Annotated in this window: 36 protein-coding genes (2 of these 36 cut by a window edge); 16 read left to right on the forward strand and 20 right to left on the reverse strand. The window is 73.4% G+C overall.

Annotated features, from left to right (window positions below; all coding sequences use genetic code 11):
• The 5 genes from AB0O82_RS19265 to AB0O82_RS19285 all read right to left on the reverse strand — a co-directional run.
• Nucleotides 1-9,595: the 5' portion of an amino acid adenylation domain-containing protein gene (locus tag AB0O82_RS19265; RefSeq protein WP_363585126.1), read on the reverse strand. Its footprint begins 2,876 nt before the window's first position; only the first 9,595 of its 12,471 coding nucleotides appear in the window; the start codon lies at nt 9,593-9,595; its stop codon lies off the left edge, out of view.
• Nucleotides 9,592-15,936, reverse strand: a complete 6,345-nt coding sequence (locus AB0O82_RS19270) for an amino acid adenylation domain-containing protein (protein WP_363585128.1) — start codon at nt 15,934-15,936, stop codon at nt 9,592-9,594. The genes AB0O82_RS19265 and AB0O82_RS19270 overlap by 4 nt, the downstream gene beginning before the upstream one ends.
• Before the next feature lie 18 nt (nt 15,937-15,954).
• Entirely contained in the window at nt 15,955-17,307 is a 1,353-nt protein-coding gene (locus AB0O82_RS19275; RefSeq protein ID WP_363585130.1) for a serine hydrolase domain-containing protein, read from the reverse strand.
• A 160-nt stretch (nt 17,308-17,467) separates the two neighbouring features.
• The gene (locus tag AB0O82_RS19280) at nt 17,468-20,038 is read right to left on the reverse strand and encodes an FtsX-like permease family protein (protein ID WP_363585132.1); all 2,571 of its coding nucleotides are present in this window, start codon (nt 20,036-20,038) and stop codon (nt 17,468-17,470) included.
• Between the two features lie 3 nt (nt 20,039-20,041).
• A complete protein-coding gene (locus tag AB0O82_RS19285; protein ID WP_063351478.1) occupies nt 20,042-20,776 on the reverse strand; it encodes an ABC transporter ATP-binding protein in 735 nt (244 codons plus the stop codon).
• Between the two features lie 298 nt (nt 20,777-21,074).
• Between AB0O82_RS19285 and AB0O82_RS19290 the strand changes: the two genes are divergently transcribed.
• Together AB0O82_RS19290 and AB0O82_RS19295 are read left to right on the forward strand one after the other, a co-directional pair.
• A complete protein-coding gene (locus tag AB0O82_RS19290) occupies nt 21,075-22,343 on the forward strand; it encodes a sensor domain-containing protein (RefSeq protein ID WP_363585134.1) in 1,269 nt (422 codons plus the stop codon).
• Nucleotides 22,331-22,975 (forward strand): response regulator transcription factor, encoded by a 645-nt coding sequence (locus AB0O82_RS19295; RefSeq protein ID WP_350880992.1) that lies wholly within the window; start codon nt 22,331-22,333, stop codon nt 22,973-22,975. The genes AB0O82_RS19290 and AB0O82_RS19295 overlap by 13 nt, the downstream gene beginning before the upstream one ends.
• Nucleotides 22,976-23,045: 70 nt before the next feature.
• Here AB0O82_RS19295 and AB0O82_RS19300 read toward each other — a convergent pair whose 3' ends face one another.
• From AB0O82_RS19300 to leuC, 5 genes are read right to left on the reverse strand one after another with little or no spacing between them, the layout of a single operon-like run.
• The gene (locus tag AB0O82_RS19300; protein WP_363585136.1) at nt 23,046-24,344 is read right to left on the reverse strand and encodes an MFS transporter; all 1,299 of its coding nucleotides are present in this window, start codon (nt 24,342-24,344) and stop codon (nt 23,046-23,048) included.
• A gap of 29 nt (nt 24,345-24,373) precedes the next feature.
• A complete protein-coding gene (locus AB0O82_RS19305) occupies nt 24,374-25,402 on the reverse strand; it encodes a TauD/TfdA family dioxygenase (protein WP_363585138.1) in 1,029 nt (342 codons plus the stop codon).
• On the reverse strand, nt 25,399-26,598 hold the full coding sequence (locus AB0O82_RS19310; protein ID WP_363585140.1) for a pyridoxal phosphate-dependent aminotransferase: 1,200 nt from the start codon (nt 26,596-26,598) through the stop codon (nt 25,399-25,401). The genes AB0O82_RS19305 and AB0O82_RS19310 overlap by 4 nt, the downstream gene beginning before the upstream one ends.
• Nucleotides 26,595-27,278: a 3-isopropylmalate dehydratase small subunit gene (gene leuD / locus AB0O82_RS19315; protein WP_363585142.1), complete on the reverse strand. Its 684-nt coding sequence runs from the start codon at nt 27,276-27,278 to the stop codon at nt 26,595-26,597. Before leuD ends, AB0O82_RS19310 begins: the two co-directional genes overlap by 4 nt.
• 35 nt (nt 27,279-27,313) lie before the next feature.
• On the reverse strand, nt 27,314-28,714 hold the full coding sequence (gene leuC, locus AB0O82_RS19320) for a 3-isopropylmalate dehydratase large subunit (protein ID WP_363585144.1): 1,401 nt from the start codon (nt 28,712-28,714) through the stop codon (nt 27,314-27,316).
• A 329-nt stretch (nt 28,715-29,043) separates the two neighbouring features.
• On the opposite strand from leuC, the gene AB0O82_RS19325 reads away from it, so the two are divergent.
• The 4 genes from AB0O82_RS19325 to AB0O82_RS19340 all read left to right on the forward strand — a co-directional run bounded on the left by AB0O82_RS19325 (nt 29,044) and on the right by AB0O82_RS19340 (nt 32,667).
• Nucleotides 29,044-29,463 (forward strand): hypothetical protein, encoded by a 420-nt coding sequence (locus AB0O82_RS19325; protein ID WP_363585146.1) that lies wholly within the window; start codon nt 29,044-29,046, stop codon nt 29,461-29,463.
• A gap of 819 nt (nt 29,464-30,282) precedes the next feature.
• Entirely contained in the window at nt 30,283-30,807 is a 525-nt protein-coding gene (locus tag AB0O82_RS19330; protein ID WP_363585148.1) for a hypothetical protein, read from the forward strand.
• A 359-nt stretch (nt 30,808-31,166) separates the two neighbouring features.
• On the forward strand, nt 31,167-31,730 hold the full coding sequence (locus AB0O82_RS19335) for a winged helix-turn-helix domain-containing protein (protein WP_363585150.1): 564 nt from the start codon (nt 31,167-31,169) through the stop codon (nt 31,728-31,730).
• Between the two features lie 217 nt (nt 31,731-31,947).
• A complete protein-coding gene (locus AB0O82_RS19340) occupies nt 31,948-32,667 on the forward strand; it encodes an ATP-binding cassette domain-containing protein (RefSeq protein ID WP_363585188.1) in 720 nt (239 codons plus the stop codon).
• Between the two features lie 313 nt (nt 32,668-32,980).
• On the opposite strand, the gene AB0O82_RS19345 is transcribed toward AB0O82_RS19340, so the two are convergent.
• The 6 genes from AB0O82_RS19345 to AB0O82_RS19370 form a co-directional block, all read right to left on the reverse strand.
• Nucleotides 32,981-33,742: a hypothetical protein gene (locus AB0O82_RS19345; protein ID WP_363585152.1), complete on the reverse strand. Its 762-nt coding sequence runs from the start codon at nt 33,740-33,742 to the stop codon at nt 32,981-32,983.
• On the reverse strand, nt 33,739-34,392 hold the full coding sequence (locus tag AB0O82_RS19350) for an RNA polymerase sigma factor (protein WP_363585154.1): 654 nt from the start codon (nt 34,390-34,392) through the stop codon (nt 33,739-33,741). Before AB0O82_RS19350 ends, AB0O82_RS19345 begins: the two co-directional genes overlap by 4 nt.
• A 171-nt stretch (nt 34,393-34,563) precedes the next feature.
• Nucleotides 34,564-35,571, reverse strand: coding sequence for a hypothetical protein (locus tag AB0O82_RS19355; protein ID WP_363585156.1), 1,008 nt, complete (start codon nt 35,569-35,571; stop codon nt 34,564-34,566).
• Nucleotides 35,568-35,933: a PadR family transcriptional regulator gene (locus AB0O82_RS19360; protein WP_363585158.1), complete on the reverse strand. Its 366-nt coding sequence runs from the start codon at nt 35,931-35,933 to the stop codon at nt 35,568-35,570. Before AB0O82_RS19360 ends, AB0O82_RS19355 begins: the two co-directional genes overlap by 4 nt.
• 44 nt (nt 35,934-35,977) lie before the next feature.
• Nucleotides 35,978-37,948: an ATP-binding protein gene (locus AB0O82_RS19365; RefSeq protein ID WP_363585160.1), complete on the reverse strand. Its 1,971-nt coding sequence runs from the start codon at nt 37,946-37,948 to the stop codon at nt 35,978-35,980.
• Nucleotides 37,938-38,699: a response regulator transcription factor gene (locus tag AB0O82_RS19370; RefSeq protein ID WP_363585162.1), complete on the reverse strand. Its 762-nt coding sequence runs from the start codon at nt 38,697-38,699 to the stop codon at nt 37,938-37,940. The genes AB0O82_RS19365 and AB0O82_RS19370 overlap by 11 nt, the downstream gene beginning before the upstream one ends.
• A gap of 143 nt (nt 38,700-38,842) precedes the next feature.
• Here AB0O82_RS19370 and AB0O82_RS19375 point away from each other — a divergent pair, with 143 nt between their 5' ends.
• Together AB0O82_RS19375 and AB0O82_RS19380 are read left to right on the forward strand one after the other, a co-directional pair.
• Nucleotides 38,843-39,832 (forward strand): M20/M25/M40 family metallo-hydrolase, encoded by a 990-nt coding sequence (locus tag AB0O82_RS19375; protein WP_363585164.1) that lies wholly within the window; start codon nt 38,843-38,845, stop codon nt 39,830-39,832.
• 23 nt (nt 39,833-39,855) lie between these two features.
• Nucleotides 39,856-41,298, forward strand: a complete 1,443-nt coding sequence (locus AB0O82_RS19380) for a M1 family metallopeptidase (RefSeq protein ID WP_363585166.1) — start codon at nt 39,856-39,858, stop codon at nt 41,296-41,298.
• A 50-nt stretch (nt 41,299-41,348) separates the two neighbouring features.
• Here AB0O82_RS19380 and AB0O82_RS19385 read toward each other — a convergent pair whose 3' ends face one another.
• The 3 genes from AB0O82_RS19385 to AB0O82_RS19395 form a co-directional block, all read right to left on the reverse strand.
• Nucleotides 41,349-42,629 (reverse strand): hypothetical protein, encoded by a 1,281-nt coding sequence (locus AB0O82_RS19385; RefSeq protein ID WP_363585168.1) that lies wholly within the window; start codon nt 42,627-42,629, stop codon nt 41,349-41,351.
• Entirely contained in the window at nt 42,629-43,051 is a 423-nt protein-coding gene (locus AB0O82_RS19390; RefSeq protein ID WP_363585170.1) for a hypothetical protein, read from the reverse strand. Before AB0O82_RS19390 ends, AB0O82_RS19385 begins: the two co-directional genes overlap by 1 nt.
• 1,489 nt (nt 43,052-44,540) lie before the next feature.
• A complete protein-coding gene (locus AB0O82_RS19395) occupies nt 44,541-44,747 on the reverse strand; it encodes a hypothetical protein (RefSeq protein WP_363585172.1) in 207 nt (68 codons plus the stop codon).
• Nucleotides 44,748-45,151: 404 nt separating this feature from the next.
• Here AB0O82_RS19395 and AB0O82_RS19400 point away from each other — a divergent pair, with 404 nt between their 5' ends.
• The 4 genes from AB0O82_RS19400 (at nt 45,152) to AB0O82_RS19415 (ending at nt 49,806) form a co-directional block, all read left to right on the forward strand.
• The gene (locus AB0O82_RS19400; protein WP_363585190.1) at nt 45,152-45,871 is read left to right on the forward strand and encodes a ricin-type beta-trefoil lectin domain protein; all 720 of its coding nucleotides are present in this window, start codon (nt 45,152-45,154) and stop codon (nt 45,869-45,871) included.
• Nucleotides 45,872-46,028: 157 nt separating this feature from the next.
• Nucleotides 46,029-46,562 carry a PadR family transcriptional regulator gene (locus tag AB0O82_RS19405; protein ID WP_363374032.1) on the forward strand — a complete coding sequence of 178 codons (534 nt, stop codon included), beginning with the start codon at nt 46,029-46,031 and terminating at the stop codon, nt 46,560-46,562.
• A 2-nt stretch (nt 46,563-46,564) separates the two neighbouring features.
• A complete protein-coding gene (locus AB0O82_RS19410; protein WP_363585174.1) occupies nt 46,565-47,245 on the forward strand; it encodes an ABC transporter ATP-binding protein in 681 nt (226 codons plus the stop codon).
• Between the two features lie 56 nt (nt 47,246-47,301).
• On the forward strand, nt 47,302-49,806 hold the full coding sequence (locus tag AB0O82_RS19415) for an ABC transporter permease (protein ID WP_363585176.1): 2,505 nt from the start codon (nt 47,302-47,304) through the stop codon (nt 49,804-49,806).
• A gap of 60 nt (nt 49,807-49,866) precedes the next feature.
• On the opposite strand, the gene AB0O82_RS19420 is transcribed toward AB0O82_RS19415, so the two are convergent.
• Nucleotides 49,867-50,850: a helix-turn-helix transcriptional regulator gene (locus AB0O82_RS19420; RefSeq protein WP_363585178.1), complete on the reverse strand. Its 984-nt coding sequence runs from the start codon at nt 50,848-50,850 to the stop codon at nt 49,867-49,869.
• A 337-nt stretch (nt 50,851-51,187) separates the two neighbouring features.
• On the opposite strand from AB0O82_RS19420, the gene AB0O82_RS19425 reads away from it, so the two are divergent.
• The 4 genes from AB0O82_RS19425 to AB0O82_RS19440 form a co-directional block, all read left to right on the forward strand.
• On the forward strand, nt 51,188-52,420 hold the full coding sequence (locus AB0O82_RS19425) for an IS256 family transposase (RefSeq protein ID WP_363585180.1): 1,233 nt from the start codon (nt 51,188-51,190) through the stop codon (nt 52,418-52,420).
• A 362-nt stretch (nt 52,421-52,782) separates the two neighbouring features.
• Nucleotides 52,783-52,911 (forward strand): hypothetical protein, encoded by a 129-nt coding sequence (locus AB0O82_RS19430; RefSeq protein WP_363585182.1) that lies wholly within the window; start codon nt 52,783-52,785, stop codon nt 52,909-52,911.
• A 61-nt stretch (nt 52,912-52,972) separates the two neighbouring features.
• Nucleotides 52,973-53,185, forward strand: a complete 213-nt coding sequence (locus AB0O82_RS19435) for an MbtH family protein (protein WP_363585184.1) — start codon at nt 52,973-52,975, stop codon at nt 53,183-53,185.
• 198 nt (nt 53,186-53,383) lie between these two features.
• The coding region annotated (locus AB0O82_RS19440; RefSeq protein ID WP_363585186.1) for an amino acid adenylation domain-containing protein crosses the window boundary (this coding region is incomplete at its 3' end): on the forward strand, nt 53,384-57,671 show 4,288 of its 8,963 nt. The annotated region continues 4,675 nt past the right edge of the window.

Here is a 57,671-nt window from a genome sequence, read left to right on the forward strand (position 1 = left end):
CCTCGGCGAGGTACGCGGCGAACCGCTGCTCGCGCTCGGCCGCCGGCAGGGCGCTCCAGTCCAGCCGCTCGACGGGCACGGTGACGTGCTCGCGGACCACCTGGAGCGGCTGGTCGGTGTCGACCCGGGCGAAGGCGGTGCGCAGCATCGGGGTCCGGTCGGCGAGGCGCTGCCAGGCCTCGGCGAAGGCGTCCGCGTCCACGCCGCCCTCCAGCAGGAAGGACAGCTGGCCGAGGTAGACGCCCTCGCCCTCCTCGGTGAGGCTGTGGAACAGCAGGCCGTGCTGCATCGGCGTGGCCGGGTAGAGGTCGGCGATCCGGCCCAGGGCGGTCAGCTCGTCCAGCAGCGGCTGGTCGACCCGGGCGAGCGGGAAGTCCGAGGGGGTGGCCCCGGAGGCGGCGGCGCCGGCCTCGCGGCAGTGCGCGACGATCCCGCGCAGGGCCTCGACGAGCTGGTCGCCGACCCGCTGGACGGTCTCGGTGGTGTGGGTCGCGGTGGAGTGGAACAGCTCGAAGCCGAGCTTGCCGTCGCGCACGTACGCCACGATGTCGAGCGGGTACTCCAGCAGTTCCCCGGGCGCCTGCTCGGTGCCGTAGCCGAGCCGCACGTCGTGCAGCAGGCCGCCGTCGTGGCCGTCGACGACCCGGCCGAGGTAGTTGAAGCCGACCTGGGCGCGGGGGCCTTCGGCGAGCAGCTCGCCGGGCGCCCCGGCCGGGCTGAGGTGGCGCAGCGCGCCGTAGCCGATGCCGCGCTGGGGGACGGCCCGCAGCTGCTCCTTGACGGAGCGGAGCCGGGCGCCCCAGTCGGCGCCGTCGGCGGTGTCCAGGGCGACCGGGAAGGAGGTGGTGAACCAGCCGGTGGTGCGGCTCAGGTCGACGTCGTCGAAGATCTCCTCGCGGCCGTGGCCCTCCAGGTCCACCAGGACGGCGGAGCGGCCGGTCCAGTCGGCGAGCACCCGGGCGAGCGCGGTCAGCAGGACGTCGTTGACCTGGGTGCGGTAGACCGCGGGGACCTCGCGCAGCAGCGCGTCGGTGCTCTCCGCGTCCAGGCCGACCCGGACGGCGGCGGCGGTGGCGACGGTCGGGGTGCCGGTGAGGTCGGCGGGCAGCGGCTCGCCGCCGGCGCGGCCGGCCGCGAACCAGTGGTCCAGCTCCTCGTCGAAGCCGCCGACCGCGGTGTGCTCGGAGAGCCGGCGGGACCAGTCGAGGAAGGAGGTGCCGCGCGAGCCGAGGTCGACCGGCCGGCCCTCGGCGGCCTGCCGGTAGGCCGTCTCCAGGTCGCCCAGCAGGGTCTGCCAGGAGACCGCGTCGACCACCAGGTGGTGGGCGGTGAGGAAGAGCCGGGCGCCGGCGGTGCCGCCGAGGTCGGCCAGCACGGCCCGCACCAGCGGGCCCTCGGCCAGGTCGAAGCCGGACTGGGCGGCGGTGGCGGCGGCCAGCAGCGCGCCCTCCGGGTCGGCCTCCAGGGTGAGGTCCAGCCGCTCCAGCGGCCAGCCGTCGCCGGGGGCGGCGATCTCCTGCTGCCAGCGGCCGTAGACGGTGCGGAAGCGGGTGCGCAGGGCGTCGTGGTGGGTGAGGAGGGCGTCGAGCGCGGTGCGCAGGTGCGCCTCGTCGGGGAGTTCGCGCAGCTCGGCCAGCACGGACATGGTGCTGTGCTGGGGGGCCTCGGTGTGGTGGTGGAAGAAGGCGCGCTGGATCGGGGTCAGCGGCGCCCTTCCGGTGACGGGTTCGGTGTTCACGCCGGCCGGCTCCTCGGGTTCGTGGGTCGAGATCGCCGCGGCGATCCCGGCGATGGTCTGGTGGCTGAAGATGTCCTGCGAGCTGAGGCGCAGTCCCAACTGCCGCGCCCGGGAGACGACCTGGATGCTCAGGATCGAGTCACCGCCCAGGTCGAAGAAGTTGTCGTCGACGCCGACCTCGGGCACCCGGAAGACCTCCGCCCAGAGCCCGGCGAGCGCCTGCTCGGCGGGGTTGCGGGGGGCCGTCCTGGTGGTGACCGGGCGGTCGTCGGCGGCCGCGGCCGGCAGCGCCCGCCGGTCCACCTTGCCGTTGGCGTTCAGCGGCAGCCGGTCGAGCCGGACGAAGGCCTGCGGCACCATGTGGCGGGGCAGCGAGCCCTCCAGGTAGCGGCGCAGTTCGGCGCTCTCCGGTGCGGTGCCGGGCCGGGGCACGACGTACCCGGTCAGGACGGCGCCCGGCTCGGAGCGCAGCGCCGCGACGGCCTCCAGGACGTCGGGGTGGCGGCGCAGGACGGCCTCGATCTCGGCGAGTTCCACCCGGAACCCGCGGATCTTGACCTGGTCGTCGCCGCGGCCGAGGAACTCGACGTCGCCGGTGGGCAGGAAGCGGGCCTGGTCGCCGGTGCGGTAGAGCCGGCCGTCGGGGTGGGGCGTGAACGGGTCGGCGGAGAAGCGCTCCTCGGTGAGGTCGGGGCGGCCCAGGTAGCCCCGGGTGACGCCGGTGCCGCCGAGGAAGAGCTCGCCGACGACGCCGACCGGCAGCGGCTCCAGGTCCGCGTCCAGGACGTACATCCGGGTGCCCGGGATGGGCCGGCCGATCGGCACGGACGCGACGTCCGGCAGGCTCTGCGGGGTGACGGTGAAGTACGAGGACTCGACGGTGGCCTCGGTGACGCCGTAGGAGTTGAGCACGACGGTGCCGGGGGCGACGCTCTTCAGCAGCCGCCGGCAGTCGTCGGTGCGCCAGTTGTCCGAGCCGACGGCCAGGTAGCGCAGCGGCGGGAAGGCCCGGCCGCTGCGGGCGGCCTCGTCGGCCAGCGCGTTGGCCAGCGAGGGCACCGTCTCGACGTGGGTGACGCGCTGGCGCTCCATCAGGTCGAGCAGGCGCACCGGGTCGGTGGTGGCGTCCTTCGGGCAGAGCACCAGGGCGCCGCCGGTGGTCAGCGCGTGCGTCAGGTCGGAGACGAAGACGTCGAAGGCCATGCTGGCGAGGTTGAGCTGGCGGACGGGGCCGCGGTCGAGCCGGTAGGCCTCGCGCCAGGCGGCGGCGGCCCGGGCGACGCTGCGGTGCTCGACCGTGACGCCCTTGGGCTTGCCGGTGGAGCCGGAGGTGTAGATGACGTAGGCGAGGTTGTCCGGGGTCACCTCGGTGCTGGGCGCCTCGGCGGGCCAGCTGTCGATCTCCTCGCGGTCGGCGTCCAGGCAGAGCACGGTCGCGTCGCACAGCGGGAGCCGCTCGGCGAGGTCCCGCTGGGTGACGAGCATCGCGGCGGCGCTGTCGTCCAGCACCAGGCTCAGCCGCTCGGCGGGGTGGGTGGGGTCCAGCGGCAGGTAGGCGGCGCCGGCCTTGAGGACGCCGAGGGCGGCGACGACGGTGTCCGGGCCTCGGTCCAGGCAGATGGCGACGACGGTCTCCGGGCCGATGCCCTGGCCGACGAGGTGCTGGGCCAGCCGGTTGGCCCGGGCTTCCAGGTCCGCGTAGGTCAGCACGGTCTCCTCGAAGACCACCGCCTCGGCGTCCGGGGTCTGCTGCGCCTGCTCGGCGATCAGCTCGTGCAGGCAGGCGTCGGCGCCCGGGGTGCCGGTGTCGTTCCACTCGTACAGGACGCGGTCGCGGGCGCGCAGCGACAGCATCGGGACGTCGCCGACCCGCTGGCCGGGGGCGGTGGGCATGCTGCCGAGCAGGACGGCGAGCTGGTCGGCCAGCACCTCGGCCTGGGCGCGGTCGTAGAGCGCCGGGTCGTAGGAGAGCAGCAGGGTCAGCGAGCCGTCGTCGTCGTAGGCGGTGAGGTCCAGCGTGAAGCTGGTGGTGTCGACGGCGCGGACGTCGCTGAGCCGCAGTCCGTGGCGTTCGGCGGCGGCCCCGTTGCCCGGGTAGTTCTCGAACACCACCAGGGTCTGGAACAGCGCGCTGCCGCGCGGGACCTTGCTGCTGCGCTGGATCTCGGCGATCGAGGAGTACTCGAAGCGCCGGGATTCGGCCTGCTCGGCCTGGAGGGCCGCCAGCCACTCCACCAGCGGGGCGTCCTGGTCGACCTCGGTGCGCAGCGGCAGGGTGTTGAGCAGGTTGCCGACCATGGTGTCGGCGCCGGGCAGCTCGGTCGGGCGGCCGGCCACGGTGGTGCCGAAGCAGACGTCGCGCTGCCCGGAGTGGCGGGCCAGCAGGATCGCCCAGGCGCCCTGGACGGCGGTGTTGAGGGTGAGCCGGTGGCGGCGGACCATCGCGACCAGCGCGTCGGTCTCGGCGCCGGACAGGCCCACCCGGACCTGCCCGGCGGACTGGGACTCGTGGCCCTGGGGCACCGAGCGGCCGAAGGGCAGCTGGGTCGGCGCGTCCAGGTCGCCCAGCAGGGCGCTCCAGTGGGCGGCGGCCGCGTCCTTGTCCTGCCGGGCCAGCCAGGCGACGTAGTCGCGGAACGGCCGGCGCTCGGGCAGCGCCGGGGCCTTGCCCCTGCCGTCGGTGAGCGCCTGGTAGGCGGCGAAGAGGTCGGCGAACAGGTGCGAGGTGCTCCAGCCGTCCAGGACGGCGTGGTGGAAGGTCCACACGACGCGGACGGTCCGCTCGTCCTCGCGGGCGAGGGCGAGGCGCATCAGCGGCGCCCGGGACAGCTCGATCCCGGTGGCGCGCTCCTCGTCGATCAGCGCCTTGAGCCGGCGGTCCAGTTCGGCGGCGGGCAGGCCGGTCCAGTCGAGGCGGCGCACCGTCAGCCGGGCGGAGCGCTCGACCACCTGGACGGGCTCGGGGACGCCGTCCCAGACCAGCCGGGTGCGCAGCGCGGGGGTGCGGTCGACCACGTGCTGCCAGGCGGCGGCCAGCGCGTCGACGTCGCGGACGCCCTCCAGCCGGAAGGCGACGTGGTCGGAGTAGGCACCGACGCCGTCCTGGTTGAGGGTGTGGAAGAGCATCCCGCTCTGCATCGGGGTCAGCGGGTGGATGTCCTCGACGGTGGAGCCGGCCGGCACCAGCCGGTCGACGGTCGCCTGGTCGAGGGTGAGCAGCGGGAAGTCGCCGGGGGTGGCGCCGCCGGCGCCGGGGGTCAGGCAGTGCTCGACGAGTTCAGTCAGGGCCGCCGCGAAGTCGTCGGCGAGCCGCTGCACGGTGGCCTGGTCGTGGCGCTGCGGCGCGTAGTGGAAGTCGAAGGTCAGCACGCCGTGCCGGACCTCGCCGACGATGTCCAGCAGGTGCGGCCGCTCCTCGTCCGGGTGGTGGTCCAGGCCGTAGTCGGGTTCGACGGCGCGGAACAGCTCGCTCCCGGCCGCGGCGTCGCTCCACTGGCCGAGGTAGTTGAAGCTGACCTGGGGCTGCGGCGCCGCGGCCAGGGCGGCGGCCTGCGGCTGGTCGCCGCGCAGGTAGCGCAGCGGACCGTAGCCGGCGCCGCGGCCGGGCACGGCGCGCAGCAGTTCCTTGGTGTCGCGGATGAGCCGGCCGAGCGGGCGGTCGGCCGGGGACTCCAGCAGCACCGGGAAGATCGAGGTGAACCAGCCGACCGTCCGGGAGACGTCGGTACCGTCCAGGATCTCCTCGCGGCCGTGGCCCTCCAGGGTGATCAGGGTGCGGGCCCGGCCGGTGAAGCGGGCGAGCGCGCGGCCGAGCGCGGTCAGCAGGACGTCGTTGACCTGGGTGCGGTAGACGGCGGGCACGTCCTGGAGCAGTTGCCGGGTCCGCTCGGCGTCGAGGCCGGCGCTGACGGCGAGGGTGTCGCCGACGCTGTTGCGGCCCTCCCGGTCGGTGGGCAGGTCGGCGGAGCCGGCCGGCACCGGGCGGGCCCAGTGCGCCAGCTCGTCGTCCAGGCCGCCGTCCTGGGTGAAGGCGGCGAGGCGGCGCGCCCAGCCGCGGTACGAGGTGCCGGCCGGGCCGAGGTCGACGTCCTCGCCGCGGACGGCCTGCCGGTAGGCGCTCTCCAGGTCCTCCAGGAGGATCCGCCAGGAGACGCCGTCCACGGCCAGGTGGTGCACGGTGAGCAGCAGCCGCGCGGGCTCGCCGACGCCGTGGTCGAACAGCAGGGTGCGCACCAGCGGCCCTTCGGCCGGGTCCAGCGAGGCCTGCGCGGCCTCGGCGAGGGTGCGCATGGCGGCGGCGCGCTCCCCGGGGGCGGCCTGGTCGAGGGTGATCCGCTCGATCCGGGCCTCGGCCGGCACGGCGTCGGCGTCCGGCGCGCTGACGGTCTGGACCCGCCGGCCGTCGGGGCCGGTGGCGAAGCGGGTGCGCAGGGCCTCGTGCCGGCGGACGAGGCCGGCCAGGGCGCGGGCCAGCGCGGGCTCGTCGACCGCGCCGTCCAGGGTGATCAGCACGGACTGGTTGAAGTGGTGGGCGCCGCGGGTGTGGTGGGCGAAGAACCACTCCTGGACGGGGCCGAGCGGGGCCGGCTCGTGGTCGTCGGCGTCGGCCTGGACGACCGGGGCCTCCTCCACCGGGCGGGCGGCGCGGGCGAGGTCGGCGAGCGACTGCCGGGAGAAGATGTCCTTCGAGGTGATGACGAGTCCGGCCCGGCGGGCCCGGGCGACCACCTGGATGCTCAGGATGGAGTCGCCGCCGAGTTCGAAGAAGTTGTCGTCGACGCCGACCTTGCCGATGCCGAGTACCTCCGACCAGACCTCGGCGAGCGCCTGCTCGGCCGGGTCCTCGGGGGCCCGGTAGTCCTCCCGCTCCAGGGGGGCGTCCGGCGCCGGCAGGGCCCGGACGTCGACCTTGCCGTTGGGGGTGAGCGGGAAGGCGTCGAGGGTGGCGAAGGCGGTCGGAACGCTGTAGGAGGGCAGCCGCTGCTCGGCAAAGGCCCGCAGGTCCTGCGGCGCGATGACGGCGCCGGGCTCGGCGCGCAGGTAGCCGACCAGCCGCTTGTGGTCGCCGTCCGCGAGGGCGACCACCAGGGCCTCGGCCACCGCGGGGTGGGCCTCCAGGACGGCTTCGACCTCGCCGGGCTCGATCCGGTAGCCGCGGACCTTGACCTGGGTGTCGGCGCGGCCGAGGTACTCGACCAGGCCGTCGGCCCAGCGCACCACGTCCCCGGTGCGGTACATCCGCTCGCCGGGCTCCGCCGCGAACGGCGAGGGCTGGAAGCGCTCCTCGGTCAGTTCCGGGCGGCCCAGGTAGCCGCGGGCGACGCCGGGGCCGGCGATCCAGAGCTCGCCGGGCGTGCCGGGCGGGACGGGGCGGCGGCGCTCGTCGAGGACGTACACCGCCGTGTTGGAGATCGGGCGTCCGATCGGGATGGCGCGCACGCCGTCGGTCTCGCGGATCAGGTGGGAGACGGCGAAGGTGGTGGTCTCGGTCGGGCCGTAGCCGTTGACCAGCCGCTGCGGCGGGGCGCCGCCGGCCAGCAGTTCGGCGATCCGGCGCGGGTTGAGCGCCTCGCCGCCGACCAGCAGGTGGCGCATGCCGCCGAAGGCGGTGGGCTCCAGGCCGACGACCTGGTTGAAGACGCCGGCGGTGAGGAACATCGCGGTGGCGCCGGTCGAGCGCAGTGCGGCCGCGAAGGCCGGCGGGTCGAGCAGGACGTCCTTGGTGATGACGGCGATCCGCGCCCCGGCCACCAGCGGGCCCCAGAACTCGAAGGTCGCCGCGTCGAAGGTGGCGTCGGCGACCTGCGCCACCACGTCGTCGGCCGCCAGCGGGGCGTAGTCGGCGCCGCGGACCAGCCGGACGATGGAGCGGTGCTCGACCACGACGCCCTTGGGTCGGCCGGTGGAGCCGGAGGTGTAGATGACGTAGGCGGCGCTCCGCGGCCCCGCGTCGGTGGCCGGCGGGCCGGCCGGGAGGGCGGCCAGCTCGGCGGTGCGCTCGGCGGGCAGCAGGGCCGGGACGGCCAGGTCGGGCAGCCGTTCGAGCAGCTCCCGGTCGGTGACGCAGAGCGCGGCCCCGGTGTCCGCGAGCATGAACTCCAGCCGGTCGGCCGGGTAGTCCGGGTCCAGCGGCACGTAGGCGCAGCCGGCCTTGAGCACGGCCAGCAGGGCGACGACCAGGCCGGTGCCGCGGGGCAGGCAGACCGCGACGTGCTGGCCGGGGCGGGCGCCGTGGTCGAGCAGCAGCCGGGCCAACCGGTCGGCCCGCTCGTCGAGCTGACGGTAGGTCAGCTCACCTTCGGCGGCGGTGACGGCGACGGCGTCGGGGGTGGCCGCGGCCTGCTCGGCGACCAGCGAGTGGACGGTCCGGTCGGCCGGGTAGGGCACCCGGTTCTCGGCCCAGTCGCGGGTGACGGTGTCGAGTTCGGCGGCGGTGAGCAGCGGCAGGTCGCCGACCGGGCGGTCGGCGTCGGCGGCGACGCCCGCCAGCAGGAGCAGCAGCCGGGTGCAGAGCGCGTCGATGGTCGAGGCGTCGAACAGGTCGGTGTTGTACTCCACCGTCCCGCCCAGCGTGCCGTCGGCGGCCGGGGTGAACTCCAGCGTCAGGTCGAAGATGGAGGACACCGAGGGCGCGCGGAACTCCTCGACGGCCGGGCCGCCGAAGTCGGGCAGGGCGCCGGGGTCGTTCTGGAGCACGAGGGCGGCCTGCACCAGCGGGGTGCGGCTCGGGTCGCGCTCGGGCTGGATCTCGTCCACCAGGCGGTGGAAGGGGACGTCCTGGTTGCTGAGGGCGTCCCAGAGCTGGTCGGTGGTGCGCTCCAGCAGGTCGCCGAAGGCCTCGTCCAGGTCGATCCGGCCGTGCAGGACCAGGGTGTTGACGAAGAAGCCGACCAGCGGCTCCAGTTCGGTGCGGTCGCGGCCGACCGACACGGTGCCCAGGCCCACGGTGCGCTGGCCGGTGTGCCGGGCCAGCAGCACCTGGGTGGCGGCGGCGAGCACGGCGAAGAGCGTGGTGCCGCGTTCGGCGCCGAGCGTGTCGAGCCCGGCGGCGACCTCGGCGTCGACCTGGAAGGCGTGCAGGGCGCCGACGGTGGTGCGCACCGCCGGGCGGGGCCGGTCGGTGGGCAGCTCCAGCGGCTGGATGTCCGCCAACTCGTCACGCCAGTAGTCCAGTTGCCCGGACAGGCGGTCTTCGGTGCAGCGCTCGCGCTGCCAGCGGGAGTAGTCGCGGTAGCTGACCGGCAGCGGGGCGAGGGTGTGCGGTCGGCCCTCGACGGCGGCCCGGTAGAGCTCGCCGAGCTCGCCGGTCAGCAGGCCCTTGGACCAGCCGTCGGCGGCGATGTGGTGCAGGTTGAGGAAGAGCGCGTGGTCGTCCGGGCCGTGCCGCACGACCGTGGAGCGCAGCAGCGGGCCGCTGGCGAGGTCGAAGGGGGTGGCGAGTTCGCGGCGCAGCAGCGCGGCGAACTCGGCCTCCCCCTCCTCGGCGCCCAGCGCGCTCAGGTCCACCGGCTCGGTGTCCGGGGCGTAGGCGGGCCGGACCTCCTGGCGGGCCACGCCGTCCTCGGTGGTGAAGACGGTGCGCAGCGGCTCGTGCCGCTCGACCAGGCCGGTCAGCGCGGTGCGCAGCGCGGCCAGGTCGAGGCCGCCGCGCAGCCGGAGGCCGAAGGAGGTGGTGTACTCGACCGCGTCGGTCTCGAACTCCTGGAGGAACCAGAGCCGTTCCTGGCCGAAGGAGAGCGGGGCCGGGCCGTCGCCGCCGGGCCGGATCGCGTCGCGGTCGCCGCCGCCGCCGGCCGCCAGTCGCTGCCGCAGGATCTCGTCGGCGTCCTGGCCCTCGCTGTGTCGCTGGTCTGTCATCGGTTGCTCCCCCGCGCGCCACCGCGCGTCGTCGTCCGGTCCGCCGGTGTCCGGCGCACGTCTTCGAGTACTTGCTTGCGGACCTGGTCCGCGAGGGCCGCCACGGTGCGGGCGGCGAACACGTGCCGGGCCGAGACCCCGACGCCGAACACCTCCCGGATCCGGGCGGTGACCTGGAGGGTGAGCACCGAGTTGGCGCCGTGGTCGAAGACGTTGTCCTCGGCTCCCACGACGGGCACGCCCAGCACCTCGGCCCAGATCCCGGCCAGCGCCGCCTCGGTCTCGTCCCGGGGCGCGGTGGGCTCGGCGGCCGGCCGCTGCTCCTCCGGCTCCGGCAGGGCCCGCCGGTCGATCTTGCCGCTCGTGGTCATCGGGAACGCGTCCAGGACGATGACGACCGGCGGGACCATGTAGCCGGGCAGCCGCTCGGCGAGCCGGGCCCGGATCTTCTCCGGGTCGGCGGTGCCGTCCGCGGGCACCACGTAGCCGGTCAGCACGGTCTGCCCGGACGGCTGGGTCCGGGCGACCACCGCGGTCTGCTCGACGCCCTCGTCGTCGAGCAGCGCGGTCTCGATCTCGCCCAGCTCGATCCGGTAGCCGCGCACCTTGACCTGGTTGTCGATCCGCCCGAGGAATTCGAGCGTGCCGTCGGGCAGCCAGCGGACCAGGTCGCCGGTGCGGTAGAGCCTCGCGCCGGCGGTGGCGGCGAGGTGGTCCGGGACGAACCGCTCCTCGGTGAGCTCCGGGCGGCCCAGGTAGCCGCGGGCCACCCCGGCGCCGCCGACGTACAGTTCGCCGGGCACGCCCACCGGGACGGGCTCGCGGTGCTCGTCGAGCACGTAGCCGGTGGTGTTGGCGATGGGCCGGCCGATCGAGGGCAGCCGCCCGACCGGGGCGTCCTCCTCCGCCTCCAGCACCGTGCCGGTGGTGAGCACGGTGGTCTCGGTCGGGCCGTACAGGTTGGACAGCGCCATCGTCGAGCCGCGCGGCAGCCGGCGGCGCACCACGTCGGCGCCGGTGAGGATGTGGCGCACCCGGCCCTGGTGCAGTGCGGGCTGGTCGAGCAGGGCCTCCAGGCGCGGCGCCGGGATAAGGATGAGGGTGATCCCCTGCTCGACGATCCAGCCGGCGAGCAGGTGCGGGTCCTCCAGGACGCGGTCGGAGGCGAAGCGGACCTCCACGCCGCAGGCGAGGGCGCCCCACTGCTCCAGCACCGTCGGGTCGAAGCCGGGCGGCACCATCTGGGTGGCCCGGTCGCCGGGCCCGGCGTCGAAGAAGTCCCGGTACCAGTCGCACAGGTTGACCACGCCGCGGTGCTCGATCAGCACGCCCTTGGCCTTGCCGGTGGAGCCCGAGGTGTAGATCACGTACGCGAGGTCGGACGGGCCGACGGCGACCTCGGGCGGCCCGTCGTGCGTGCCGGGCCCGGTGTCCTCGACGTACAGCACCTCGACGCCGTCCGGCGCCTCGGGCCCGGGCAGGTCGCGCTGGGTGAGGAGCACCGGCACCCCGGCGTCCTGGAGCACGTAGACCGTCCGGTCGTCGGGCAGTTCGGGGTCGAGCGGCAGGTAGGCGCCGCCGGCCTTGAGCACGGCGAGCTGGGCGATCGTCATCTCGGCGGCGCGCCGGGTGCGGACGCCGACGACGGTGCCCGGGCCGACGCCGCGGTCGGCCAGCCGGTGGGCCAGCGCGTCCGTCAGCGCGTCGAGTTCGGCGAAGGTCAGGCTGCGGTCCTCGGTGGTGACGGCCGCGGCGTCCGGGGTGCGCCGGGCCTGGTCGGCGACCAGCCCGTGGATGGTCGCCGTGTGGAACCGGGCGCCGGTCGCGGTGGCGTTCCAGCCGGTGGTGACCAGCCGGCGTTCCTGCTCGTCCATCAGCGGCAGCTCGTCGACGAGCCGGTCCGGGTCGGCCGCCGCCATGCCCTCCAGCAGCACGGTGAGGTGGCGGGCGATCCGGGCGACGGTCTCCGGGTCGAAGAGCGCCGTGCTGTACTCGACCAGGCCGCCGAGCCGCCCGTCGCGCTCCTCGAACTCGAAGCCGATGTCGAACAGCGCGTGCATCCGCGGCAGGGCGCTCTCCTCGACCCGCAGGCCGTCCGGGCCGGGCAGCGCGTCCTGGGCCCGCTTGAGCATCAGCGCGGCCTGGATCAGCGGGGTGCGGCTGGGGTCGCGGTCCGGCTTGAGCTCGTCGATCAGCCGGTCGTACGGCAGGTGCTGGTGGGTGAAGGCCTCCAGCACGCCCTGCCGGACGTCGGCCAGGAAGGCCCCGACGGTCGTGTCGGGGGTGGTCCGGGCGCGCAGCACCAGCGTGTTGACGAAGAAGCCGAGCACGTCCTCCAGTTCGCTGTGCTCGCGGCCGGAGACGATGGTGCCCACGGCGACGTCGCGCTGGCGCGCGTACCGGGACAGCAGCAGCTGGACGCCCGCCGTGAGGACGGTGAACAGGGTGACGCCCTCCCGGCGGCAGAGCCGGGTGAGGGCGGCCACCAGCTCGGGGCTCAGCTCGAAGGAGTGGCCGGCGCCCCGGGTGGCGCGGGTGGCGGGCCGGGGCCGGTCGGTCGGCAGCTCCAGCGGCACCACGCCGTCCAGCCGGCGCTTCCAGTAGGCGAGGTCGGCGGCCTCCCGCGCGCCCCGCTCGCCGTGCTGGTGCACGGCGAAGTCGGCGTACTGAAGGGGAAGTTCGCTCAACGCGGCGGGTCGGCCGGTGGCCTCCTGGCCGAGCAGGGCGACGAGCTCGCGGGCCATCACCTCCTTGGACCAGCCGTCGGTGACGACGTGGTGCATGTCGAGGACGAGCAGGTGTTCGGCGTCGGCCAGCCGGATCAGCCAGGGGCGCAGCAGCGGGCCGCCGCGCAGGTCGAAGGAGCGGCTCAGCTCGGTGCGCAGCAGCTGGTCGAGGTCGTCGACGCGCCCCTCGGCCGCGAGGTCGGTGAAGCGCACCGGCCGGTGGGCGGGGGCGTGGACGACCTGCACGCCCTGGCCGCCCTCGGTGGCGAAGGTGGTGCGCAGCGCCTCGTGCCGGGCCACCAGCGCGTCGACGGCGCGCCCGAGGGCGTCCCGGTCGAGCGGCCCGGTCAGCCGCAGGCCGAGCGGCGAGTTGTACTCGGTGCCCTGGGACTCGTAGTCGTACAGGAACCAGAGCCGCTGCTGGCCGTAGGAGAGCGGCAGCGGCCGGTCGCGGTCGACCGGCACCAGCCCGGCCCGGCGGGCGGGCTCGCTGCCCAGCCGGCCGGCCAGCCCGGCGACGGTGGGCGACTCGAACAGGGTGCGGATCGGCACCTCGACGTCCAGCACCGAGCGGATGCGCCCGATCAGCCGGGTGGCGAGCAGGGAGTGGCCGCCGAGGTCGAAGAAGCTGTCGTCGACGCCGATCGAGGCGACGCCGAGCACCTCGCAGAACAGGTCGCAGAGCTGCTCCTCGCGGGCGCTGCGCGGCCCGTGCCCGCTGCCGGTCGCTGCGGTGCCCGGGTCCGGGAGCGCGGCCCGGTCGGTCTTGCCGTTGGGGGTCAGCGGGATCCCGGGGATCGGCACCACCACGGCCGGGACCATGTAGCCGGGCAGCGTGGCGGCGGCGTGCGCGCGCAGTTCGGCCGGGTCGGCGCCGCCCTCGCCGGCCGGCACCACGTAGGAGACCAGCCGGGTGTCACCGGCCGCGTACTCGCGGGCGACGGTGACGGCGCGGGCCACCGCGGGGTGCTGCTCCAGGACGGCGTCGATCTCGCCGGGCTCGATCCGGAAGCCGCGGACCTTCAGCTGGAAGTCGGCGCGGCCGACGTACTCCAGGTTGCCGTCGGCGGCCCAGCGGACGATGTCGCCGGTGCGGTACATGCGCTCGCCCTCGGCGCCGTACGGGTCGGGCAGGAAGCGGTCCCGGGTGAGGTCCTCGCGGTGCAGGTAGCCGGTGCCGACGCCGTCCCCGGCGATGTACAGCTCGCCGGCGGCGCCGATCGGCACCAGGCGCAGCGCCTCGTCGAGGACCCGGACCCGGGTGTTGCCGATCGGCCGGCCGATGGTCGGCGCGCCGGGGCGGTCGTCCAGGCGGGCGGCGGTGGACCAGATGGTGGTCTCGGTGGGCCCGTACAGGTTGGTGACCTCGCTGCCGAGCGCGCGCATCCGCTCGGCGAGGGCGGCCGGCAGGGCCTCCCCGCCGACCAGCATCCGCAGGCCGCGCAGCGCCTGCGGGACTTCGTCGCACAGGGCCTGCCAGAGGCTGGGGGTGGCCTGCATGATCGTGGTGCCGGTGCGGCCGACCAGGGTGCCCAGCCCGGCGGGGTCGGTGACGGTCGCGCGGTCGGCGAGGACCACGGTGGCGCCGCCGACCAGCGGCAGGTAGAGCTCCAGGGCGGCGATGTCGAAGGCGATCGTGGTGACGGAGGTCCAGACGTCCTCGGCCGTGAGCGGGAAGAGGTCGGCCATCGAGACCAGGAAGTTGGTCAGCGCGTGGCGGCTGATGACGACGCCCTTGGGCCGGCCGGTGGAGCCGGAGGTGTAGATGACGTAGGCCGGGTCGGCGGCGGTCGCGGCGGGGCCCTGCGGCCCGGCGGGCTCCGTCGCCAGCCTGGCGCGCACCTGCTCGTCGTCCAGCAGCACCCGGTGGGCGGCGGTGGCGGGCAGCCGCCCGGCCGTCGCGCTGTCGGTGACCAGCGCCGAGGGGGCGGCGTGGTCGAGGATGTAGCCGATCCGGTCGGCCGGGTAGTCGGGGTCGAGCGGCACGTAGGCGGCGCCGGTGCGGGCCACCGCGAGCAGGGCGACGACGAGGTCGGCGGAGCGCGGCAGCGCCAGGGCGACGAGCCGGCCCGGGGCGGCGCCGTGGCGGCGCAGCTCGCCGGCCAGCCGCTCGGCCCGGTCGTCGAGTTCGGCGTAGCTGAGCACGGTGTCGCCGGCGATCAGGGCGGTCCGCGCGGGCTGGGCGGCGGCCCGGGCCCGGAACAGCGCGGAGACGTCGGAGTCGGGCACCGGCCGGTCGGTGGCGTTCCACGCGGTCAGCAGGGCGTGCCGCTCGGCCGGGTCCAGCACCTCGTAACCGTCCGGGTCGGCGTCCGGCGCGGCGACGGCGGCGGCCAGCAGGCGCGGCAGCGCGTCGGTGAGCCGCCGGACGGTCTCCGGGTCGAACAGCTCGGTACTGAAGGTCGCGGCCAGCCGCAGCCCGGAGCCGTCGGGCGCGCTGCGGAAGCGCAGCTGGAGGTCGAACGGGGAGTGCTGGCGCGGCAGTTGGGCCACCTGGGCGTCGAGCGGGCCGAAGCCGAGCCGGGCGGGCAGGTCCTCGGCGAGGTCGAAGGCCACCTGGGCCAGCGGGTGGCGGTTGAGCGCGCGCTCGGGCCGCAGCTCGCCGACCACGGTCTCGAACGGGACGCCACCGTGGCGCCGGGCCGTGGCGGCGACCGCCGCGCAGTCGCCGACCAGCTCGCGGAAGGAGGCGCCGGGGCGGCGGACGACCCGCAGCACCACCGGGTTGGCCAGCGGGCCGACCACGGCGGCGCGCCGCCCGCCGTCGCGGCCGGGCAGGCTGCCGATCAGCGGGACGTCGGCGCCGGCGCCGAAGCGGCCGAGCAGCGCCACGACGGCGGCGTGCAGCACCGCCTCGACGCCTGCGTCGCAGTCGGCGGCCAGGTCGGCGAGGGCCGCGGTCAGCGGGCCGTCCAGCTCGTTGCGGTACTCGTCGGCGGCGTAGCGGGTGACGGCCGGGCGCGGCCGGTCGACGGGCAGGTCGAGCTGCGCCGGCGCGCCGTCCAAAGTGGCGCGCCAGTGGGCGAGTTCGGCCGCGGCGTACTCGGTGGGCCGCTCGGGGGCGCCGTTCAGCTCCCGGTCGGCGGCGGCGGCCGCGGCGTACTGCGGGGCGGGCTCGGGCGCGCCGGGGGCGGCCGGGGCGGTGGCCGCCGCGTACGCCCGGGCCAGGTCGTCGACGATCACGGCGAGCGAGCGCTCGTCGGCCGCGATCTCGTGCACCGTCAGGACCAGCACGTGGGCGTCCGGCCCGGTGGCGAGCAGCCGGGCCCGCAGCGGGGGCTCCCGGGTGAGGTCCAGGCCCTGGCCGGCCGCCCGGGTCAGCGCCTCGTCGAGCTCGTCGGGGGCGACCGGCTCGGGCCGCAGCCCGGCGAACGCCCCGCCGTCGGGGGCGGGTTCGGGGCGGCAGCGGCCCTCGGCCTCGCGGTGCACGGTGCCCAGCAGCGGATGCCGCCGGACCAGGGCGTCCAGCGCGGCGCGCAGCTGCTCCGGACCCAGGCCGCCGACCAGCCGCAGCGCCACCGTGTGGGTGTGGCCGGCGGCGCCCTCCTGGAAGCGGTTCAGGAACCACAGGCGCTGCTGCGCCGGCGACAGGACACTGTCGTTGGTGATCGTCACGTTCGCTCTCCAGCCTGTTCAGGCGACGCGTCGCAGGACGCGGCCGCCGAACTGCATGTGGTCCGCGCGCCCGGTCTCCGGGTCGAGCAGGAAGCGGCCGAGGTGTTCCACCTCGGGCAGCCGCGGGTGCCGGGCGGCGAAGAAGCGCTCGCCTCGGCCGGTCAGGTCGTACTCCATCCCGTCGTCGTCGACCAGGACGGTGGCGCCGGGGTGCGCGCCGTCCGCCGCGTCGGCGCCGGGGCGGATCCGGTACACGGTCTCGCCGTTGGCCCACTGCCCGACGCGGTCCGACAGGTCCTGCGCGGCGCCGGCGGCGGGGCCCGGCGCGTAGCCGGCGACGTCCACGCCCTCGGCCCGGAGCTGGGCCAGCAGGTCCTGCCAGGCGCCGAGGCCGGCCGCGGAGTCGGCCTGGAGGGCGATCACGGTGCCGCGTTCCGGCTGGATCCGCAGGTGGCAGGTGGCGCCCGCGCCCACGCCGTCGAGGCCGAGCCAGCGGTCGGCGCCGTTGCCGTACCGGGCCCAGCCGTGGCCCCAGCCGTCGGCCAGGCCGAACGGCAGGGTGTCGAAGGGCGGTTCGGCCAGTTCCCGGACGGCCTCCTGGTCGAGCAGGGCGGCGTGCGAGGCGTCGCGGTCGTCCAGGTGAAGCCGGGCGAACGCGACCAGGTCGGTGACGGTGCCGGCGATCGCGGTGGCGGGGGCGAGGTCGCGGGGGATCTCGCCGACCGCCAGGAAGGCCGGCTCGATGTCCAGCGGCCGGAGCAGGAAGTCCGTCACGGCGTTGCGCCAACTCACCCCGGCGGCGGCCTCGATGACCTTTCCGGCCAGGGCGAACCCGGCGTTGGAGTACGAGAACGCGGTGCCGGGGGCGAACAGCGGGCCGGCCGCGACGGCGGCCCGCAGCCCGCCGTCGCCGGGGCCGTCGCAGACCATCCCGGAGGAGTGGCTGAGCAGGTGACGAGTCGTCAGTCTCAGCTCGGCGAAGGGTGGTTCGGTCAGGTACTCGCCGACCGGCAGGTCCAGGTCGAGGTCGCCGTCGAAGGCCAGCTGCATGGCCAGCGTCGCGGTGAAGAGCTTGGTGAGCGAGGCGAACGGCGCGGCGGGCGCTGGCCCGGGCTCCGCACCCGCCTCGGCGACGTGGAGTTCGCCGGCGTCGTAGAAGGCGCACCGGAGGGAGCGCACACCGTGTTCGCGCGCGAGCCGTCCGGCCTTTTCACGCCATGACTGTGAATTCACTAAAACCCACCCACCGCATTCACCGGAATCCGAAAAAGGCGCAGCACAACAGCCCCGTTCGGCCGTGTTCCGTCCACGGCTCGTCGGTACGGGGATTACGCAAAAGGGGAATTCGCTCTGGTGAATGCAGGCTAACACCGGGCGGCGGGGCCGGTCAGGGTCGTTAAGCGGCAGCCGAATGACCCTGGTTGCCGCACTGCGAAACGCCGTTCGACCTGCCCGGAAACCCGAAAACGCCGATGGGGTCCGCGGTCGCGGACCCCATCGGCGGGTCGGTGTGGCAATGGTGCGGGCGGAGCTACTCGCGCAGTCCGATGGCCTCCACCGGGCGGGCGCGCAGGGCGAGCTTGGTCGGCACCAGAACGGCCGCCGCGGCCAGGGCCGAGGTCGCCGCCACGATCGCCAGGTAGAGCAGCGGAGGAATGTGCGGAACCAGGGACCCGGTCAGGCCCATGCTCACCGTCATCAACGGCACGATGGGCACCAGACTGCCGACCACCACCGCGATCAGGATCAGCATCAGCGTCTCGGTGCGCATCATCCGCATGACCTGTTCGGGGGTCGCGCCCACCAGCCGCAGCAGCGCGAACTCCCGTGCTCTGGACAGCGTGGTCATCACCAGGGTGTTGGCGACGGCCACCGCGATGTACCCGAAGACCAGGACCAGCGGCAGCGCGCTGCCGAACAGGTTGGCCGTGCCGGCCTTCTCCTGGGCGGCGGACAGGCCGCCCTTGTCCTGGACGTGCACCCCGGGGTAGCGGTCGTTGAGCCCGGTGAGCTCCCCGATCACCTTCTTCTTGTCGGCGCCGTCCTTGGCCCGCACCAGCACCGAGTCGTACATCCGGCGCGAACTGTGCTGGAGCACGGTGTCGTAGGACAGGGTGATGTCGCCGAAGCCCAGGCCGCGCTTGTACACGGCGATCACCTTCGGCTCCAGCGTCTGCCCGTCGGGCATGTGCACCTTGATCTGGCCGCCGACGTTGGCGCCGAGCGTGGCCGAAGCCCCGCTGCTGATCGCCACCGTGTCCGTGGACAGGTTGTCCAGGGAGCCCTCGGAGACGTCCAGGTCGACGACCCGGCTCAGGTTGCCCGGGGTCAGCCCCTGCGCCTTGTAGTCGAAGATCTCCGGCGAGCCGAGCATCTTCGTCGAGGCGAACAGGTCCACCCGCACCGTCCCGGCCGCGGCGTCCACCCCGTCCAGGCCGGCGATGAACTTCGGCGCGGTGACCGGCAGGCCGCCGGACTCGCTGGTCACCGTGTAGTCGGCGACGACGCCCGCCTGGGCCTGCGCCTCGGCCGCACCCGACGTGGTGGTCGGGATGAACAGCTGCACCGAGGCGAAGCCGATCGCCAGGATCAGCGGGCCGATGCCGGCCGCCAGCCGCCGGGCGTTGGCCCGGGTGTTGGCCACGGCCAGGAACCCGAGGGTCCCGAACCGGCGCTGGAACGGCGCGGCCATCAGTCTGGTCGCCTTCGCCACCACCGGCGGGGCCAGCATGAGGATCGCGATCACCATGATCAGGCCGCCGCTGCCGGCCGCGGCCACCGCGAAGATGCTGCCGAAGAACAGCGGCAACAGCGACGCGCAGAAGCCGAGGACGAACAGCAGGATCCCGATGGCCACCCGGGCGCCGCCGATGCCCGGCTGCTCGGTCTGGGCCTCGCTGAGCGCCTCCACCGGCCGGATCGACACCACCCGGCGGGCCACCGCGAACGCCGCCACCTGCGCGGCGATCACGCCGATGCCGACCGCGGCGATCGCCGGGATCGGCCCGTAGGAGAACTCGAAGTCGTCCGGCAGGATACCGATCGCGCCGAGCGCCCCGCGCAGCACCCCGGCGGCCAGCATGCCGGGGAAGCAGCCCAGGATCGAGGCCACCAGCGAGATCACCAGGGCCTCGCCCGAGATCATCTTGTGGATCTGCTTGGGCGTCGCGCCGACCGCGCGCAACAGCGCCAGCTCGCGCCGGCGCTGGTGCACGCTGAGCGCCAGGGTGCTGCCCACCACCATCATGGTGATCAGCACGACGGTGCCGCCGAGCGAGCCCGCCAGCTCCTTCAGGCTGCCCCGGGCCGAGGCGACGTCCGGGTTCTCGACGCTGCTGCGCCCGTCACCGGTGTAGACGTCGATCGCGGAGCCCTTGAGCGCCTTGTCGATCCGGTCGCCGAGCTTGCCGGCGTTGGTGTCCTTGGGCGCCAGCACGCCGATGGCGCTGACCTGGTCGGTGCGGCCGAACAGGGTGCGCGCCTCGTCGTCGGAGAAGAACACCGGCGGGGTGCGCAGCGCACCGCCGCCGCCCTTGTAGGTGACGATGCCGACGACCTTGTACGAGCTGGCGTCCCGGGTGGAGGCGATCTTGACGCTGTCGCCCACCTTCACCTTGCGGTGGTCGGCGACGGACTTCTCCAGCACCACCTCGCCGGCCCGCTTCGGCTCGTCGCCGTTGCGGTCGTACGGGCCGAGCGCGGCCGCGCCCCAGTTGGTGCCGTTGGACGTCCGGTCGTCGGCGCCCTTGACCAGCTCCTCGCCGTCGTTGGAGACGACCTGCGCGGGGAAGGTGAGCACCGGGACGGCCTTGTCGACGCCCTCGGTCCTGGCGACCTTGTCGACCAGGTCGATCGGGACGCCGACGGCGTCCTTGAGGTCCTTGGACTTGCTCTTCTTGGCCTCGTGGACCGTGAAGTGCTTCTGACCGCCGACCACGACCGCAGCGCCGGAGTAGCGCTGGACCGGCACCCCGTTGCCGATGCCGGACTGCAGGATGATTCCGAAGGCCGTGACGAGCACGGACGCGCCGAACAGGGCGACGAACGCCCCGACGAACCCGGCCTTACGCTCCTTGACGGTCTGTACGACGAGCCTGAACACGCCTCACCACTCCCCCAGCCGGGTCATGCGCTCGGCCACCCGGTCCGGCGTGGGATGCGTCATCTCCTCCGCGTAGCTCCCGTCCGCGAGGAACACCACGCGGTGCGCGTAGGAGGCGGCGATCGGGTCGTGGGTCACCATGATCACCGTCTGTCCGAGGCTGTCCACGACCTCGCGCAGCAGCGTCAGCACCTGCTTGGCGGTGCGGGTGTCCAGCGCGCCGGTCGGCTCGTCCGCGAAGACCACCTCGGGCCGCGCCGCCAGCGCCCGGGCGATGGCCACCCGCTGCTGCTGGCCGCCGGACAGCTCCGAGGGCCGGTGGCTCATCCGGTCGGCGAGACCCACCTGCGTCACGACCTGCTGCAACCACTGGTGGTCCGGCTGGCGGCCGGCCAGCATCAGCGGCAGGGTGATGTTGTCCGCGACGGTCAACGCTGCCATCAGGTTGTACGCCTGGAAGATGAAGCCGACCCGCTCCCGGCGCATGATGGTCAGATCGACCTCGCTGAGCTGCGCCAGTTCGGTACCGCCGAGCACCACCGAGCCGGCGTCCGGGCGGTCCAGCCCGGCGGCGCAGTGCAGGAAGGTGCTCTTGCCCGCCCCGGACGGGCCCATCACCGCGGTGAAGGTGCCCCGGGCGAAGGCGAGGGACAGATCGCGCAGCGCGTGCACGGCCCCGGCGCCCTTGCCGTACGTCTTCCGGACCCCGTCGAGGCGGACGACCCAGTGAGCGTCCAGCGCGGCACTGCCGTCCGGTCGCGGCGGCGCCGCGTACTCCTCCTCCGCGGCCGCGCCCTGGAACTCCTCCGTCCGCGCTCCGCGTCCCTTTCTGCTCACTTCCGGCCTCCACCACTCGCACGCACTACTTGACGTTCACGAAGGTAAGTCCTGGAGCAGGTACGGAACCAGGGCACGAACTGGAGAGTCGATGGTGCAGAAAAGTGCCACCCACCGCCGCATTTGGGACGGTGGTAGGGTGATCGGGATGACGACTCGGAGGGTTTTAGGAGCCGTGCGCGCCCCCAGCATTGCCGAGTTGCGACGCTTACAGCCCGAGCAGTGGGTCCGCCAGACGGTGATCCGTTTCCCTCCGGCCGCGGGCTACGTCCTGCTCTGCCTGATGACCGGACTCGCCGGGCTGCTGCTGTTCTACCTGATCGCCATCATCTTCGCGCTCTGCCTGGTCGGAACGGGCTTCCTGCTGCTGCCCAGGACACTGCGGGTGCTGCGCAGGTACGCCGAGGTCCACCGCCGGTGGGTCGGCCGGCTGCTGGAGACCGAGGTCCGCACGCCCTACCGCGACCTGGAGCCCGGCCGCACCGGCCCCCGCAAGCCCTCCCTGCGCGACCCGGCCGTCCGCAAGGACCTGCTCTGGGTGATCACCCACGGCGTCGTCGGCTCGGCCCTGTGCATCTTCGCCCTGAGCATCTGCGGCAACGCCTTCAACTGGCTGTCCGCACCAGTGTGGTGGAAGCTCGCGTCGGGCGAGCGCAACTCGATCATCCTGATGAACGTCGACTCGTGGCTGAAGTCCTTCGTCGCGGTGTTCATCGGCATCGGCTACGCCGTGGTGGCGATGGCCGCGATGCGCGGGCTGGCCCTCGTGCACGCCCGGATGTCCCGCCGGCTGCTGACCGCCCGCCCCCGGGTCGCGCTCGCGCAGCGGGTCCGCGAACTCTCCGTGACCCGCGCCGAGGCGCTCGACGCGCACGACGCCGAACTGCGCCGGATCGAACGCGACCTGCACGACGGGGCGCAGGCCGGCATCGTCGCCGTCTCGCTGCGCCTCGGCATGATCAAGCGCGCGCTCGGCCAACGGCCCGAGCAGGTCCCGGAGATGGTGGACGCGGCCCAGAACCTCGCCGAGCAGGCGTTGGAGTCGCTGCGCCACCTCGTCCGCGGCATCTACCCGCCGGTGCTCGCCGACCGCGGGCTGACCGACGCCGTCCGGGCGCTCACCGCGCTGTGCGGGGTCCCGACCCGGATAGACATCGACGAGTCGGCCGGCGCGGCGCCCCGCGCGCCCGCCGCCGCCGAGGCCGCGGCCTACTTCGTGATCTCCGAGGCGCTCACCAACATCACGAAGCACAGCGGGGCGCGCAGCGCGCTGGTGTGGCTGCGGATCGCGTCGGACGCCATCTCGATCAGGGTCGAGGACGACGGCAAGGGCGGCGCCACCGAGGGCACGGGGAGCGGGATCCTCGGACTCCGGCGCCGGGTCGCCGCCTTCGACGGCACCACCGACCTGTTCAGCCCGCCCGGGGGCCCGACCGTACTGAAGGTGGAGATTCCATGCGGATCCTGATCGCCGAGGACAACGCCCTGCTCCGTGAGGGGCTGGTCCTGTTACTGAACAGCGAGGGGCACGAGGTGTGCGCCACCGTGGACAACGGGGACGACCTGCTGCCCGCGTTGCTCGCACACCGCCCGGACGTCGCCGTGGTGGACGTCCGGCTGCCGCCGACGTTCCGGGACGAGGGCCTGCGCGCCGTCGTCGAGGCGCGCAAGCAACTGCCCAACCTGCCCGTCCTGGTGCTCTCGCAGTACGTCGAACGGGCTTACGCGACGGAGCTGCTGGCGCAGAGCGCCTCCGGGGTCGGCTACCTGCTGAAGGACCGGGTGGGGCGTGCCGAGGAGTTCCTGCTCGCGCTGGAGCGGGTCGCCGACGGCGGCACCGCGATGGACCCGGAGGTCATCTCGCAGCTGATGGTCCGCCGGGCCGGCGACGACCCGCTGTCCTCGCTGACCCAGCGCGAGCGCGAGGTCCTGGCGCTGATGGCGGAGGGGCGCAACAACGGCACCATCGCCGAGATGCTGTTCATCGCGGAGAGTTCGGTGAACAAGCACATCGGCAACATCTTCGCCAAGCTGAACATGCCCACGCCGGACAGCGGCCACCGCCGGGTGCTCGCCGTGCTCACCTACCTGCGGGCCTGAACGGCCGAAGGAAGACACGCGGAGAGGGGCGGCGCCGGTCGGGCGCCGCCCCTCCTGCGTGTCTCCCTCCTCAACTCCCGGACGGGTGCTCCCGGTTGTCGGGCAGGGCGGGGAAGGCACGGACCGCGGGGGTGACGGCCACGCCGAGTGCGATCAGCAGGAACGCCGCCGCACAGCTCAGGACGGTGGGCACGGCGTGCACGGTCTCCAGCAGCAGCCCGCACAGCAGCGGGCCGAGCGCCGCGCCCGCGCCCATCGAGACCCCGATCAGGCCGGCCAGCCGGCCGCGCATCTCATCGGGGGTGACCATCATCTGATGACCGGCCACCAGGGCGGTGGCGGTGGGCGCGAGGAACGCGGTGGCCCCCAGCACCAGCCCGGCCGGCCAGCCGGTCGGCACCACCGCGAGCAGCGGCACCAGCACCGCGGAGGCCCAGGTCAGCACCATGAGCGCCGTGAACGGCGAGAGCGAGCGGCGCAGCCGCCCGGCCGCCAGCGCACCCGACACGCCGCCCGCGCCGACCAGGGCGCCGATGGCGCCGACCTCGGCACCGGACCGCCCGTCCTGCTGGGCCATCACCACCACGGCGATCAACAGGCCGCTGAACACCAGGTTGAAGGCGGTGCCGAACAGCACGGTGGCCCGCACAGCCGGGTTGCCGCGCAGCCAGCGCAGCCCCGACGCCATCGCCTGCAACGCCCCCTCGGTCCGCTCCGCGTCCCCGCCCTCGCCCTTGCCCTCGGGCGACGGCGCCGGCGCCGGCACCGGCACCGGCGCGGGCGCGGGCAGCCGCAGGAACAGCAGCGTGACGAAGGCGATCGCCGAGGTCACCGCCTGGGCGACGAACGGCAGCAACCGCTGGACGCCGTACAGGAATCCACCGATCCCCGGACCCACGATGGTCGCGAGGTAGTAGCGGGCGGTGTTGCGGGTGACGGCGTCGGCGAGTTGCGAGGACGGCACGACGCTCGGCAGCAGCGCCTGGTCGGCGGTGCCGAACAGCGAGGTGCACACCCCTTCGACCACCGCCACCACCACGATGGCCGCCAGCGGCGCGTGCCCGATCGCCACCAGCAGCGCGAGCAGGCCCAGCGCCACGGCCCGCCCGAACTCCGAGACCAGCATCAGCGTCTTGCGGCTGACCCGGTCCGCCAGCGCCCCCGAGGGAAGCGCCGAGAGCGCCCGCGACCCGGCGATCGCGAACTCGGCCAGCGAGGCCTCGAAGGCGGAGCCGCCGAGCCCGAGCACCAGCAGCGGGTACGCGATCAGCGTGCCCTGCGCCCCCAGCTGGGAGACCATGTTCGCGGTCCACAGCACGTTGTACTCGCGGTTGCGGGACAGCGGCGGCGGGCCCGGCTCGGCTGCCACGGCGGCATCGGCCGTCGTACTGCCCGAGGTCACTGCGGCGAGGTCGGCAGCGCCACCGCGGGCGCCGACGTCCGCTCCACCGGGCGGAGTTCGGACCACGCGTGCGCCCCGGCCATGCTGACGAACAGGTCGCGCGGCGGCACGAAGGGGGCCCGCCCGTGCGCCACGCTGATGTTGTCCACGATCAGGACCTCACCGGTGTGCACGTTGACGTCGATCTGCTGCGCCCGGTAGGCGGCCTGGAGCTGCCGGACGACCTCGTCCGGGATCTCGCTGCCGTCCGCGTAGAAGGTGTTGGTGGGCATCCCCCACGGGCCGTACTCCTCCAGCAGGAAGTCGGCGACGTCCTCGCGCAGGGTGCGGGCGTGGAAGAAGGTCAGGTGGTTGAACCAGGAGCGGACGCCGGTCTCCGGGTGGGTGGAGACGGCCCAGCGGAGCTGACGGGTCCTCAGGTGGTTGCGCTCCAGCCACTCCAGCTCGATGCTGTTGGCGTCGCAGTAGGCCTTGACCTCGTCCGGGTCGCTGGTGCCGAACGCCTCCTGCCAGGAGAGGCCCAGGCCGGGGCGGAAGTTGCGGACGAGCAGGTAGCCCTCGCGCTCGAACCGCTCGGCGGTCTCCCGGGGCAGCCCGGCGTGCAGGGCGCGGCAGTCGGCCAGCAGGCTGGCGCCGCCGTCCGGCGACTCCTGGCGGCAGAAGAAGAACAGGTAGCGCGGGACGTTCAGGTTGTACGACTGCTCGGTGTGGAGGAAGATCTCCTCGGTCGCCGGGTGGTCGGTGGCCGTGAACACCCCGGGGTGCAGCTCGGTGCGCGGCGAGGAGCGCTCGGTGTAGTCGAGCGGCCGGCCGACGACGGCGTTGACGAAGGTGTCCAGCTCCGGCCACTCCTGCCAGTCGAAGCCGCTGAGCACGACCGCGCCGTGCTCGGTGATCCGCTGGCGGATGAACTCCCCCTGCTCCTTGCCGAGGTCGACCAGCCGGTTGCCCGCGGTCTCGGCGGTGATCCCGAGGACCAGTCCGTCGTGCCGCGCTTCGGTCGAGATGCTGATGGCGGTTGTCACGGAGTGACTCCCTTCTGCGGGCTGCGGGCGCGAAGCCGCTCGGCAGCGGTGTCGAGGGTCTGGAGTGGACGGTTGAAGGCGATCCGGACGTAGCGCTCGCCATCGGCCGGATCGACGAAGAACGAGGTGCCCGGCGCCACCAGCACACCGGTCTCGGCGAGCAGCGTGCGGACGAAGCGCGGGCTGGGCTCGTCGGTCAGCCCGTCGATCCGGGCCAGCACGTAGCAGCCGCCGGCCGGGGGCGTGAAGTCGAATCCGGCGTCCCGCAGCAGGGTCACCGTCCGGTCGCGCCGCTCACGCATCCCCGCCGCGTGGTCCCAGCGCTCCGGCAGCAGCAGGTCCGCGTTGGCCGCGGCGTGCTGGAGCGCGGCCGCCGCGCCGCCGGTGGTGGCCACGTGCACCTTGCGCAGCAGGGCGGTGAGCTCCGGCGCCGCGCGCAGGAAGCCGAGCCGCCAGCCGCTGATCGCATGGCTCTTGGAGAGGCTGCCGACCACCACGGAGCGGTCTGCCAGGCCCTCGATCTCGGCGACCGAGCGGTAGCCGGCCGACTCGTAGACGTACCCGGCGTACACCTCGTCCGAGATCACCACGGCGCCCCAGCGCCGGCACAGCTCGGCGAGCAGGTCGAGGGTGCCGCGCTCCAGGACGACGCCGGTCGGGTTGGCCGGGCTGTTCACGATGACGGCGCGGGTGCGCGGTCCGAAGGCCGCGGCCAGCTCGTCCGGGTCGACGCTCCAGTCGGGCTCCCGCAGCCGGACCGGGCGCGGGCGGGCGCCGGTGAGGGCGATGGCGCTGAGGAAGTTCTCGTAGAAGGGCTCGAACACGATCACCTCGTCGCCGGGGTCGACGAGCGAGAGCAGGGCGACGGCCAGCCCCTCGCTGCCGCCGACGGTGACGGTGATCTCGGAGCCCGGGTCCGGGGCGCCGGGCAGGGCCGCGGCGATCCGCTCGCGCAGCAGCGCCAACCCGGCCGGATCCTGGTACTGGTGGACGCCGGCGCGCAGCGCGGCCACCGCCGCCTCGACCAGCCCGGGCGGCGTGTCGGGGTAGGCCGGGGTGCCCACCGCCAGGTCCACGGTGTTCGGGGGCAGCCCCTCCAGCAGCAGCGCGGCCAGCCCCCCGCCGGGCAGCCCGGCCACCCGCTCGGCGCCCAGGGCGCGGCGGGCCGGGGTGTCATGGTGCGTGGTGGCGCTCATCGGCTCACTCCCGCGGCGTCGGTCCGGAGCCGCTGTTCGGTCTGGAGCGGCGCTTCGCCCCGGAGCCGCTGTTCGGCCCGGTCGAAGGCGCCGCGCGGGATCTCGGGCAGCCAGGACGGGCGGCCCGCCTCGTACGCCTCGATGTCCCCGCTCCTGAGCAGGGTCTCCGCGATCACGTCCTGCCCTTCGAGCAGCCGGGCCCGGGCCCGCGCGTCGACCGTGAACGGGTGCTCGCCGCCCGGCCGGCGCAGCAGGCCGGCCCGCAGGTCCACGGTGAGCCGCAGGCCCTCGGCGGACTCCGCGAGGTCCATCAGCTCCTCGACCACGGGGGTCGGCAGGTCGACCGGGACGAGGCCGTTGTTGAGGGCGTTGCGGCGGAAGATGTCGCCGAAGCCGGTGGCGACGACGGCGCGGAACCCCCAGTCGCGCAGCGCCCAGACGGCGTGCTCGCGGGAGCTGCCGATGCCGAAGTCCCGGCCGGCCAGCAGGACCGTCGCGCCCGCGTGGCGCGGCTGCTCCAGGACGAAGCCGTCCTCGGCGCGCCAGCGGGCGAACAGCGCGTCCTCGTAGCCGCTCTTGGTGACCCGCTTGCAGTACTCCGCGGGCAGGATCTGGTCGGTGTCGACGTCGTCGCGGCGCAGGGCGACCGCGCGACCGTGGTGTTCGACGAAGGGTTCCATACTCAGCTGTCCTCTCTCCGGCCGGGCCGGCGCTGTCAGGCCAGGTCGGCCGGGGCCGCGAGCCGCCCGGCCACCGCCGTCGCGGCGGCGACCGCGGGCGACACCAGGTGGGTGCGGGCCCGCGCCCCTTGGCGGCCTTCGAAGTTACGGTTCGAGGTGGAGGCGCAGCGCTCGACACCCTCGAGACGGTCGGTGTTCATCCCCAGGCACATCGAGCAACCGGGCAGCCGCCACTCGGCGCCGGCGGCCAGGAAGACCTCGTGCAGCCCCTCCGCCTCGGCCTCGGCCCGCACCTGCATCGAGCCGGGGACGACCAGCATCCGGGTGCCGCCGGCGACGGTGCGCCCGCGCAGCACCCCGGCCGCGGAGCGGAGGTCCTCGATCCGGCCGTTGGTGCAGGAGCCGACGAAGACGACGTCGATCGCGAGGTCCCGCATCGAGGTCCCGGGCCGCAGGCCCATGTAGGCCAGCGCCTTCTGCGCCGAGGCGCGTTCGAGCGGGTCGGTGAAGGTCTGCGGGTCGGGCACGGCGGCGGCGAGCGGCACGGTCTGCGCGGGGTTGGTGCCCCAGGTGACGAGCGGGGTGAGCCCGCCCACGTCGAGCACGACCGTCCGGTCGAACACGGCGCCGGGGTCGGTGGCCAGGGTGGACCAGTCGGCGACGGCGGCGTCCCAGTCCGCCCCGGCGGGGGCGTGCGGACGGCCGCGCAGGTACTCCAGGGTGGTCTCGTCGGGTGCGACGATCCCGGCCCGGGCGCCGGCCTCGATGCTCATGTTGCAGAGCGTCATCCGGGCCTCCATGGAGAGCCCGCGCACCACGTCGCCCCGGTACTCGATGAGGTGGCCCTGCGCCCCGTTGGCCCCGATCCGGGCGATCAGCGCGAGGATCATCTCCTTCGCCCCGACCTCCGGGGGGAGTTGGCCGGTGAACTCGACGGCCAGGGTGCGCGGCCGGCCGATCTCCAGGCACTGGGTGGCCAGGACGTGCTCCACGTCGCTGGTGCCGATGCCGAAGGCGAGCGCGCCGAACGCGCCGTGCGTGGCGGTGTGGCTGTCCCCGCAGACGATCGTCATGCCGGGCTGCACCAAGCCGAGTTCGGGTCCGACGACGTGCACGATCCCCTGCCGCCGGTGGCCGACCGAGTAGAGCTCGACGCCCTGTTCGGCGCAGTTGCGGCGCAGCGTGTCCAACTGGACCAGGCTGACCGGGTCGAGCACCGCGGTCGCCGTGGTGGCGACGTTGTGGTCCTCCAGCGCCAGGGTCAGCCCCGGCCGCCGGACGCCGCGGCCGGCCAGCCGCAGCCCGTCGAATGCCTGCGGGGAGGTGGCCTCGTGGGTGAGGTGGAGGTCGATGTAGAGGAGGTCCGGTCCGCCGGGCCGGGACGCCACGACGTGGCGCTCCCACAGCTTCTCCGCGAGTGTCCGTGCTGGGCCCATCGTCGTCCCTCTCTCCCCTGCGCTGTCCGTGCGCCACGGCCCTGGGGCGGAACCCCGGCCACCGCATGCCGTCCCGGCCGTACGGACCTCAGCCTCCATGGCGCCACCCACCGCCCACCACGTCTTTAAGCCGGTGCGAAAACGCCCAGCACAGGCGATCACGTGCACGAAGAAAGGTGCAGAGAACTGCACCTCGGATCGGAAGTAAGCCCCCATGAAATCGGCGGCGCCCGGGTTCAGGATGGAGTCATCGAAGGCGGAACCAACGCCGGGACGACGGGCAGAAGATCATCGGATCCCACGGGACCCAGGGAGGAAGCATGTACCCGATGCGCAGGAGCCACGGGGCCGAACCCGGACGCCGGCGGAGCAGGACGGTCGTGCTGACCCTGGCCGCCGTCCTCCTGGTCGGCGCCGGAACATCCGCCTGCCAGGTCAGTACCAAGGCCGCCGACCGGATCGAGCTGTGCGCGAAGATCTTCGGCAAGACCTTCACCGATCCGTTCCCGGACAACGTGGAGGAGGCCCGCAAGAAGATGCGCGACCGGGCCGACGAGCTCGACGGGCTGGCCAAGCAGGCCGGGGACGACAAGCTCCGCAATGCGATCCAGTCGACCGCCGACAAGATGCGCAACGCCGACATCCGCGAGAAGGGTGCGGTGCGCACCGTGGTCGGTTACATCGGTGAGCAGAACGACCGCATCAAGGAACTGCGCCAGACCTGCCTCGACCACCACGACTACCCGTGATGACTGGGCTTCCGAACCAGCGTCACCGTTGAGCCTCCCAGAGCGCACACGGTGACCACAGACCGGAATCGGTGAACAGGGCACTAACAGTTCCCCCGCCGATTCCCTTGGCCGGGCCCCTCGTTGGGTCCCCCGTCTTCCGGGGGGCCCGGCCGTAAATCTCCCCGTACCAATACAAGCCAGGAGCAGTCATGCCCGATTCGACCGGCTGGAAGCCCACTAAGGAACGCCCGATGTGGCCCTGGGTCGTCCTCGCGGTGGTCGCCGTTGGCGTTCTGATCAACGTGCTTATCACGATCTGACGAGCAGATCGAATCCGCGCCTGAGGAACTTCCGCGCTCTTGGCAGGTAGGCCGAGAGCGCGGACCCACGTCCGGCGCGACTCCGGCCCCACAGACCCCTCTCTCCCCAACCGCCCCACGGGTCACATGACCCCTCAGGGGGCGGTCGAACCGAGTCGAGTCCGCTATCCGGATCAGGTGCAGAGAACTGCACCTTCGAACTGGCGAAGACTCGACTGTCACCCCCCTAAAGCGCCACGTAGCGTAGTCGGTACGGGAACGGGCATGGCCATGTCGAAGATGCGGTCACGCACGATCGACCATCCACCTCACCGTGGATCCCGGCTCCCGACCCGCCTACATCAACGGCATTCATGGGGGACTCGTGCCACGTCTGCACTTCACGTCGGCAAGCCTGTTGAGAACGCGTATCATGCCGACCCCGGACTGGGTCAGCGAATCACTCTTCGCCCTGGACCTGCTCTCTTCCCGGCACCGCCAGGCGAAACGCCGGCTCCGATGGCATAAAACCCGCCCCGTGGGGCCGGCCCGCCGGCTGGGTCCCACCCACCGGCTCGGGTCCACCCAGCGGCTCGTCGAACTCGCCCGGACCATCCGCCCGTTCCCCGACATGGACACCATGGTCCGGCGCGCCCGGCACTCCGGGAACGGCGCCGACCTGCGCCTGCTCCGGGACCTGGAGTCCTTCTACCGCATCATGGTCGCCCCGCACTGGGACGTGATCTCCCTCACCGTCCAGAGCGACCGGAAGAAGCGACTGGAAATCCTCCAGGACTGCGGCGCGCGCAGCCTGCTGAGCACCCTTCACCCGACCGTCCGGCTCTCCACCTGCTCGCTGGAGATACCCGGACAGAACGAGGACGTGCAACTGGAGGAGGTCGGGCTGACCATTGCGCCGTCCTACTTCCTGGCACCCGATTCCCCGGTCCTGGTGGACGACCACACCATTGCCGACGGACCGACGCTCTTCTACCCCATTCTCCCCGACGGACCGAACTGTGCGACCGAGGGCGTGATCGAAGCGGCAGCGATGCCGGCCTGAGACCGATGACCTCCGATCGCGACAGCATCGGAACTTCAAGGGGGAAAACAGCAATGCGACGCATATTCTTCAGTCCGGCGAGCCTGGCCAAAGTATCGTCGGCCGCTCATCTGGATCCGATGCGAGAGGCGCTGTGCGCCCTCGAAACCTTCGCGACGGGCGGCGGAGGCCCCGTCTTCCATTCCTGGCGACGACGGGTCGCGGGTGAACGGGACGGCCGGGCACTGGCCGAACTCGCCCGCACCGTACGACCTTTCCCGGATCTCTACCGAATTCTCGAAAACTCCTCCGCGGCCGGATCCGGGAACGAATTCCGACCGCGGGTTCTGCGCGATCTGGAGACATTCCACCGGATCGCCGTGGAGCCCTACTGGAGCCAGGTGTCGACCCTGCTCGAAGTCGACCGGAACGCCCGGGCCCAGATCATGATGAGCGGCGGCGTCGACCAGTTGCTCAGCACCCTGCACCCGGCGATCCGCTGGCGTCCCCCGGTGCTGGAGGTCCCCGGGACGGGGCACGACATCAAACTGGAGTCGACCGGCCTGGAGATAGCGCCGTCGCTGTTCCTGTTCTCCCGATCGCCGATCCTGGTCGAACAGCAGGGCGACCGGCCCCTGCTGCTGCTCTACCCGATCCCCGTCCCGCGCGACCGGGAGAACCTGTGGGACCCGGCGCCCGACGGCGACCAGGCCCTGGGGGCCCTGCTGGGGCGCACCCGGGCGGCCGTCCTCCAGGTGTTGACGACCACCTGCACCACCACCGAGGTCGGCGAGCTGGTGGGCATCTCCACCGCCGCCGCGAGCCAGCACACCGCCGTCCTGCGGGCGGCCGGACTTATCACCACCCTGCGCTCGCTCAACAAAGTGCACCACACCCTGACCCCCCTGGGCGGGGCTCTTCTTCGTGGGGATCCACTGGTCTGACAATTCGCCCTATACCGACGATTCCCGAAGTAACGCACCCGCAACACACCCCGAGGAGCGATCTCGATCTGACACGGATGGTCTAGGAAAGTGCACCATACATACGGATGCGGGCAGCATGGCCTAAACCCATTACGAGCGAGTAGGTTCTGGGCATGCAAGCACGATGCCTTGTCGCCGCACGCATCATTTACGGAAGCCTGGGAGCGGATTCATGATGGGAGGTGGACCAGCTGAGCGGGAAGCCGCCCCAGACTGTGCCGTCACGCTGGAAAACGTGTCGAAAATCCACCCGGGCACGAACGGTCCCACAGCGGTCCTGCGCGAGTTCTCACTCGGCGTACGAAAAGGCCGCTTCTGTGCCGTCATGGGAGACGAACGCGCCAGCACCACGGCACTCCTGGAGTGCATGGCCGGCGTCACCACCCCGTCCACCGGAACGGTCCACTGGGCCGACGGTGAACGGGGTTCCGTCGGCGCACTCTGGGGCCAACACGAGCCCGTCCACCCGAATGTGACGGTTCGTGAATTCGTCGATCCGGGCGTTTCCGCACTCGGCCGCCGCCAGGCCTGGCAGATCAGTCGGATCACCCGACTGTGGCTCTGGCGGCGGCCGCTCCGGAGGCTGGGCCGGGTCCAGCAGCACAACGCCATGCTGGCCCGGCTGCTGGCCGGCTCCCCGCGCCTGCTGCTGGTCGACACCCCCGGCCACGACGACTCGCCCGAACTCGCCCGCGCCATCGGCGCCTCACTCCGCCGCGCGGTCCGCGCCCTCGACCTCACGGCGGTCCTCGTCACCACCGACCCGGAAGCCGCCGCGTACGCGGACAGCGTCGTCTTCCTCCACCACGGCCGCCTCGCCGACGCCCTCGGTCCCTCCACCCCCGCCGAGATCGCCGACTGCCTCCAGCACCTCCGAAGAGGCTCGACCACCTGATCCGCCCCGTCTTCCCCGGCGCCCCTCTCCCAGGGCGCCCCCGGCGCCCCTTCCCCGGCGCCCCTCGCCCTCCCCGGCGCCCCCCGGTCAAGCGGTGCACAGCGCTTCCCCAGCCGCGGCCCCCGCGCCCCGTGCGTCCTCCGGCGCACCGCGCCGGCGCATCCCGGACCGCAGCCCCGCACCCGCCGGCCCGCCCGGCGACACCCCCCGGCAGGCCCCGGGCGGACACCCCTGCCATCGCCTGCCTCCGCCGGCTACCGCTGCCGCCGCGCACCCGTCGGTCGTCAGCCGCCGGTCGTCAGCCGTCAGCCGCTCAGTGCGGCGGGGTCGGGATCAGGCTCGCCAGGGGGTTGAAGTAGACCTTGGACGGCATGCAGGCCGGGCCCGGGCTCCGCATGAGGCCGGTGTGCATCTCGCGCGAGCTGTGGGCGGGGTCGGTCCCGGCGAAGGGCAGGTAGATGAAGAGCTTGAGGCCGGCCGGGACGGCGCGGGGGCGGACGGTGAGGACGAGCGGGCCGGCGCCCTCCGTATGCATGTCCCAACTGTCCTGGCCCTCCTGGTTGTCCGGGGTCTCCGGCTCGGAGGCGCGGCAGCCGGGCTGGCCGGCGTAGACCCGGGCGGGGATCCCGAACCGGTCCAGGTCGCGCTGCAGTTGGTCCGGGTCCACCGGCTTGTACTGCTCCAGGATGGTGAGTTTGACGAGGTCGTCACCGCCTTCGAGGGTGTACGCGGCGTTGTCGACGCGGCCCAGCGCGTGGCCGGTGCCGTCGGCCGGGTGCTGGGCGTCCTGGTGCTGGGCGTCCTGGTGCCGGGCGTCCGGGGCGGGGCGGCCGGGGCCTGTGGCGAGGAGGGCGCCGACCAGGGCGGCGGCCAGGCCCGCCGGGAGGGCCAGGCGCAGCGCCAGGCTGCGCCGCCGGGCCGTGCGCCGGGAGTTGTCGGTGACGGTGTCCATCAGGTGTTCCTTCAGCAGGAGGTGGCGGCCCGGGGGGAGCTCCGGGGCCGCCGGGGCCGGCAGCAGCCGGACCAGTTCCTCCCGCTCGGTCTGCTCGGACCGGTCCCGGGGGGTGGCGTTCATCGGGTCGTCTCCTTGTACGGCCGGACCGCGAGGTCGCGGTCACCTGCTACCTGTCCGCCGGCGCCCGGGCGTTGCCCACCTCTTCCCGAGCGCGCGGACCGTGACGCGGCGAGCTCCTTCGCCGTCAACTCCCGCAGCCGGGCCCGGGCCCGCGACAACCGCGAGCGGACCGTCCCCACCGGCCGGCCCAGCGCCTCGGCGACGGCCGCGTGGTCCAGGCCCTCCCACACGCACAGCGCGAACACCTCGCGCTCCGCCGGCCGCAGCCGTTCCAGCGCGGCCTTCGCGGCGGCCAGCTCCTCGGCGTCGGCGATCCGACCCGCCAGCTCCCCGGCGAAGTCCGGCATCGCCTCGCGCGGCGGCAGCTTGGCCAGCGCCCGCTGGTGGCGCCGCGCGGCCCGACGGGTGTTGCGGATGACGTTGCCCGCGATCCCCAGCAGCCACGGCCGCAGGCTCTCCCCCTCGGGATCGACCCGCGCGCGCAGCCGCCACGCCTCCAGGAACGTCAGCGAGACCACGTCCTCGGCGACGGCCCAGTCCCCGGTCATCCGCACGGCGTGCCGGTACACCGCCTGGGCGTGGTCCTCGAAGACCAGCCCGAACGCCGCCGCGTCCCCAGCGCGCACCCGGGCGCGTATCGAATTCTCCACACCAGCTCCTGTCCCGCCGCCGCCACCCGTTGCCGTGATCCACGCCACACCGCGCCGGGCCGCCACGCCATCGACGAAGGATCCCCGAGCCCCTTCCGGAAGAAGGGACTCGGGGATCCTCGGACCGGCCGGCCCGACACCGGCGGTCGGTTCGGGGCGCCGCCTCCGCGGTCAGGCCGGCTCGACCGGCTCCGGGTCCCGGGAGGCGGCCAGGGTGCGGCCGAACGCGGCGAGGACGGCGGCGACGGCCAGCAGGCCGACCACGACCGCGAGGTTGCGCCCGAGGTCGGCGAGGTCGCGCGGCAGCGCCCAGTAGTAGGGCGCGGGGAGCATGACCGCCCAGGGGAGGGCGGCCAGCGCCACACCGGCGGCGCGCGGCCGGTCGGGCCGGCGGGCGGCGAAGTGGACGAAGAAGGCGATCGCCATCACCACGGCGGGCCAGGCCGACGACGCGTCGAGCAGCATCTGGGTGCTGCGCGGGAAGATGACCTCGGAGTAGTCCTCCAGGTCGCGCCAGGGCCAGGCGAGGACGAGCGCGCTCATCGGCAGCGCGATGACGGCCGCCGCGACGACCGTCCCGACCCGGGCGCGGACGCGCTGGTCGACGCCGTCGGGCGGGGCGATGAGCAGCGGCACCCCGAGCAGGAGCCAGAGGGGCAGCTGGTGGAGGGACAGGAAGAGCACCCCGGCCGGGTGGACGGCGTAGCCGACCGCGGCGCCGATCCGGGCGAGGACGCCGACCAGCACCAGGAGGCGGGCGGCGCCCCAGTGCCCGAGGCCGGCGCCGAGCAGCGCGAGGACCCAGGGGGCGGCCTGCACCGCGCCCACCGCGGTCGCGGCCGTGGTGTGCAGGCCCATCAGCTCGAAGCGCGTGTCCGCGACGAAGAAGGTCATCACCAGTTGGACGAAGGCCAGCGCCGCCCCTCCGGCCAGCAGGAACGGTGCGGCGCCGGCGAGCGCCCGGCCCGCGGGGTCTCCGGAGCTGAGCCGGGTCCGCAGCCGGGCGGCGTGCGCGGCCAGGGTGACCCACTCGCGCAGCACGGTGCGCCGGTCGGCGCCCTCGACGGACTCGGCGAAGACGGCGGCGATCTCCTCGCCGTGCGAGGCCCGGTAGGCGGCGGGGTAGATGCCGATCAGCGGGAGCCTGCCGGGCAGCGCCCCGGCCTGCTGCGCGGTCATGCCGCACCGCCGCTCAGCCGGAGCGCCCCGAGGCGCGGCCCCCGCCCGAGCGCGAGCCTGCGCTCGGCCTCGACGACTCCGGCCCGCAGCCGTTCCGTCTCCGCGCCCAGGACGTCCCGGCCGTCCTCGGTGAGGGCGAAGGTGCGCCGCATCCGGCCGCCGACGACCTCCTCGTGGTCGATCCGGATCAGCCCCTGCTGGAGGAGCCGGTCCAGCGCGGTGTAGAGGGTGCCGGTGAGCAGCTTGGTCCGGCCGTCGGAGATGGCCAGGACTTCCTGGACGATCGCGTAGCCGTGCCGCGGGGCATCGGCGAGCGCGGTGAGCACGAGCCGCGTCGGCTCCTGTAGTTGACGGTTAGCCATGGCCGTGAGCATAGATCAATGGCAAACATATGTCGATGATTTAGCTATCGGCCTGCTCCACCCCCGTACCCGGCGGCCGTCGGAGCGGGCAGGCGCACGGTGAACACCGAGCCCGCGCCGGGGCTGCTGGCCGCGTGAACGCCGCCGCCGTGGAGCTCGGCGAGCTTGCGGACGATGGCGAGGCCCAGACCGCTGCCGCCGCTCTGCCGGTTGCGGGACTTGTCGGCCCGCCAGAAGCGTTCGAACACCAACGGCAGGTCCGCCTCGGCGATGCCGCCGCCGGTGTCGGCGACCTCGATGAGCAGGGCGTCGGACTCCGTCCGGGTCCGCAGGGTGACCGTGCCGCCCGCCGGGGTGTGCCGGACGGCGTTGGCGACCAGGTTGCCCACCAGCTGGCGCAGGCGCACCGGGTCGGCGAACACCTCGCACCCGGCCATCTCGTACCCGGCCATCTCGTACCCGGCCGGGGCGCCGGCCGTCTCGGGCCCCGTCCGGTCCGCGACCGCCTCGACGACCAGGGCCACGCCCGACGCCTGCGCCCGGGCGCCGTGCGCGGTGGCAACCTGGGCCAACAGGTCCTCGACGTCCACGGGCTCGCGGTGCAGGGCCAGTTCACCGGCGTCGGCGGCGGCGAGGTCCCGCAGGTCGTCGACCAGGTGCTGGAGTTGCAGGGCCTCCTCCAGCAGCGAACTCGTCAAGGCGCCGTCGGCGGTGACGACGCCGTCCTCGACGGCCTCCAGCCAGCCGCGGATGTTGCTGAGCGGGGTGCGCAGCTCGTGCGCGATGTCGCCGACCATCGCCCGGCGCATCTCCTCCAGCTGTTCGCGGCGCTGCGCCATGGCGTTGAAGGCGGCGGCGAGTCCGGCGATCTCGTCGCGACCGGTCGCGGTCACCCGGGCGGAGAGGTCCCCGTCGGTCATCCGCCGGGCAGCGCGGGTGAGCGCGTTCAGCGGCCGGGAGAGCCGCAGGCCAACGATCGTGGTGATCGCCACGGTGACCGCCAGCACCAGCGCGGCGACCTCGGCGACCCGCCCGCGGTGCGGGGCGGACAGCACGGGGGCCTGGTCCGCCGCGCCGGCGGGCGCGCCGACGAACAGCAGCACGGGCGGCGCCACGTACCGGACGAGCTGCTGCCGGCGGGAGTTGGCGAGGCAGGCGGAGATCACCTGCTCCTGCTCCCGGTCGCGGGCCGGGGCCCACTGCAACCCCAGGGACAGCGTCACGGGCCGGATCTGCTGGCGCTCCAGGCAGGCGTTGACGAGCGCGGTGAGGTCGGCGAGGGCGGCGCTCTCGGTGCGGGTCGGGGCGTCCAGCACCAGCGGGGGCGCGCAGCGCACGCCGAGCGGCCGGCCGCCGGGGACGCTCACCACGGGGCGGCCGGCGGCGTCGTCGGTGACGGTCGCCTCGACGCCCAGTTCCGACCGCAGGCAGCCGGCCCGATTCCGCGCGGCCTCCTCCATGGCCGCGCGCTCGGCGGTCGTCAGCCGGAACGGGCCCACGGCACGGGCGTCGATCCGGTCGGCCGGGGCGTCGGGCAGCATGGCGAGGTCGACGGAGAGCGGGTCGACCGTGGTGGTGGGCGTCCGGGGCAGCACCGTCCGGTCGGCGGCGCCCGGGGGCGGTGCCGACGGCGTGGCGGCCGGGGGCGGTGACCCGGGGGCGGTGGCGGGGGTCCCGGAGGTGGCGGCCGGTGACCCGGGTGCGGTGGCCGCGGAGTCGACGACCGGCTCGAAGCGCGGAGTCGTCAGCAGGATGCGCTGCCCGGTGTCGGCGGCGAGCCGCCGCACGGTGCTCTCCGCACCCGTCCAGTCGGGGTGGGTCGCGGCGTAGCCGAGCAGTTCGTGGTAGATCCGGGCCTGGTCCGCGAGGACCTGGCGCTGCTCCTGCCTGATCGCGCCCGTCGTGGTGCGGGCGGTCAGCCAGGCCGTCGCGGCGATCGAACAGAGCGAGACCAGGGCGGAGAGGGCGAGCAGCCGGATCAGCAGGCTGCGGCGCGGCGGGGCGTCACGACGCACCGCGCGGCCCCTCCGCGAGCTTGTAGCCGATGCCGTAGACCGTCAGCAGGCGGGTGGGGCGGCGCGGTTGGGGCTCGATCTTGCGGCGCAGGTTCATCACGTGGGTGTCGACGGTCCGGGTGGTGATGTACCGGTCGATGCCGTGCAGGTGCTCCAGCAGCTGGGCCCGGGTGAAGACCCGGCCGGGCTGGGCGGCCAGCACCTGGAGCAGCCGGAACTCGCCGGGCGTGCAGCTGACGGGCCGTCCGTCGGCGGTGACCTCGTGGCGCAGGGGGTCGACGGTGAGGGCCCCGGCGGTCAGTACGGCCGGGGGCGCGGCGGCGGGCGGCGCGGTCGGCGACAGGGTGGGCGCGGCCGGCGGTGCGGGAGCACCCGGGGTCAGCGGCCGGGACCCGCGGCGCAGCAGGGCCCGGACCCGGGCCACGAGCTCGCGCGGGCTGTACGGCTTGGTGAGGTAGTCGTCGGCGCCGAGGTCGAGGCCGAGCAGCAGGTCCTCCTCGGCGGTGCGGGCCGTCAGCATCAGCACCGGCAGGGCGGATTCGGCACGCAGGGCACGGCAGACGTCGAGCCCGTCCATGACGGGCATCATCACGTCGAGGACCAGGAGGTCCGCCGGGCCGCGCCGGGCCTGCTCCAGCGCGGCCCGGCCGTCGTGGACGACGACCACGCGATGCCCTTCCCGCTCCAGGTACAGGCGGGCCAGGTCGGCCTGCTTGGGATCGTCCTCGGCGACCACGACATGTGCGCACATGAGGATGATCGTAAGTCGCCCTCCGGAAGCACCCCTACCGGTTCCCGACAGCCTCTCGACAAGTTCCTGACATCGACGGACCAGGGTGGACGGAGTCCGCCGGGGGAAGCCCCCCGGCCCCGCCTCCGAAAGGCTCCCGTGTGATGCCCTCCCGCCGCCTGGTGTCCCTCGCCGCCCACGTCATCGGGACCGCCCTGCTGCTGTCCACCGTCCCCGCCGCCGCGGCCACGGCCGCCGAGCACAGGCCCGCCCCGGCCGCGCCCACCGTCGAGGCGGCCGAGGTGATGCCGCACCTCCAGGCCCTGCAGCGGATCGCGGACCGCAACGGCGGCAACCGCGCGCACGGCACCAAGGGGTACGCGGAGTCGGTGGCGTACGTGAAGCACGCGCTGGACCGGGCCGGCTTCCAGACGCAGCTGCGCCGCTTCTCCCACGACGGCAAGGACGGCTACAACCTGATCGCCGACTGGCAGGGCGGCGACCCCGACCACGTGCTGCTCACCGGCGCCCACCTGGACAGCGTCCCGATGGGCCCGGGGATCAACGACAACGGCTCCGGCTCGGCGGCCGTCCTGACCACCGCCCTCCAGGTGGCCAAGGCCAAGCTGAAGCCCGAGCGGCACCTGCGCTTCGCCTGGTGGGGGGCGGAGGAGCTGGGGATGGTCGGCTCGGCGGACTACGTCAAGAACCTGTCCGCCGGCGACCGCAAGGCCATCGACCTGTACCTCAACCTCGACCAGGCGGGCAGCAAGAACCTCCAGCAGTACCTCCTGGTGAAGGACGCGAAGAACAACGAGACCGCGGCCTTCCAGGCCTTCGAGAAGTGGTTCACCGACCGGGGCCTGGCCACCTTCGACATCCCGCTGGACAGCTCCGACAGCCAGCCGTTCGGGGACGCGGGCATCCCGTCGTCCGGCTTCAGCAGCGGCGTCTCGGACTGCCTCCACAGCGCGTGCGACAACCTCGCCAACGTCGACCCCGCGACGCAGGCGACCAGCACCAACGCCATGATCGGCGTGGTGTGGCAGTTCGCCACCGCCAAGCCCGCAGCCGCCAAGCCCGCCGCTCCGGCCGCTCCGGCCGCTCCGGCCACCACCGCCCCGGCCACCGTCCCCGCCGCCGCCCGGTCCTGACCGCCCGTCCCCAGGAGCCACAGATGCGCACACCGCCGAGTCGCCACCGCCGCAAGGCCGTCACCCTGGTGGCCGCCGCCACCGCCCTCGGAGTCGCCCTGACCGCCGCCCCCGCGGGAGCGGCCGGGATCGGGGACCCGTACTTCCCCGAGGACGGCAACGTCGGCTACGACGTGGCGAACTACGACGTCCGGATCGCCTACGACCCGGCTCACCCCGACCAGTTGAACGGCGACACGACCGTCACCGCCCGGGCCCTCCAGTCGCTCGACCGCCTCTCCCTGGACCTCAAGGGCTTCCAGGTCGCCTCCGTCACCGTGAACGGCACCCCGGCCAAGTCGTTCTCCCGCTCCGGCACGCACAAGCTGGACATCGTGCCCGCCCGCCGGGTGGCCGGCGGCGCCACCTTCGCGGTGCGGGTGGTGTACGCGGGCAAGCCCGACCCCGAGGGCTGGCACCAGCTGGTGTCCGGCGGCGTCAACGCGATGGGCGAGCCGCACTCGGCGACCTCCTGGTTCCCGTCCAACGACCACCCGTCCGACAAGGCCACCTTCTCGCTCGCCGCGACCGTCCCCGACGGCTGGACCGCCATCGGCAACGGCCGGCCCGGCCAGACCACCAGCAAGGACGGCTCGACGACCTTCCGCTGGCGCGAGGACAAGCCGATGGCGACCTACCTCAGCACCGTCGCCATCGACAAGTTCACCGTCCACCGCTCGGCGCTGTCCGACGGGACGCCGGTCATCACGGCCTACGGCCCGGACGTGCCGATCGACGACATGGCCAAGGCGACCGAGGCCCAGCAGCCGGAGATCATCGCCTTCCTGGCCTCCAAGTTCGGCCCGTACCCGTTCTCCTCCGCGGGCGCCATCGTCCGCAGCTGGACCAAGGAGACGGGCACCGGCGCGCCGGACCTGGAGACCCAGAGCCGGCCCACCTACACCAACTACTTCTGGGACTCCGCGGCCGTCCACGAGATCACCCACCAGTGGTTCGGCGACAGCGTCTCGTTCACCGACTGGCGCGACGGCTGCATCGCCGAATGCGTCGCCCAGTACGCCAACCAGCTGTGGGACGAGCACCAGGGCAGCAACCTCGACACCGGCTTCTACACCCCCACCGTCGAGGAGAACCGGAACAAGCCGGAGTTCTGGTCCACCAAGCTGTACGACCCCGGGCAGGGCCAGGAACTGGCCTCAGCCCTCTACTTCAAGGGCTCCCTGATGATGCACGCCCTGCGGCGCACCGTCGGCGACGACGCGTTCTTCGCCACCCTCAAGCGCTGGACCGCGGACCACGCCTACGGCAACGCCTCCTTCCCCCAGTTCGAGGCCCTCGCCGCCAAGGTCTCGGGCAAGGACCTCAAGGGCTTCTTCGACGCCTGGGCCCACGGCACCACACTCCCCGCGAAGGAGTACCTCTACCCCGGCACCCTGGCCCCCCTGGCCCCGGCAGGCAGCCAGTAACACCCCCCAGCCCCCTCCCCCGCACCGACGCCAGCCCTCCTGATGCTCCATCAGGAGGGCTGGTGCACGCCCGGATTGAGCTCCTCCAGGATGGCATCGGAGACAGTCCGCGGCTGCGGGCGCTGCGGAGCCGGGGTGCCGCCGTGCGTCGATCTGAAGTCGCCGACGGGGGCCGGGAAGTGGCCCATCTCGTGGAACAGGCCCGAGAGGTCCGTGTCCTGCGGCGGCAGCGGCGGCAGCTCATGGGGCAGGTCCCCCACCGGGACGAGCTCGATCTCCGACGGGCCGCCCCCTGGCGTACCGTCCCCCGTCGTGCCGCCCCCCGTCGTACCGCCGCGCGGTGGGCGCGGGCCCTCCAGCCTGCCGTTCAGCCAGCCCTCGATGTGGTCGCCCGGCGAGATGGAGAACTTGTTCCCGGGGTTCATCGCCCCGTGCCGCCACCCCCACGCCCCGGCGAACGCGCCGTTGGCCGCGCCGGAGACGTAGTCACCCGACAGCCCGAACACCGCGTCCTGCGCCGCGCCTTCGGCCATCCCGGTCAGCGCCCCGTAGCCGGTGTTCCAGACCAGCCCGGCCGCGCCCTTGGCGAACGCGCCGGCCTCCTTGCCGGTCAGCGAGGTGAAGCCCTTCCCGAGCCCCTTTCCCAGGCCCTTGCCCAGACCCTTGCCGAGCCACCCGGCACCGACACCGACCGCGCCGCCCACCGCCCCGTTGATGGCGGCCGTGCCCAGCTCACCGCCGTCGATCGACGTGCGGTGGCCCTGGCCCAGCTCGATCACCTGGGCCAGCAGGTCGAAGCCCACCTGGGCCAGCACCGACTCGGCGACCCGGGTCACCGCGCTGATCAGCGCCTTGCGCAGGAAGGCCCACACCAGGGCCCTGGTGAAGGCGATCTCCACGGGCGCCGCCTCGGCCCCGCCGAAGAGGAACATCACGGCGTCGATGGCCAGTTGAACCGCCAGGACCACCAGCGCACCGATGATCTCGATGCGCAGGGTCTCGATCTGGTTCGCCAGGTTGTGCAGCGCGTCGGCGGCGGCGTCGCAGCACTGGGCGATGAGCGGCAGCGCGGCGTCGTCGGCGACGGCGAGCCTGGCCAGATAGGCGTCGAACGCGTCCTTGCTGGCGCCGCTCAGGCCCTGGTCGAGCTGGGACTTGGCGTCCGCCAGGTCCAGGACGCAGGCACGGATCGACTTCGCCGCCTCGGCCCAGGCATCCGCCTCGGCCCGCAGCGCGCTCTCGTTCCCGGTGGGCCACTTGTTGCCCACCAGGATCATCAGCAGGTTCTGCAACCCGTCCGGCAGCGAGGCGTTGGGGGCGTCGACCGCCATCACGCGCCGCCGCTACCGGGCCCCGGGAACGTCCAGGCGAGTTCCGTGGCGTGCTCGTCGGCCCTCTCGAACGTGCTGCGCGTGGCGCCGAGGGCGTCGGCCAGCTTGCGCAGGGTGTCCGGCAGCGCCTGCACCGCCTTCAGCAGATCGTCCCGCGGCTGGGCGAAGACCTGGTCGAAGCCCTGCCCGAGCGCCGGATCATCCCCCCAGGGCGCCGCACCGAACAGGGCCGCCGAGCTGAGCGCCGTCCAGGCGGCAGCCATGCCCTCGGCCGCCTTGCCCGCATCCGCCCCGGCCTTGCCCACCAACGCGAAGTCGACCACCAGCGTCCCGTCCAGAGTCGGCAGCTGCGGCACCGCCGGCCCGCCGTACGGCGGCACCCCCGTGGGCGCATTGCGGTAACCACCAGTGGGACCAGGCACATCAGGCAACGGAGGAGTCGGCACCCACCCACCTCACCCGATCCCACCCCCAGCCCCACCCCCTCTTGACGACATCCCAACGATCACCGCCCCACTCCTGACGCCCCCCTGACACCCCCGGACCCCGCGTCGCCCATGCTCCCCCACTCGTGGCGGGCTCGCCGAGCAATTACTCGATGAGCCCCACCAGGATTGAACGGAAAGTTACCGTAAGTGCCCAGAACAAACATCTGGGCCCCCGATGCGCATCACGCGCCCGGGGACCCGGATGTCGCAAAATCAGGATCCAGGCGCAGGCGCGGGCATCACTACCATTGCGTATATCACACCGAGTGCGCTCATCAGCAGGAAGGGCCAAGCACCCGCAAGGAGATAGAGCAGTGGGGGCAGGGCAAACAACACGGCAGCCACCCCCCGAACATTCCTCCCCCTGGCCGCCCGAAAAGAGACCAGGAAGAGAAAGAACAGTGTGGGGACAGTTATCGTGAGCGAGATGAGCGCCAGCAGCTTGAGGCTATCCAGGGAGTCGGCTCGAGAGAATCCATTGGCGTCATGCCCGCCGGGCGCAAATGCTGAAAGAACGAGCATAAAAACGCACACGGGAGCCACGCACACCGCAAGATATCTCAGCAGCGCCCGACTGAACCATCGGCCGACTCGATTAAATCTGTTAATCGGCACCCTGATACACACCCGCCATTCTGGTAGGTACGGCCCGAAGGCGAGAAGAGGGATGACGCAAACGGAACTGCAAGCAGACCAGGATCTCCCTGAAATTGTCCCATCTCATCCCTGGCAATCACGTGGAGACGCTCTCCTCGACGATACTGAACCACCTCTAGATCGGGATAGTGATCGCCTCGTCGAGTAACAGAAACTCTCCACGACACATGGCGGCGCGGGGAGCAGACATGCCTCGCCGAGCTTGCCGCCCTCCAGGAACCGGATCGAAGCGGCGGTTGTGTCCCAGGACCCGATGACAGCCGGCAAAGGCTCCTTCGCCACCGCACGAAGCTGCCAGCGGCAGAGCCAATGCCACACAGATGGTCAGAACAGGCAGCCTTCCATGGGTACGCACCCGACTCGACCTCCGCATCCCGATCACCCCCGCCCCGTTTCATACTTCACCGATCGCTCACCCCTTCACGTTGTTCACCAGATCGGCGATGCGACCCTCCCGATTCTCCTCGGAACCGTGCGCAGGCATCCGCCCATTACCCGCCGCATCGGCTCCGAACTGGTACGTGAGCACTGCTTGCCACACCACATGGTGGAACGCGATCGACCCATCGACGTCCCTGTTTTTTCGACAGGTTGGGGATTTCCTTCTGCTTGAGCTTGTCCACTGTCATCCAGCTCGTCGCCGACGGCCAGATCATCAGCCTCGGGGAGTACTCGCCGGGAATTCGGCTGCACCCGGAGGCCAACAGCACGAGGCCGCGCCCACCACAACGAGCGGCAGGCGCGACCCATTTCGCACTCGAACAAGTCAATGCAGGATTGCCGTGATGGCCATGTCGAGAACAGCAGCCCCAGGAACCAGAATAAAGAACCAGCTGATGAACAACAAGATCACCGGGGCCGACTTCTTGGTTTCCCCACTTTCGGACAACGCGAAGAAGTCACGAATCCCACGAAAATTCGTGACCATAGCCAATCCCAGGACGACCGGGATTAGCATGCCAAGAACAACCATCAACGCTCCTGATCTCGCAGGACAAGGACAGCATACGGTAGCACCGACCAGTCAGAACTGACAATCCATCGACTCACCCGGACCCTAGCCACCCTGCTCCACAGTGAAAGTACTCCCCCTCCGCGTATTGAAGTCGTATTTGAATCCGATCAACGGCGGGCCCTGAATTGCAACACCTCCCCCCACCGCCCAACCAAGTTGATGGAATGACTCACCGTTAGAATTTCTTGCATAGCTGTATGCCCCGCCGACGAGTCCGCTGGCGGCGGTCACCGACCCGATCGTATGAGCGTTGTCGCTATTCTTGGCGGTGTTCCATCCCGCCGAGGCACCAAAGTACTCCCCGCCCTTGAATTTGAAGGGGTTTCTCGACGGCTTGATCGAGTCAAAGGTGGGCCCCCCGCCTGCCCTCGTCGGACCAGCTCCGCCCCACCACGTACTACGCGGCCGTCGACTCCGAGCAACCCCAGATCGGCGTCTGGACCCACCTCGCCGGGACGTTCAACTCGGACACCCAGACCGCGACGCTGTACGTCAACGGCCGAGCGGCCGGAAGCGCGAAGGTCCCTGCGGGCTGGAAGGCCAACGGCAGTCTGAACATCGGCGGGGAGACCACCACCCGGTACCCCGGGCCTGACGGCCGCGTGAACGGCGCGGTCAGCGACGTCCGGATCTACCCGTACGCGTTCACCGACCAGCAGGCCAACTCGCTCGCCACGGCCGGCTCCAGCGTCCAGATCCAGAGCGCCTACAACCCCGGCAGGTGCATCGACAGTTGGGGCGGTTCCGTCGGCACGGCGGTCGCCTTCTACAACTGCTACAACGGCAACGCCCAGCACTTCACCCTGACCACCGACACCAAGTTCAAGGTCTCCGGCACCGACCGGTGCATCACCACCAACGACAAGCCGGCCGGCAACGGCACCAAGGTGTCCTTCCAGACCTGCGCCGCCGATGACGCGCAGACCTGGGTCCGTCGCTACGACGGCACGCTCTACAACCCGATCTCCGACAAGTGCCTCGAACTGCCCGGTTGGGCCGACGCGAACGGCACCGCGCTCGGGGTCTGGTCCTGCACCGCCAATGCCAACCAGCGTTGGCTGGTGCGCGCCCAGGCGTCCTGACCGCCGGGCCCACGGTCTGAACTGACCCGGGCACCGAACCGCTCCGGCCTCCCCGAGTCCTGCTCGGGGAGGCCGCGGCCGTGTCGGCGCCGGCGGCCGGACCCGAGGGGGCCCGCTATACACCTGTGTGTATACATGGCCTGTATAGTCCCGGAGCATGTCACTCGGACAGCTGTTCCTCGGCCTGCTGGAGACCCAGCCCCGCCACGGATACGACATCAAACGCCTCCATGACGAGCACTTCGGGCGCGACCGCGGCCTGCACTACGGGCAGGTGTACGCGACGCTCTCCCGGCTGCTGAAGAACGGGCTGGTGGTGGTCGACGGCGTCGAGGCCGGCGACGGCCCGGAGCGCAAGCGGTACGCGATCACCGACGCCGGGGTCACCGACCTCGCCAACTGGCTCGCGCACCCGGAGAGCCCGCAGCCGTACCTGCAGAGCACGCTCTACCAGAAGGTCGTGCTCGCCCTCCTGACCGGCCGCTCCGGCGCCGACGTCCTGGACGCGCAGCGGGCCGAACACCTCAAGGAGATGCGGGAGCTGACCCGCCGCAAGCTCACCGGCGACCTCACCGACCAGCTGATCTGCGACCACGCCCTGTTCCACCTGGAAGCCGACCTGCGCTGGCTGGAGCTCACCGCCGCCCGCCTGGACGAACTCGCCGCCCGCATCACGGAGTCCCAGCGTTGACCATGTCCGAACCCCTGCTCGCCGCCCACGACCTGCACAAGAACTTCGGGCTCACCCCGGCGCTCGGCGGGGCCTCGCTCACCGTCGCGGCCGGCGAACTCGTCGCCGTGATGGGCCCGTCGGGCTCCGGCAAGTCCACCCTGCTGCACTGCCTCGCCGGGATCACCCGACCCGACAGCGGCCGCCTCCGCTACCGGGATCGCGACCTCACCGCCTGTTCCGACGCCGAGCTGAGCGCCCTGCGGCGCACCGAGTTCGGCTTCCTGTTCCAGTTCGGCCAGCTCGTCCCGGAACTCTCCTGCCTGGAGAACGTCGCGCTCCCGCTGCGCCTCAACGGACTGCGCCGCCGGGCCGCCGAGGCCCGGGCCCGCGAATGGCTGGAGCGCCTGGAGGTCGACGACGTGGCCGCCAAGCGCCCCGGCGAGGTCTCCGGCGGCCAGGGGCAGCGGGTCGGCGCCGCCCGGGCCCTGATCACCGGGCCCAAGGCGGTCTTCGCCGACGAGCCGACCGGCGCGCTCGACTCCCTCAACGGCGAGCGGGTGATGAAGCTGCTCACCCAGGCCGCCCGGGAGAGCGGCGCCGCCGTCGTCCTGGTCACCCACGAGGTCAGGGTCGCCGCCTACGCCGACCGCGAGATCGTCGTCCGCGACGGCCGCACCCGCGACCTGGCGGGCGCGATATGAGCAGTTCCACCACGAACGGCCCCGGCGTGAGCGGCCCCGACACCAGTAGCCCCAGCGTGAGCAGCCCCGCCACGAGCGACCCCGCCGCCGACCGGGTCCGCTCGCCGTTCCTGGACCAGCTCGGCCTCGGCGTGCGCCTGGCCCTCACCAACGGACGGGACGGCTGGGGGCGCCTGCTGCTCACCGCCTGCGGCGTCGGCCTGGGGGTGGCGCTGCTGCTGTTCACCGCCTCCTTCCCCGGCATCGTCCAGCACCGCAACGAGCGCCTGTACGTGCAGAACGACACCTTCCGCGACGAGGACCTGCCCACGCCCGGCGACCGGACGGTCCTCATCGCCACCGCCGACACCACCTTCCGGGGCACCGCTATCCGCGGACGGGTCGTCCAGCCCGAGGGCCCGGACGCGGCGCTCCCGCCCGGAGTGGCCGCGTACCCGCCGCCGGGGCGGATGGTCGTCTCGCCCGCCCTGGCCGAGCTCCTGAAGGACCCGGCCAACCAGCTGCTGCGCGACCGCCTCCCCTACCCGGTGGTCGGCGGCATCGGCCCGGACGGCCTGCTCGGCCCCGGCCAGGCCGGCTACCTGCTCGGCAGCGACCGGCTCTCGCGGGACGCCGGAGCCTCCCGCATCACCTCGTACGGCCACTTCTCTCCGCCCAAGCCGATGGACCCCCGGCTGATCCTGCTCAACGCGGTCGGCCTGACCGTGATGCTCGCCCCGGTCGGCGTCTTCCTCGCCGCCGCCGCCCGCTTCGGCGGCGAACGGCGCGACCGCAGGCTCGCCGCGCTGCGCCTGGTCGGCGCGGACCGCCGGATGACCGCCCGGCTCGCCGCCGGGGAGTCCCTGGTCGGCGCGGTGCTGGGCCTGGTCGCGGGCGCGGCGCTGTTCCTGCTCGGCCGGCGGCTGACCGGCCACCTGCGGCTCGCGGGCTTCAGCTTCTACCCCGAGGACATCGCGCCGCACCCCGCCATCGCCGCCGCGATCGCCGTGGTCGTGCCGCTCCTCGGCATCGGCGTGAGCCTGCTGGCGATGCGCCGGGTCACCGTCGACCCGCTCGGCGTGGTCCGCCGGTCCGGCCCCGGCCGGCGCCGGATCGGATGGCGGCTGGCGCTGCCGCTGGCCGGCCTCGCCCTGACGGCGCTCGCGCTGGCACTGCCCACGCAGTACAACCCGTCCGGGATGGGGCGCACCGCCGTCTTCAACTCCGTTCAGGACACGCGTGGTTCGCTGCTGGTCGCGTTCGGCGTGCTGCTGATGCTGGTGGGCGTCTGCACCCTGCTGCCCTGGCTGGTGGAGGCCGCCACCCGGCGCTCCGGCGGCGGTGTGTCCTGGCAACTCGCCATCCGAAGGCTCCAGTTGAGCTCGGGCCCCGCCTCGGCCGCGGTCAGCGGCGTGGTCGTCGCCGTCGCCGGGGCGATCGCCCTGCAGACGCTCTTCCTCGGTGTCAGCGCGAGCTACGAGGACCGCCCCGGCCCCCGCGCCGCGGTCGGGCCGTACCAGCAGTCGGTGTCCTTCCCCGGCGGCGGCCCGCAGGCCGACCGGCTCGCCGACTCGCTGGCGCGCTCTCCCGGGGTGCGGGCCACCGCCGCCTACACCGAGTTCGCCCTGGAGACCCCCACCGCCAAGCTCTGGGACCTGCCCGCCGTCCGGATCGCCGACTGCGCCGTGCTGCGCGGCTTCGCGACCCTGCCCGACTGCAAGGACGGTGACGCCTTCGCCGTCCAGGGCCGGACCACCCGACCGGACGCCGGCACGGACGTCGGCACGAGCGGCGGCGCGAGCGCGGGCACGGACGTCGGCACGAACACCGGCCCGAACACCGGTCCGAACACCGGCGCGGACGCCGCCGCCGCAACCAAGCCCGGCACGACCGTCCACGCCGCCTTCTTCCGCGGTGACGGCGAGCCGCCGTCCTGGCCGCTGCCCGCCGTGACGGCCACCGTCGAGCCCGTCGAGGGCTCCGACCCCAACGGGCGGATCGGCTCCGGCCTGCTGCTCCTCACCCCGGGCGCCGCCCCGGCCGCCGCACTGCGCGGCCAGCCCGCGACCGTCCTGGTCGCGATGGCCCCCGGGTTGCCGGACCCGAAGGAGCAACTCGCCACCGACGTCATGGCGATCGACCCGCAGGGCGTCGCCGGGTCCCCGCTCGACCGCACCCTCGACCCGACCTACCTCGCCGTCAAACGCCTGCTCACCGCCGGCTCCGCCGTCACCCTGCTGCTGGTCTCCCTCAGCCTGCTGGTCGGCCAGCTGGAGCGCTTCCGGGAGCAGCGCCGCATCCTCGGCGTGCTGAGCGCCGTCGGCACCCGCCGCCGGATCCTGGGCCTGTCGGTGCTGTGGCAGACCCTCGTCCCGATGGCCCTGGGCATGCTGCAGGCCGCCGTCGGCGGCCTGCTGATGGGAGCCGTCCTCCAGTACACGGCGGGCCTGCCCTTCGCCCTCGACTGGGGCTCCATGCTGGCCATGTCCGCGATCGCCGCCGGCGCCGTCCTCCTCACGACCGCGCTCGGCCTGCCGCAGCTCCTGCGCCTGATGCGGCCGGCCGAACTGCGCTACGAGTAGCACCGGCCGCCGGGGGCCGTCCCGCCGAGCGACGGCGACGGCCCCCGGTGCCGGTGCCGGTCACAGGTCGTCGAGGGGTTCGTCCAGGACGCCCTCGCGGGCAATGATGTAGCCGAGGTGGCCGCGGCTGCGGCTGCCGAGGAGTTCGCTGGCCTTCTGGATGTGGCTGGAGACCGTACGGGTGCTCATGCCGAGGCGGGAGGCGATGGCCTCGTCGGTGTAGCCGTTGACCATCAGGCGCAGGACGTTCTGGCGGGTGCGGTCGGTGAGCAGCTGGGGGCGGTGCCGGCCCTCCAGGTAGGTGACCGGCTCGGCGCGTTCCCACATCAACTCGTAGATCTTGAGCAGGTACTCGACCAGCGGTGGGAACTGGATGAGCATCGCGGCGGCCTCGCGGTCGGCCGCGGCCGGGACGAAGGCCGTGGAGCGGTCGCAGATGATCACCCGGTCGAACACCTCGTTCAGGGTGCGTATCCGGGCGCCCTGGGCCGTGACCTGCTCGATGTAGGCGAGCGTCGGGCCGTGCGAGCGCACGGTGTGCTGGTAGAGGGTGCGCTGGCGCACGCCGCGCCCGGCGAGGGCGAGGTCGCGCGGGAGGGCGTCCGCGAGGTGCTCGGGGCTGCGGCCGCCGCCGGGCTGGGCGGTGCGCAGTTCCTCGGTGCAGGCGACGACGGCCTTCTCCAGCGCGGGGTTGATCTCCTCGCCCGTCAGGAGGCGGACCGGCAGCTGGGCCCGGCGCATGACGTCCTGGTAGGCGCGGTCGGCGGCGGTGAAGGCGGTGCGCAGTTCGGCGAGCCGCTCCTGGTGGCCCAGCACGGCGAGTTCGATCGGCCGGGTCAGGCCGGTGGCCGCGATGTCGGGCGGGACGGGGGTCAGTCGCTCGCCGGAGCCGGGTACGGAGCGCAGCAGGCCCATCGCGAGCAGGCACTCGGGGGCGTCTCCGGTGGCGCAGCCCTCGGCCAGCGCCACCCGGTAGAACTCGATCCCTCGGTCACAGAGCTGCGGTGTCCCCATTCCCGCGCTGTTGTCCTGGGATAGACACATCTGGGCATCCTTCCGGCTTCGGCATTGCGGTTTCACGAATGCCCGTACCGGCCACCGCAAGGCATCTGAAATGGCAGGATGGAAATCACCTGTCGTTCGGAAGCCGTCCCCCCGGGCTCTGACTGCCGTGAGTGTACGCCCAAGTGGCGCGGAAATCAGCGGTCGACGGCGAAGCCGAGCGCGCCCGGAGGCGGGGAAGCCGACCGCGGCAGTGGCGGACCCGAGCGCACCCGGCCGCGGTGACAGGCGGACGGCCGCCGTCTCGTGACTGTCGCCCCGTCAGGGCGGCCGGGGCGGACGGCCGGCGGACGAACGGCCGACAGACGGAGGGCACCCCTTGTTGCGAGCTGATCCCGGCCCGGCGGTCCCGCCCGTGGACCTGGCCGAGCTGGTGGACCAGCGGCTGGTACGGCAGTTGGCGGAGGCCGCCGCCGAGCAGGTCGGCTCCGGCGCGATCCGGCTGCTGGGCGACGGCGGGCTGTTCCAGACGCTCGCCAAGCAGCTGATCGAGCACGCCCTGGAGCTCGAACTCCAGGAGCACCTGCGTGGGGCCGAACCCGGCGCCAACGTCCGCAACGGTGCCCGGGCCAGACGGCTGCTCACCGAGGTCGGCCCGGTCGAGGTGCGGGTGCCCCGGGACCGCCAGGGCAGCTTCACCCCCCGGGCCGTCCGCCCCCGGGCCCGCCGGCTGCCCGGCCTCGACCGACTGGTCATCTCGCTCACCGCGCGCGGCCTCAGCTCCGGCGAGCTGGTGGCGCACCTGGCCGAGGTGTACGGCGTGGAGCTCAGCCGGGAGACCGTCTCCGCCATCACCGACCAGGTGCTCGACGAGCTCGACGAGCGGCGCCGGTGCCCGCTCGACCCCGTCTACCCGGTGGTCTTCCTCGACGCGGTGCGCAGCGGCCGCTCGGGCGGCCCGCTGGTGCACCTGGCGCTCGGGATCTCCGCCGACGGCGGGCGCGAGGTCCTGGGCCTGTGGCCGGCCACGGACGGGGAGCACTGGCCGCAGGTGCTGGCCGAGCTCACCGAGCGCGGGGTGCGCGAGGTCTGGGTGCTGGTCGGCGACACCGGCGGGGGCCTGGCCGAGGCGGTGGCGGCGCGGTGGCCGCGCACCCTGGTGCACGGCTCGATGGCCCACCTGCTGCCCGCCGCGCTGCGGCACGCGCCCGGCGAGGACTGGGGTGCGCTCGCACGGACGCTGCGCGAGATCTGTGCCGCGCCCACCGAGCGGGCGGCGATGGCGCGGCTGTCCCGGGCCGAGCGGGAGTGGGGTCCGGGCCACCGCGAGGTGTTCCGGGTGTGGCGGTCGGCCTGGCCGCTGCTCGCCGCCGGCTTCCGCTTCGGCCCCGAGGCGCGGCGCCTGCTCGCGGGCGGGGGCGCGCTGGAGCGGCTGCACGCCCGGCTGCGCCGGATCGAGCAGGCCTCGGGCCGGGTGCAGGACGAGCGGGCCGCGCTCAAGCGCGCCTACCTGGCGACGATCGCCCTGGAGTCACCCGCCTCGGCGGGGCGGACGTGGACCGGTGACTGGCCCGCCGTCCGCGAGGAACTGCGCCGGGGCTCCCACTTCTGACGCTCCGTGAACCATTGTCCTGACGCTCCGTAACCCCCGCCCCCGCGGCGGCTTCGGCGGCTTCCGGGGGCCGGGGCCGCCCTCGCCGACGCGCCGGGCGGGCGGGCGGTTGACCGAAACCCTCGCCAGTGACCTGTTCCCACCACTGATCTGACAGTGCCAGGCACTCTTTGGATCAGATCTGTCTGTTTTTGACATGATCTGTTCGAGCTTCCGGTTCCCGCAATGCGTGTTCCCGATCATGGCCAGAGCTTCCACCCCCGTTTGAGCCTCGGCAGGATGAATTTCCGAGCGAAGAGGGCCGACCGCCCCCTCGGAAAAAGGAATTAACGATGAAGAATCTTGCCGTTCGCATTCACCATATGCTCGGGATTCTCGCCGTTCTGCTGGTCGCCGGACTGGGCGTCCAGAGCAGCGCCGACCCGTACTCGCCCCTGGCCGCCGCCACCCCCGTCTCGGCGCCCAACGCCGACTCCGGCTGGGGTCCGTGAGCCGCGCTCCGGCGTAATTCCCCCCTCCCCGAAATTTCTCCGAACAAAGAGGAAACCGACGATGGCGAACCCGTTCGAGGACCCCGACGCCAGCTACCTCGTCCTGGTGAACGACGAGGGCCAGCACTCGCTGTGGCCGGTCTTCAGCCCGGTGCCCGACGGCTGGCAGCAGGTCTTCGGCGCCGCCGGCCGGCAGGACTGCCTCGACTACGTCGAACAGCACTGGCAGGACCTGCGGCCGAAGAGCCTGCTCGCCCAGCAGTCCGGCCACTGACCGCGACAGCCCAGCGCTGAAGCCGCACCACCAGAACAGCCGGAACTGCCAGAACCGCGCCACCACGCCACCACCAGAACCGCGCCACCACGCCACCGCACCGCCGCTCCATCGACCGCCCGGGCCGACCGCCCCGAAGGTCGCCGAGCAAGCCGTTCCCGCCACCGCGGGGGCCAGCCGTACGAGGGAGAGAGTCACATGTCCGGGGTCCAGCAGACGCACAGAGCCGACCGGCGGCCGACCCTGACCGCGCTGGTCGACGCCCAGACGTCCCGCACCCCGCAGGCCCCCGCCCTGTACGCCGAGGGCACCACCCTCACGTACGCCGAGCTGGACGCCCGCGCCAACCGGCTGGCCCGGGTGCTCGCGGCCCGCGGCCTGGGCACCGAGGACATCGTCGCGCTCGCCCTGCCGAAGTCCCCCGAGGCCGTCGCCGCGATCCTCGCCGTGGCCAAGACCGGCGCCGCCTGGCTGCCCGCCGACCCGGCCTACCCCGCCGAGCGGCTGCGCCACATGCTGGCCGACTCCCGCGCCGCCCTGGTGCTCACCACCGCCGAGGCCGCCGCCCAACTGCCCGAGACCGGCGCCCCCCGGCTGCTGCTCGACTCCCCCGGGCACCTCGCCGAGCTGGCCACCCGGCCCGGCACCCCCTTCACCGCCGCCGAGCGGGTACGGCCGCTGAGCGCCGGGAACACCGCGTACGTGATCTACACCTCCGGCTCCACCGGAGTGCCCAAGGGCGTGGCCGTCACCCACACCGGGCTGCCCAGCATGATCGACACGCAGGTCGCCGCCACCGGGGTCGGCCCCGGCAGCCGGGTGCTCCAGGCCGCCTCGCTCAGCTTCGACGTCTCCGTCTCCGACCTGGCCGTGGCGCTCTCCACCGGCGCCGCCCTGGTGCTCCCCCGCGAGCAGAGCCAGCTGGTCGGCGAGCCGCTGGCCGCGCTGATCGAGCAGTACGGCGTCACCCACGCCGACATCGCCACCGCGATGGCGGCCACCCTGCCGGACGTGCCACTGCCCTCCCTGCGCACCCTGATCGGCGGCGGCGAGGCCATCCCGCGCGAACTGGCCGCCCGCTGCGGCCGCGACCGCCTGATGCTCAACAGCTACGGGCCGACCGAGACCACCGTCATCGTCACCATGAGCGAGCCGCTCACCGGCGAGGAGCAGCCCCCGATCGGCCACCCCTGCCAGGACGTGCGCATCCACGTACTGGACGAGCGGCTGCGCCCGGTCGAGCCGGGCACCGTGGGCGAGCTGTACGTCTCCGGCCCGCACCTGGCCCGGGGCTACCTCGGGCGCCCCGGCCTGACCGCCGAGCGCTTCGTCTCCTGCCCCTTCGGCGAGCCCGGCGACCGGATGTACCGCACCGGCGACCTCGGCAGCCACCGGCCGGACGGGCAGCTGGACTTCGTCGGCCGGGCCGACGACCAGGTGAAGATCCGCGGCTTCCGGGTGGAGCTCGGCGAGGTCGAGCAGACCCTCTCCGCCCACCCCGAGGTGCGCCAGGCCGTGGTGCTGGTCCGCGAGGACCGCCCGGGCGAGCGCCGCCTGGTCGGCTACACCGTCGGCGCCGCCGACCCGGCCGAGCTGCGCGCGTACTGCGCCGAGCGGCTGCCCGACCACATGGTGCCCACCGTCGTGGTGCTCGACCGGCTGCCGCTCACGCCCAACGGCAAGGTGGACAAGCGCGCCCTGCCCGCGCCGGTCTTCGCCGCCGCCGAGGAGGGCGTCCGGGCCCCCGCCGGGGAGCTGGAGCACACCCTCGCCCGCCTGTTCGCCGAGGTGCTGGGCCTGCCCGCGGTGGGCGTCACGGACTCCTTCTTCGAGCTCGGCGGCGACTCCATCGTGGCCATCCGGCTCGTCTCCCGGGCCCGGAACGCCGGGCTCCAGCTCACCCCCCGCGAGGTGTTCCTCTCTCCGACCGTCGAGGCCCTGGCCCGGATCGCCCGGCCGCTGGAGGGACCGGTCGTCGCCGAACCCGCCGGGGCCGGCCTCGGCGAGGTGCCGCCGACGCCCATCGTGCACTGGCTGGCCGCGCAGCACGGCGCCGTCGAGAGCTTCTACCAGTCCACCCTGCTCACCCTCCCCGCCGGGAGCGGGCCCGAGCACGTGGCCACGGCCCTCCAGGCGCTGCTCGACCACCACGACGTCTTCCGCGCCCGCACCTCCCCGCTCGCCGAACGCCCCTGGACACTGCACGTCCCCGCCCCCGGCGCCGTCCCCGCCGGGACCGCGCTGCGGCACGTCGCGGGCCCGGCCACCGAGCAGGCGCTGCGCGCCGAGACCGAGGCCGCCCGCGAGCGCCTCTCGCCCGAGGACGGCCGGATGCTCCAGGCCGTCCGGTTCGACGCCGGGCCGGGCCTGCCCCCGCAGCTCCTGCTCGTGATCCACCACCTGGCGGTGGACGGCGTCACCTGGCGCATCGTCGAGGAGGACCTGCTCGCCGCGCTCGCCGCCGTCCGCGAGGGCCGGGCCGTGGCGCTGGCGCCGGTGCCCACCTCCTTCCGCCGCTGGGCCCAGCGGCTCACCGCCGAGGCCGGGACCGACCGCCGGGCCGCCGAACTCCCGCTCTGGGAGGCCGCCCTGGCCACCCCGGACCCGCTGCTCGGCGCGCGCCCGCTCGACCCGGCCCGGGACACCTACGCCACCGAGGGCGTCCTGCGGCTCGTGCTGCCCGCCGAGACCACCCAGGCGCTGCTGACCCGGGTCACGGCCGCCTACCACGCGCAGGTCAACGACGTGCTGCTCACCGCGCTGGCGCTCGCCCTCGGCCACTGGCGCGGCGAGGCGACCACCGGTCCGGACGGCGCCGTACTGGTGACCGCGGAGGGCCACGGCCGCGAGGAGATCGTCGACGGCGTCGACCTGCACCGCACCGCCGGCTGGTTCACCTCCCTCTACCCCGTCCGGCTCGCCCCCGGGGCGCTGCCCTGGTCCGAGGTCACCGCCGCCGGCCCCGGGCTCGGCCGGGCCCTCGGCCGGGTCAAGGAGCAGCTGCGCGCCGTCCCGGACAACGGCATCGGCTACGGCCTGCTGCGCCACCTCAACCCGGCCACCGCCGCCGTGCTGGAGGGGTACGCCGATCCGCAGGTCGAGTTCAACTACCTGGGCCGCTTCGCGCCGGAGGGCGTCACCGCCGAGGACGTGCTCGCCGGCACCGAGGCGATGAGCGAGGGTGCCGCGACCGGCCTCGCGCTCGGCCGGGTGCTCGGCCTGGACGCCACCACCGTCGACACCCCGCAGGGCCCGCTGCTGGTCGCCCAGTGGTCCTACGCCACCGGGCTGCTCGCCGAGGAGCGCGTGGCCGCGCTCGCCGAGGCGTGGTTCACCGCGCTGCGCGCGCTCGCCGAGCACGCCGACCGGCCGGACGCGGGCGGACACACCCCCTCCGACTTCCCGCTCGTCACGCTCGGCCAGTCCGACGTGGACCGGCTCGCCGAACACCACGCCCCCGACCGCCTGGTGGACGTCTGGCCCACCTCGCCGCTCCAGCAGGGCATGGCCTTCCACGCGGCGTACGACACCGACGGCGCCGACGTCTACACCTCCGTCTGCACCTTCGACCTCACCGGCCCGGTGGACCCCGACCGGCTGCGCGCCGCCGCCGAGGCGCTGCTGCTGCGCCACCCGAACCTCAAGGCGGGCTTCCACCAGCGCCCCGACGGCCCGCCCGTGCAGGCCGTACCGGACGGCGTCGAACTGCCCTTCACCGTCCTCGACCTGACGGCGCACGCCGACCCGCGGGCCGAGGCCGCGCGGATCGCCGCCGCCGAGTACGGCCGCCGCTTCGACCTCGCCCGGCCGCCGCTGCTGCGCTACACCCTGCTCACCCTCGCCCCCGGGCGCCACCAGCTGATCGCCGCCGCGCACCACATCCTGCTCGACGGCTGGTCCACCCCGCTGTTCGCCGAGGAGCTGTGGGGCCTGTACTTCCAGCAGCCGATGCCCCCGGCCGCCCCCTACCGCGAGTACCTGCGCTGGCTCACCCGGCGCGACGGCGCCGCCGCCCGCGCCGCCTGGGCCCAGGCCCTGGCGGGCGCCGACGAGCCCACCCTGCTGGCCCCCGGCCGCTCCGCCGCCGCCCCGCAGCTGCCGCTGCGCCTGCACACCGGCCTCACCCCGGCGGCCACCGAGGCGCTGGCCCGCACCGCCCGCCGCTACGGCGTCACCCTCAACACCCTCGTCCAGGCCGCCTGGGGCGTGCTGCTGGCCCGGCTCACCGGGCGCGAGGACGTGCTCTTCGGCACCACCGTCTCCGGCCGGCCGCACGACCTGCCGGGCGTGGAGCGGATGGTGGGCCTGCTCATCAACACCGTGCCGGTGCGCGTCACCCTCGACCCGGCCGAGACCTGGGGGCAGCTGCTGCTGCGCCTCCAGCACGAGCAGTCCGCGCTGCTGGACCACCAGCACCTCAGCCTCACCGAGATCCAGCAACTCGCCGGAATGGGAAGCCTGTTCGACACCGTCACGGTGTACGGCA

Origin of the sequence: Kitasatospora sp. NPDC088264 (assembly GCF_040685715.1) — a bacterium.
Lineage (GTDB): Bacteria > Actinomycetota > Actinomycetes > Streptomycetales > Streptomycetaceae > Kitasatospora.

Coding starts and splice junctions, on each gene's coding strand:
- AB0O82_RS19295 (WP_350880992.1), top strand. CDS start 22,331: ATGCGGATCCTGATCGCCGAGGACAACGCCCTGCTCCGTGAGGGGCTG.
- AB0O82_RS19310 (WP_363585140.1), bottom strand. CDS start 26,598: ATGAGCGCCACCACGCACCATGACACCCCGGCCCGCCGCGCCCTGGGC.
- leuD (WP_363585142.1), bottom strand. CDS start 27,278: ATGGAACCCTTCGTCGAACACCACGGTCGCGCGGTCGCCCTGCGCCGC.
- leuC (WP_363585144.1), bottom strand. CDS start 28,714: ATGGGCCCAGCACGGACACTCGCGGAGAAGCTGTGGGAGCGCCACGTC.
- AB0O82_RS19325 (WP_363585146.1), top strand. CDS start 29,044: ATGCGCAGGAGCCACGGGGCCGAACCCGGACGCCGGCGGAGCAGGACG.
- AB0O82_RS19340 (WP_363585188.1), top strand. CDS start 31,948: ATGGGAGGTGGACCAGCTGAGCGGGAAGCCGCCCCAGACTGTGCCGTC.
- AB0O82_RS19345 (WP_363585152.1), bottom strand. CDS start 33,742: ATGAACGCCACCCCCCGGGACCGGTCCGAGCAGACCGAGCGGGAGGAA.
- AB0O82_RS19355 (WP_363585156.1), bottom strand. CDS start 35,571: ATGACCGCGCAGCAGGCCGGGGCGCTGCCCGGCAGGCTCCCGCTGATC.
- AB0O82_RS19360 (WP_363585158.1), bottom strand. CDS start 35,933: ATGGCTAACCGTCAACTACAGGAGCCGACGCGGCTCGTGCTCACCGCG.
- AB0O82_RS19370 (WP_363585162.1), bottom strand. CDS start 38,699: ATGTGCGCACATGTCGTGGTCGCCGAGGACGATCCCAAGCAGGCCGAC.
- AB0O82_RS19375 (WP_363585164.1), top strand. CDS start 38,843: ATGCCCTCCCGCCGCCTGGTGTCCCTCGCCGCCCACGTCATCGGGACC.
- AB0O82_RS19380 (WP_363585166.1), top strand. CDS start 39,856: ATGCGCACACCGCCGAGTCGCCACCGCCGCAAGGCCGTCACCCTGGTG.
- AB0O82_RS19385 (WP_363585168.1), bottom strand. CDS start 42,629: ATGGCGGTCGACGCCCCCAACGCCTCGCTGCCGGACGGGTTGCAGAAC.
- AB0O82_RS19395 (WP_363585172.1), bottom strand. CDS start 44,747: ATGGTTGTTCTTGGCATGCTAATCCCGGTCGTCCTGGGATTGGCTATG.
- AB0O82_RS19405 (WP_363374032.1), top strand. CDS start 46,029: ATGTCACTCGGACAGCTGTTCCTCGGCCTGCTGGAGACCCAGCCCCGC.
- AB0O82_RS19410 (WP_363585174.1), top strand. CDS start 46,565: ATGTCCGAACCCCTGCTCGCCGCCCACGACCTGCACAAGAACTTCGGG.
- AB0O82_RS19420 (WP_363585178.1), bottom strand. CDS start 50,850: ATGTGTCTATCCCAGGACAACAGCGCGGGAATGGGGACACCGCAGCTC.
- AB0O82_RS19430 (WP_363585182.1), top strand. CDS start 52,783: ATGCTCGGGATTCTCGCCGTTCTGCTGGTCGCCGGACTGGGCGTCCAG.
- AB0O82_RS19435 (WP_363585184.1), top strand. CDS start 52,973: ATGGCGAACCCGTTCGAGGACCCCGACGCCAGCTACCTCGTCCTGGTG.